Genomic DNA, 55,178 nt, shown 5'->3' on the forward strand with positions numbered 1-55,178 from the left:
TCGTCCAACGGATAGGCCACCTTCCCGGCCTGGCGCGGATCCGTCACATCCGCAAAATGATCAAGAAAAACAACCGCCTCGCCCAGAGCACCCGCTCGATCCATCGTTCGCCTCCATTAACCGAATCTGAGGCCTTCCATCGATTCAGAGCCTCATCTACATGTCACCCCCTTTTTCACCCGATTGCCCTGTCCTGGCGCGCGGCCTCAATTGCCAGACATCCGCCGGTATGGCAGAAGCGCCGGCATGGTATGCGGACCGATCCGCCGTCGGCCCGCGAATCGTGTTTTGGAGTTTCGACGATGTCCCGCCCCGCACAGTTCTCCCTCTCAACCCGCCTGCGCCGGCGGCTGCTGGCCGTGTCGGCCGGTCTGCTGACCGCGGCCGCGCTGGCCGTCATGCCCGGCAGCGCGACCGCGCAGCAGAACGGCGGGCAGGGCGAGATCGCCCCGCGCAACGACCAGCCGTTCGATGCGTGGCTGCAAAACCTGCGCGACCAGGCCCGCAACGCTGGGATCGGCGCGGCGACGCTGGACAGCGCGCTTCAGGGCGTCGCGCCGGTCAACCGGGTGATCGAGCTGGACCGCCGGCAGCCGGAATTCACCCGGACCTTCTGGAGCTACCTGGACAAGCGCGTCTCCGAAGGCCGCATCGAACGCGGGCGGGAGCTGCTCGCCAAGCACCGCGACCTGCTGGAGCGGATCGAGGCGGACTACGGCGTGCAGCCGCGCTTCCTGATCGCTTTCTGGGGGCTGGAGACCAACTTCGGCGACTACCTGGGCTCGTTCCAGGTGATCGACGCGCTGGCCACGCTCGCCTACGATCAGCGGCGGGGCGACTTCTTCCGCGCCCAACTGCTGGACGCGCTCCGGATCGTCGACCAGGGGCACATCACGGCCGCCAACATGAAAGGCTCCTGGGCGGGCGCGATGGGCCAACTGCAGTTCATCCCGTCGACCTTTGTCGGCCACGCGGTCGATCGCACCGGCGACGGGCAAAAGGACATCTGGGGCTCCCTGCCGGACGTCTTTGCCTCTGGCGCCAACTACCTGAGCGACCTGGGCTGGGAAGGCGACCAGCTGTGGGGCCGGGAGGTCGTGCTGCCGGACGGCTTCGACCTGTCGCAGGCCTCGCTGTCGGTGCGCAAGCCGCTCGATGCCTGGGCGGCGCTCGGCGTGCGCAAGGCGAACGGCCAGCCGCTGTCGACGCCCGAGGGGATGCAGGGCTCGGTCGTGCTGCCGCAGGGCCACGAAGGGCCGGCGTTCCTGGTCTACGAGAACTTCCGCCACATCCTGAGCTGGAACAGCTCGATCAACTACGCGATCGCGGTGGGGCACCTGGCCGACCGGATCGTCGGCCTGCCGGCGATCCAGCACGGCCGCGACGCCGACAACCGGCCGCTGTCGTTCAGCCAGGCCAAGCAGCTGCAGCGCCTGCTGAACCAGCTCGGTTTCGGCGCCGGGCCGGTCGACGGCGTGCCGGGCTCGCAAACGCGCGCGGCGATCCGCGACTTCCAGCAGGCGAACGGCCTGCCGGCGGACGGCTACCCATCGGTCGCCTTGCTGCAACGCCTGCAGCAAAAGGCCGGGCAGTAGGGCGTGCGCGCGAGGCTTGCCGGACAACGGAAAATTCACGTATTTTGCGCACGATCGCCCGTGAACGCATGGAGTCCGCCCCAGATGTTGCGGCCAATCCCGAAGATCCGGCGGCCCTTATGCCCGCACTGACGCCCCGACGCGCCGGGCTGGCGCTGGTCGCCGCCGCGCTGTTGCTCGGCGGCTGTGCGGAAACGCAACTGATCGCGCACACCGCCAAGCAGGCGCGCGAGGCCGTGACCGAAGACGCGGAGAGAGGGCGCGGCGGGACCTACAAGGTCGGCAATCCGTATCAGATCGCCGGCGTGTGGTATCATCCCAAGGCGAACTACGAGTACGTCGAGACCGGCATCGCCTCCTGGTACGGTCCGGGGTTCCACGGCGAGACGACGGCCAACGGCGAGACCTACGACCAGAATGACCTGACGGCCGCGCACCGCACCCTGCCGATGCCGAGCATCGTACGCGTGACCAACCTGGAGAACGGCAAGTCGATCAAGCTGCGGGTCAACGACCGCGGCCCGTTCGCCCGTGGCCGGATCATCGACGTCTCCGCCCGCGCGGCCGAGTTGCTGGAATTCAAGCAGCAGGGCACCGCCAAGGTCCGGGTCGAGATCGTCGAGGAGGAGAGCCGCCGGCTGGCGGGCGACAGCCTGAATCGGCCGGACACCGGCGAAGCTCCGCGGGCGGTCCCGACGGGCGCGGTCGAGACCGCCAGCCTGTCCGACGACACCGCGCCGTCGCGCCAGCAAAGCGACGCCCGGGCGGCCAGCGCCGCTTCAAACAGTGCCGCTTCGACCAGCGGCGCTTCGAACGGTGCGCGGACGCGCGACGACGCGGGCCAGCCCGAGCTGGACGGCGAGGTCGCGCAGCAGCCGGTGCAGGACACCAGCATCTTCGTGCAAGCCGGGGCCTTCACACAGTACGACAACGCCAACCGCCTGCGCGCCAAGCTGTCGCCGCTGGGCAACGCGCAGATCGAACGCGCCCGGGTCAACGACCGGCAGTTCTTCCGGGTACGCCTGGGACCGCTGCGGGATGTCGCGACGGCCGACAAGCTGTTGAATCGGGTTGTGAACCAGGGCTACACGCGGGCACAGGTGGTGGTAGACTGACACCTGGGCGGTGCCCGGTGGGCCGGCGGCGGCGCGTCGACGTGCGTGGCTCCGTGGCCACATTTTGGGCACGATCCCGAATTACCCCTGCATCGACCGGGCGCACCCGAGTCCGGACCAACCTCAACCCGCGCTTTGCGCACGACCGCGTTCCCTTCGACCAAGACGTGACACACGCCATGCGCCGTACCCTGATCCGCCTGTCCCTCGCGCTGCTCGCGGTTACCGCCGCGGCCGCGCCGTCCGCCGCGCTCGAGACCAAGGCGCGCGAAGCCGTCGTGATGGACTACAACACCGGCACCGTGCTGTTCGAAAAGAACGCCCGGGAGGCGATGCCGCCGGCGTCGATGACCAAGATCATGACGGCCTACGTGATCTTCGACCGGCTGAAGAACGGCGACCTGTCGATGGACGACAAGTTCGTCGTGTCCGAAAAGGCCTGGCGCAAGGGCGGGTCCAAGATGTTCGTCGAGGTCGGCAACGAGATCACGGTCGAGAACCTGCTGCAGGGCATGATCGTGCAGTCCGGCAACGACGCCTCGATCGTGCTCGCCGAAGGCATCGCCGGCAGCGAGGAGGCGTTCGCCGACATCATGAACGAGTACGCCGAGAGGCTGAACATGCCGGCGACCAACTTCGAGAACGCGACCGGCTGGCCGGACGCGGATCACCGCACCAGCGCGCTCGGTCTGGCGCGGCTGGCACGCGCGCTGATCACCGATTTTCCGAACTACTACGACCGCTTCTACTCGCAGCTCGAATTTACCTGGAACGACATCCGGCAGTACAACCGCAACCCGCTGCTGCGCCGGAACATGGGCGTCGACGGGTTGAAGACCGGGTACACCAGCAACGCCGGCTACGGCCTGACCGCCTCGGCGAAGCGCGACGGACGGCGGGTGATCACGGTGGTCAACGGTCTGGAGCGCCCCAGCGGCCGGGAGAACGAGAGCGCGCGGCTGATCGAGTGGGCGTTCCGCGAGTTCAAGAACGTCGAGCTGTTCGCCGAGGGCGAGACGGTTGAACAGGCCGAGGTTTGGCTGGGCAGCCAGCCGCGCGTGCCGCTCGTGACCGACCAGCGCCTGGTGATGACGCTGCCCTCCGACGCCACCGACAGCATGACCGTCACCGTCAGTTACCAGGCGCCGATTCCGGCGCCGATCCAGGCCGGGCAACAGCTCGCGACCCTGAAGATCGAGGCGCCCAACGTCGAAACCCGCACGATCCCGCTGACGGCCGGCGAAACGGTGCCTCAACTGGGGCCGTTCGGCCGGATCGTCTCGGGCGTCGAGTACCTCGTCTTCGGCGCGCCGTGAGCGCGCCGGCCGCCTGACGTTCCGTGGCGCACGGCCGGTTGATAACGCTGGAAGGCGGCGAGGGCACGGGCAAGAGCGTCCAGCGCGACCGGCTGGTCGACGCCCTGCGCAAGGCCGGCCTGGATGTGGTCGCCACGCGCGAGCCGGGCGGCAGCCCCTCGGCCGAGGCCGTGCGCGACCTGCTGCTCGCCCACGGCGGCGACTGGCGGCCGCTGTCGGAAGCGCTGATACACGCCGCCGCGCGCAGCCAGCACCTCGCCGAGACGGTGCGCCCGGCGCTGGCAACCGGCCGTTGGGTCGTTTCGGACCGGTTCAGCGATTCCACCCGCGCCTACCAGGGCTGGGGCCAGGGCGTGCCCCTGGAGACGCTGGACCAGCTGGAGCGCATGGTGGTCGCCGACGGCAAGCCCGACCTGACCCTGATGCTCGACGTCGCGCCTGAGGTTGGGCTGGCGCGGGCGCACGGACGCGGGCAGGCGGCGGACCGGTACGAAACCATGGACCTGGCGTTCCACCAGCGGCTGCGCGACGGCTACCGCGCGATCGCGGCCGCCGAGCCCGAACGCTGCGTCCTGATCGACGCCGGCGGCGATGTCGATAGCGTCGCCGCGGCCGTCCGCGCGGCGGTCCGCGACCGCCTTGGAGTGCCGATCTAGATGGCCGCGGGCAAGACCGAAACGGCCGAGCCGCCCGCCGTCCCGCATCCCCGGCAGACGTCCGATCTGTTGGGCCACGGCGACGGCGAGAAGGTGCTGCTGCGCGCCTGGTCGTCCGGGCGGCTGCCGCACGCCTGGCTGGTCACCGGCGCGCGCGGCATCGGCAAGGCGACGCTGGCCTACCGGTTCGGCAAGTTCGTGCTGTCCGGCGGCGGCGCGGGCGGCGGCCTGTTCGGCGACGGACCGGACAGCCTGGGCCTCGACCCGGACCACCCGGTGTCGCGGCAGGTGGCCGCCGGCAGCCACCCCGACATTTTCGCGCTGGAGCCGTTCATGCCGCGCGAGCAGCGCAGCCTGAAGCCGAGCGCGGAGATCCTTGTCGAGCACGTCCGGCGGGCGGTGCACTTCTGCTTCATGACGCCGTCCAGCTCCGATTGGCGGGTGATCGTCGTCGACCCGGCCGAGGAGATGAACGCCAACGCCGCCAACGCGCTGTTGAAGGTGCTGGAGGAGCCGCCCAGTCAGGCGGTCCTGCTGCTGGTCTCGCACGCGCCGGCCCGGCTGCTGCCGACCATCCGCAGCCGTTGCGCGCAGCTCTCGCTGGCCGCACTCGACGACGCCAGCATGGACACCCTGCTGGACCGCCATCTGCCCAAGGTCGCCGGCGACGATCGCGCCGCTTTGGCGCAGCTCGCAGAGGGCAGCGTCGGCCGCGCGCTCGACCTCCACCAAGCGGGCGGGCTGAAGCTGTATCGGGAGCTGGTCGATCTCCTGACCGGGCTGCCGCAGCTCGACACCGGCCGGCTGCACGCGTTCGCCGACAAGCTGGCGCAGGGGCAGGACCCGACTGCGTTCCGCCTCGGCGGGGAGCTGCTGGCCTGGTGGCTGGGCCGGCTGATCCGGGCCCAGGCGCGCGGCGAGACGCCCGGCGAGGTGGTCGCGGGCGAGGGCGCCGCGATGGCCCGGCTGGCCGCCCGGGCCGACCTTGAACAGTGGCTCGGCTTGTGGGAAAAGATCGCCGGCCTGTTCCAGCGGGCCGAGCGCGCCAATCTCGACCGCAAGCAGGTGGTGCTGACCGCCTTCCTGGACCTGCAGGCCGCCGCGTCCTGACCGCCGGACGCCGGCGTGCGCGCCCGCGTGGACCGGGATTGCGCTTGCTAGAGCAGAATCGTTGAAGGTCGAGTCGACCTTTATCGTGAATTTTGCTCTAACTGCTTGAAGAGAGAGCAAGATTCAGCTGAAAGGTGGCGTCACCTTTCAGCCGCGCGTCACCGCCCGCACGACCCGCGCGAGAGCCTGGAAGGACACACTGATGCCGGCCAACGGCAAAGACATTGCCAAAGCGCCCTTTTACATCACCACGCCGATCTATTACGTCAACGACAAGCCGCACATCGGCCATGTTTATACGACGCTGGCGTGCGACGTGCTGGCGCGCTTCATGCGGCTGGACGGGCGCCGGGTTAAGTTCCTGACCGGCACCGACGAACACGGCCAGAAGGTCGAGCAGTCGGCGCGCAAGAACGGCGTCGAGCCGCAGGCCTTCACCGACCGGATGTCGCAGAACTTCCGCGACCTGTCCGAGGCCTGGCAGTTCTCCAACGACGACTTCATCCGCACGACCGAGGACCGGCACGTCAAGGCGGCGCAGGCGCTGTGGCTGCGGCTGAAGGAGGCCGGCTACATCTACCTCGACACGTACGCCGGCTGGTACGCCGTGCGCGACGAGGCGTTCTACGCCGAAGACGAGCTGACCAAGACCGACGAAGGCCGGATGGTCGCCGCCTCCGGCGCGGAGTGCGAGTGGGTCGAGGAGCCGAGCTACTTCTTCAAGCTGTCCGCCTTCGAGGACAGGCTGCTCAAGTTCTACGACCAGAACCCCGACTTCATCGGGCCAGAGGGCCGGCGCAACGAAGTGATCTCGTTCGTCAAAGGCGGGCTGCGCGACCTGTCGATCTCGCGCACCACCTTTAAGTGGGGCATCCAGGTCCCGGACGACCCGGACCACATCATGTACGTCTGGCTGGACGCGCTGACCAATTACATCACCGCCGTCGGCTATCCCGATGAAACGGCCGAAGAATATCAGGCGTTCTGGCCGGCCGACCTGCACATGGTCGGCAAGGATATCCTGCGCTTCCACGCGGTCTACTGGCCGGCCTTCCTGATGGCCGCGGGGATCCAGCCGCCCAAGCGGATCTTCGCGCACGGTTGGTGGACCAACGAGGGGCAGAAGATCTCCAAGTCGCTCGGCAACGTGATCGATCCCTACGAGTTGATCGAAACCTACGGCCTGGACCAGACGCGCTATTTCCTGCTGCGGGAGGTGCCGTTCGGCAACGACGGCGACTTCTCGCACCGGGCGATGGTCAACCGGATGAACAACGACCTCGCCAACGACTTCGGCAACCTGGGCCAGCGCGTACTGTCGATGATCCACAAGAACTGCGGCGGCCGGATCCCCGAGCCCGCCGACCTGCGCCCGGCCGACGAAGCGATGCTGGCGGCGGCCGACAGCGCGCTGGTCCGGATGCGCAGCGAACTCGCCCTGCAGGCCTTTCACCGCGCGCTGGAAGCGCACTTCAGCGTGGTCGCGCAGGCCAACCGCTACGTCGACGAGCAGGCCCCCTGGGTGCTGCGCAAGACCGATACGGCGCGCTTCCAGACGGTGCTCTACGTGCTGGCGGAGGTGATCCGCAAGCTGGCGATCCTGGCGCAGCCGTTCATGCCGAACGGCCCGGATGCGCTGCTCGAGCAGATGGGCCAGCCGAACGACGCCCGCGACTTTGCCGCGCTGGAGACGCGTCTGGCGCCGGGGACCCAGATCGCCAAGCCGCAGGGCGTGTTCCCGCGCTACGTCGACGCCGAAGAGACCCCGGGGGCGTCCTGATGCTGGTGGATTCCCACTGCCACCTGGACATGATCGCCGACCATCAGGACCTGGACGAGGTGGTCGCCCGTGCGCGCCGCGCCGGCGTGCAGACGATGGTGACGATCTCCACCACGCTCTCCGGCTGGGACCGTGTGAAGGAGATCGCGGAGACCTACGACAACGTCTGGTGTTCGGTCGGGGTGCACCCGCACGAGGCCGGCCCGGAAGGCCAGAGCGCGCCGGACAAGCTGATCGAGCTGGCGCAACACCCGCGCGTCGTCGGCATCGGCGAAAGCGGCCTGGACTACCACTACGACAATTCCCCGCGCCAGGCGCAGGCGGAGAGCTTCCGCACCCACATCGTGGCCGCGCGCGAGACCGGCCTGCCGTTGATCGTCCACGCCCGCGAGGCGGACGAGGACACCGCGACGATCCTGCGCGAGGGCTACGACCAGGGGCCGTTCCCCTGCGTCATGCACTGCTTTTCCTCCGGCGTCGGCCTGGCGGAGGCGGCGCTCGACCTCGGCTTCTATATCTCGATGTCCGGGATCGCGACCTTCAAGAAGGCCGAGGAAATCCGCGAGGTCGCGCGCATGGTGCCCGAGCACAGGCTGCTGGTGGAAACCGACGCGCCGTACCTCGCGCCAACCCCGCGCCGCGGCAAGCCGAACGAGCCGTCCTACGTCTCCTACACGGCCGACAGCCTGTGCGAGACGTTGGGCCTGACGCGCGCCGAGCTGGAGCGGCGCACCACCGACAACTTCTTCCGGCTGTTCAGCCGCGCCGAACGCCCGGCGGACGCCGCATGAGGCCGCGCGCATCGGCGACAATCGGCGCGGCCGCGGGGCAGGGCGGTCTTGGGCGCTGAGACGGACATGCAGGTCACGGTGCTCGGCTGCGGCGGCTCCGGCGGAGTGCCGCTGGTGGGCGGCGTCTGGGGCGCGTGCGATGCCACGGATCCGCGCAACCGCCGGCGCCGGCCGTCGATCCTGGTGCGCACCGCGACGGCGACGATCCTGGTCGACACCTCGCCAGACCTGCGCGCGCAGTTGCTGGACGCGGGCGTGAGCGATCTCGATGCCGTTTTGTTCACGCATTCCCACGCCGACCACTGCCATGGGATCGACGATCTGCGGCCGCTGGTCTACGCCCGCGGCAAGCCGATCCCGGCGTACAGCGATCCGGCGACGATAGCGAACCTGACGGCGCGCTTCGACTACGCCTTCGCCTCGACCGCCTCGGCGAAGTCGGCCTATTCGGCGATGCTGCGCGATCACAGCATCCCGCTCGATACCCCGTTCGAGCTGTGCGGCCTGCAGGTCACGGCGTTCGAACAGAGCCACGGGCCGATCACCACGCTGGGCTACCGGATCGGCCCGATCGGCTATTCGCCCGACGCGGTGGAGATCGGGGAAGCGGGGTTTCAGGCGCTCGCCGGGATCGACGTCTGGATCGTCGACTGCCTGCGCCACGAACCGCACCCGAGCCACGCGCACTTCGAGCGGACGATGGCTTGGATCCGGCGCGTCGCGCCCAAGCGCGCGGTGCTGACCCACATGAACCATACGATGGACTACGCCGACGTCGCCGCGCGCTGCCCGGCGGGCGTGGAACCCGGGCGCGACGGCCTGACGATCGATCTGGCAGACCTCCGCCGGACGTAAGGCACCGCGCATAATGCGTTGACCATGCAGGAAAACGGCATGCTGCTCGACTTCGACACCATTCCCCGCAAGCGCACCCCCAATAGCGCTTTGGCGTTGCCGGCGCACAGCGCGCGCGACGATGCGGAACTTGAAAGCCCGGTGTTTTCGGCCGCGGTGGAACAGCTGCGCGACGCCGTGGTGTCGATCGCCGCGCGCGAGCCGCGCACGCATCTGCTGCATCTGGACCGGGAGGCGATGCAGGCGGAGTTCGAGCAGAGTTCCAAACTCTTCCGCTTTCCCGACACGATCACGGTCGCGTTCGAGCCTGTGGACGCGACCCACGCCACGCTGTCGATCTACAGCCGCGCCCGGTTCGGCTACTACGACTTCGGCGTGAACCGGAAGCGGGTCCAGCGGTGGCTGGACCTGCTGGCCGACAAGCTGGCTGGGAGCTAGGCGCCAGTGGGCGCGCCGCGGCCCATACCGGCTGTGATCGCCGTCGTCTGGCGGGCCGGCCGCGTTTTGCTGGTACGCCGGCATAATCCGCCGAACGCCGGGCGCTGGGGTTTTCCGGGCGGCAAGCTGGAGCTCGCGGAGCCGGTGCTGCGCGCCGCCGAACGCGAGCTCGGTGAGGAAACCGGGCTGACCGGCACGGCCGTGCGCGCGTTCGATGCGGTCGACGTGATCGCCGGCGGCGACCCGCCGGCGTGTCACTACCTCCTGGTCGCTGTGCTGGTGCGCGCGCCGGCCGGCGACCCGGTGGCGGCCGACGACGTCGACGAGGCGGCTTGGTGCGATCCGGACGCGCTGCCGGCGCCACGGGTGGCGGACCTGGCGCGCGTGATCGCGCGGTCGCGCGCCTTGCTGGACGGCGCATAACGTCGCAACCCTTACGTGCGGCCGCGGCCAACACGTTGATCCCGCGGCCCTTTGAGCGGCTTTTATTTTGCCATAATATGTATTATGCGCGGAACGGGCCAAGGTCTTCTGGTGTGCGCCGGCGGTCGCGCGCGTCCCCCGCCGTCCGCCGGCGCACGGCCAGCGGAACGCCGCGTCCGATCGCCGCGTCCGATACGAAGTCGTGTCGGATGGCCGAGCGGATCGACCGCGGGCTGGCCCCGGATTCAGCGTTCCGCCGTGACGGTCGGTTCGTGACGGACCGGGAAATTGACCGAGTTCTTGATGAAGCAGCGGCGGGCCGCTTCGGCGTGCAGGCGTTTCGCCCCGGCGATCTGGTCGGCCGCCGCGACGCGCACCTGCGGGCGCAGCGTGACCAGCGTGAACGCCCCGCCGCCAGTGCCGCTGGATTCCCGCATCTCACCCGCGGCGGAGTCGCGGTAGGCCGTGACCACCACGCCCGCGTCGGCGCACAGATGCAGGTACCAGAGCTTGTGGCAGGCCGAAAGCGCGGCGACCAGCAGCTCCTCGGGGTTCCAGTGGGCCGCGTCGCCCATAAACGCTGGGTCGGCGGAGCCGGTCAGCGCCGGCTTGCCCGGCGCCTCGAGCCGGTAGCTGCGGTCATAGGCCCGGTAGTGCGTCGTGCCCTGCCCCGCGTTACCGGTCCAGGTCACGGTCACGACGTAGCTGTGGTGGCGGCCGGTCATCGGCTTTTCCTTATCCGCGGTTGGGCTACGATATGTCTAGGTCCGGGAAGCTGTGGGCGCTGGATCGCGTGATCCGCAGCATGTGCCGGGCGCCGCGCTGCACCTCGTAGCCGACTTTGACGATCTCGCTGGCCGCGCCATGGTCGCTCAGCGCCGTTCGCATCGGCGCGAGGTACGCGGACGGCCGCGCCTCCAGATTGACCAGCGGAAACACGCGCACCTCGCGCGCCACCCGCAGCAACTCCCTGAGCGCGCGACGGTGAAACGTCCGGCTCAGCTGCGCTTCGTACAGGAACAGCAGGTGCGAACAGAGAGCCAGGTCGAAGGCGTCGTCGGCGAACGGCAGGCGCGCCAGCGCGCCCGCGACGTAGCGCCCGGCCCGTCCGCCGTCGGCGTAGTCCGCGAGGAAGCATTGCATGGCCGCCCAACGCCGGTCGGCCAGCGTGTCGATCGTCTCACCGGCGGCGAGCGCGAAGCGTTCCGGTTCGGCGTGCATGCGGCGCACGATATCGGGGAAAGTCGCTTCGATCCGCTGGCGCACCGCATCGACCGGCCATGCGTAAAGCGGATCGAGCGAGACCACGCGACCGCCCTCGCCCGTCCAACCGGCGTTGAACGCCGCGGGGCCGTCGCCGCAGCCGAGCAGCCGCCGCGTGCGATCGTCGGGCTGGAGCGCGAACATCGCCCGGTAGTCCGCGGCACTGCGTCCGAGCGGCACGATCTGATCGAGGTGCATGACGCCGGCTCCAAACCCTTGCCCGGTGTACTTGGCGTGGTCTACTTGGCGCGGTCTGCTTGGCGTGGTCTGCTTAACGTGGTCTGTTTGGCATGTTCGGCCCGGCGTGCGTCGCTGGAACCACCGCCAGCATACGGGTCTGCCCGCCAGACCGAGATGCGCCTGGTGCGCGGCGGCCTTGCGCGTGCTGCAACGCGCCCGCGCGTGCAGCCATGGCAGTTTGCATCGGCCACGGTCGTTCGCCCATGGTTCGTGCGTGGCGGTTCACCGCCCACGGAGTTGATGGACTACCCGGTTACCAGACCGCCGGGTTAACGGCCGCGAAGAGCCGGCTTTCGACAAACGCGTTAAACAGGGGGTTTACGCTTCGATGCTCAAGCAAGTTTTAAAAGATCGGTCCCGAACGGCGGCCCGCGCGGCGGCGCTCGCCATGACCGGCGCGCTGGCGCTCTCGGCCCTGCCGGGCCCCGCCCAAGCGCAAGGAGAGGTCCGCTGGAAGCTGCAGACGGCTTTCCCGACCAACCTGCCCGGCCTGGGCTCGCCGGCGCAGTACCTGAGCGAGCAACTCGACGCCGCGAGCGGCGGACGCGTGCAGATCCGGGTGTTCGCCCCCGGCAAGCTGGTACCGACGCTGGAGATCGCCGAGGCCGTCTCGAAAGCCAAGATCCAGGCCGGGTTCAGCGCCACCGCCTACGAGCAGGGCCAGGTGCCGGCCGCCTCGCTGTTCAACTCGCCGCCGTTCGGCCTCAAGCCGTGGGCGTTCATGGCTTGGTACTACGAAGGCGGCGGCCATAAGATGCTGCAGGAGCTGTTTCAGGACGAAGGCTACAACATCCACTTCGAGCTGTGCGGTATCACCGGGCCGGAGACCGCCGGCTGGTACAAGCAGCCGATCACCGACGTTTCCGACTATGACGGCATGAAGATCCGCTTCGCCGGCCTTGGCTCCGAGGTGATCAAGGAATATGGCGCGTCGGTCACGCTGATGGGCGGCAGCGAGACCTTCCAGGCCCTGCAGACCGGCCGGCTGGACGCCACCGAGTTTTCCATGCCGATGATCGACCAGCTGATCGGCTTCAACAAGGTCGCCAAGTACAACCTGTTCCCCGGCTGGCACGCACCGGCGAACGCGGTCTACCTGTTCGTCAACGGCGATAGCTGGGCGGAGACGTCCGATGCCAATAAGGCGCTGATCAAGAACGTCTGCCGCGCGGCCACGGCGACCTCGCTGGCGCAGAACGAGTACTCCAACGGTAAGGTCCTGGAAACCTACGCCGACAAGGGCGTGGAGGTGCAGCAAATCCCGCGCGAGACCCTGAAGAAGCTGCAGCAGACCACCGAGAAGGTGCTGCAGCGCGAGGCCGAGAAGGACGCGGACTTCAAGCGGATCTGGCAGAGCCAGAAAGAGTTCCAGCGCAGCCACCGGCTGTGGGAGAAGCGCGCCCACCTGCCGGCAGACTTCTACGACAGCGAGTGAGTGACTGCTGCAATTGCTGCTGCTTTGGAAGCCGGTCCGTCGGACGGGCCGGCTTCCAGCTTGTCCGGGCGGAGGCGCACTCTCGCGGCTCGTCCGCGGGGTAACCGCCCTACTCCGCCGCCTGCCCCATGCGCGCCTGGCTGACCGCGCCCAGGGTGGCGACCTCGGCCAGCAGCTGCTTGACGCTGCGCATCTGGAATTTGTGCAGGACGCTGTTGCGGTGCTGCTCGACCGTGCGGTGCGAGAGCTGGAGGTTGCGGGCCACCTCCTTGGCGCTCAGACCGCGGGCGGTGAGCGCGAACACCTCCTGCTCGCGCGGGGTCAACCGGCCGTAGACCTTGGAGAAGCGGGTCGACGGCGATTCCTCGCTGAGGTCGCGGACCAGCGACAGCGCGACCTGGCGGCCGTCGACGTCCTGTAGCGGCATCACGGTGTTCTCGCTGGGGAAGCACGCTCCGCATGCGCGGCGCATCCACAGCCGGGTGTGAAACGGCTGGCCGTTCTCCAGCACCGGGGTGCCATTCTCCCCGAATTCACGACAACTCTCCGCGTTCAGGTGTAGCAGGAGGGTGGACTGACCGACCATCTGGTCGGCCGAATAGCCGAACACCTGTTCCGCGCGGCTGTTGCACGCCAGGATCGTGCGGGTGCCGTGGTCAACCATGAACGCGGCTTGGCGCAGGCTTTCCAGCAGCGCGATCAGAAGTCGGGTCTCGATCCGGTCCTGGGACAGCTCGTTGGCGCTGATGAAGGGCCAAACGACCGTCATCTTTTCGGTTCCCTTCAATCGGGCGGACCGCGTGTTGGCCGCCTCGTACGCGCGAGAGCGGTGCTGAAGCGCCCACTTCCGCCGCAGCGTCCGCCGTCGTTTCGCGTCACATCCCCGTGCATGTGGCACCTTGGTCAAGGCCCTGCCAGACCGGTCTCCGGCACTGCATAGGACCGACCTGCCGATGACCGCCGCGCGCGCGGCGCGGGAGCCCCCGTATTTCCACGGATATACGCATGTTGATCGCTTGGCTATGTCCCGCGACCGAGAGCGGTTTTGTCACAACGCGTCGCCCCGACGTCGACCCCGAACCCCGAGCCCGCGATCGATAGGTCTTTAGGTGCCCACACTCTTGCGCGACCCAGCCCAGATCGAGGCGTGCCCGCCGGCCCTGCGCACGCTCCACCAGTACTGGCAGGGCAAACGGCAAGGGGACGCCCTGCCCGGGCGCGACGACATCGATCCCATCGAACTGCGGACCTACCTTGGGCGCATTGCGATCGCGGAACTGCGCGGCGGCGACCTGATTTACCGGCTGGTCGGCTCGGAACTGGTCGAGGAGTGGGGTAACCGGTGCGGCTGCGGCACGTTTTCGGGCAGGGATCGGCAGGATAACCTGGGCCGGGCGCTGTGCTCTCGGGTTCACCCGCGTCAGCGCAGCGGCACGCCGGCGCCCGGCCAGTTCCACGGCAGCAGCGCCTTCAGGTCCGTGGTCTTGGCCTCGCCGGAGGTGATGCGCTTCAGCACGTCGGTCAGATAAGCGACCGGCTCGACGCCGTTCAGCTTGCAGGTCTGGGCGAGCGACTGCACGATCGCCCAGGTATGGCCACCGGCCTGGTCACCCGCAAAGAGCGCGTTTTTGCGGTTCAGAGCAACTAAGCGGATCAGCGTCTCGACCCTGTTGGAATCCAGCTCGACCCGGCCGTCGTCCAGGAACACCGTCAGGCTCGGCCAGCTGGCGCGGATCCGCTGGAAGGCCTTTGCCAGGTCGCCCTTCGGCGGCAGTTCGGCCAGGCGCACTTCCAGCCAGGCGTCGAAGTCCTCAAGCAGCGGCTTGCTCTTCTCCTGCCGCACGGCCTTGCGGGTCTCGGGATCGCAGCCGCGGATCTCGTCCTCGATCGCGTAGAGGTCGCTGATCCAGCGCAGCGCCGCCTCCGCGAGCGGCGCGTTGCCGCTGGCGTAGATGTCGTAGATCGGGCGCCTGATGTGCGCCCAGCACTCCGCCAGGACGATCTCCCCCGTTGCCCGCCGCTTCTTCGCGACCGAGCCGTAGGCGCTGTAGCCGTCGACCTGTAAGATGCCGCGGAAGTCCTTCAGGTGGCGGGCCGGGTGGTCTTGCCCCCGGCCGTCGGCGTAGCAGTAGACCACCGCCGGCGGGTCCGGGCCGCCCCATGGTCGATCGTCCCGGGCGTAGGTCCAGAAGTACGCCTTCTTCGTCTTGCCCCGGCCCGGCTCCAGGGTCGGCATCGGCGTCTCGTCGCCGAATATCTTGCCCGAGCCCATCACGTCGGCGACCAGCGCGTCGTAGAGCAACTCAAGGTGACGCCCGCCGGTGCCCACCCAGCGGACCAGGGTGGAGCGGTCCAGGTGCACGCCCTGGCGGGCGAGCATCTCGCTCTGCCGGTAGAGCGGCAGGGAGTCCAGATACTTCGCCGTGAGCAGCTGGGCGACCGTGCTGCAGGTCGGCAGCCCGCCCGGCACTGGGCTCGCCGGTGCCTCGGCCTGCACCGGCGCGCTCTCGCACGTCCGGCAGCCGTACGATGGCCGGCGCGTCCGGCGCTTTTGCAGATACCCAGGGATCCACTCCAGCTGCTCGGTGACATCCTCGCCGATCTTGTGCAGCGCCCCGCCGCAGCAGGCGCAGGTCTCCGCCTCCTCCGGCTCGATGACGTCTTCCACCGTCGGCAGATCGTCCGACAGCGCGCCCTGGTTACGCGCGGGCTTCTTCTTGCCGGTCTTGCCCTTGCCGGTCCCGCCCACAGGCGCGCCCGCGTCGTCCTCGGCGTCCGCTTCCGCGGCCGCGGCGTCGGCTTCTGCCCGGCGCAGCTGTTCGTGCAGGGCGTCCAGTTCCAGGCGGTACTGGTCGGGATCGAGCCGCTCGCTGCGCGGGCCGTACTGCCGGCGCTGGAGCTGGGCGATCATCGCCTTCAGCCGCTCGACCTCGGCCTCGGCGTGGCTCTTGGCGTCCTGGAGCTGGCGTTTTTCGGCTTCGGCCTGCTCCGTGCGCTGCCAGAGATAGTCCCGCTCCGCCAGGAGCGCGCGTACCTTCTCCTGGGCATCTTCGAGATTGTCCGGGACGACGTCTGGCGCACCCTCCGACATCGGGGCGCAAGATATCGAACGCGACTCCGGGACAAAAGAGCAGATGTAACTGTCAAGCAGCCCGCTGCGGCCGCAACCGCCGGCCCGCACGCACGCGCCGCCAGTCGACCCCGTCCAGCAGCACGCCCAACTGCGCCGGCGTCATCCGCACCGTCTTCTGATCCCGCGACGGCCAGACAAACCGGCCGGTCTCCAGACGCTTCTGGTACAACCACAGCCCGGTGCCGTCGTGCCCCAGGATTTTGACGCGGTCGGCTCGCTTGGCGCGGAAAACGAAAACGTCGCCGCCGAACGGGTGCTCCTGCAGGTACTGCTCCACCAGCCGTGCGAGTCCTGGCGCTCCGCGGCGGAAGTCCACGGGCTCGGCCATCAGCACGATCCGGACGTCGGCGGGCGGGGTGATCATGCCGACCGCCGCGCCGCCGTGATGACCCGGGTGAGGACGTCCGTGTCGGCGTCCTGCGCCACCCGCAGCGTGATGCCACCGGCCTCGATCTCGATCGGCTGGGCGAGCGTGCCGCTGGTCGATGTTGCCTCGCTCTCCGACGTCACCTCGACCGGCACGAACGTCGCCGTCTCGGCGCCGTCCGCGTCATCCGACCGCGCGCCGGTCGGCCGGAATTCATCGCGCAGGCGGCCGGCCCAGACGTTGAACGTCTGCGGGTTCAGCCCGTGCTCGTGGCAATAATCCTCGCGGCGCTGCCCGCTACGGCGCCAAGCACGGACGTGCTGGCGCCAGAACTCGCGCCGCTCGCCGCGGCCCTTGGCCATCGTGAACCTCCTCGTCCAGCTTCAATGCTGGGCGAGGATGGTCGTCGCGCGCGTCATTGGGAACGTGGACTGCCGCATCGGTTACGGAGTGGGGGATGGAGGCGACCGGCCGGCGGATCGCCGATACCCTGCCGGCCGATAGCCGCGAGGCGGTGATGACCCCCTACCTGCTCGCGGTGGCGGAGGCGACGCCGGTTTTCGCCCGGCTGCCCATGCGCAAGCGGCCCTGGTGCGGCCTGAGGGTGGAGGCGCTGTTCCTGCCGCTCGCCCGCGACGGGCGCTCCGTCGACATGGTGCTGACCTACGGCAGCAAACCGCGCGACCACGCGCCCAGCCGGTTTTAGAGCGGAATCCTCTAACTCCTTGAAGAAAGCTCAAGAGTCAGCTGAACGATGAGTCCGCCGTTCAGCAACTTGCCCTAGAGCAAAATCGATCAAGGTCGAGTAGACCTTCATCGTAAATTTTGCTCTTACTGCTTGAAGAGAGAGCAAGATTCAGCTGAAAGGTGGCTTCACCTTTCAGCATCTTGCTCTAGAGGGTCAGGTAGCCGATGTAGCCGGCGTAAAGCGCCAGGAAGGCGGCCCCCTCCGGCCGGCTGATCCGCCGGCCGCTCAACGCCACCGGCAGCAGGGCCGCGCTGGCGGCGATCATCAGGCCAAGGTCGGTCCAGGCGATGTCGGCCGGCAGCGCCAGCGGCGTGACCAGGCCGGTCACGCCCAGGATCCCCAGCACGTTGTAGATATTGCTGCCGACCACGTTGCCGAAGGCGACGTCGCTGTGCCCGCGCAGGGCGGCCACGACCGCGGCGGTGAGTTCGGGCAGCGAGGTGCCGACCGCCACGACGGTCAGGCCGATCACGCCCTCCGAGACGCCGGCGGCGCGCGCCATCCAGACCGCGCCGTCGACCAGCCAGCCGGCACCCAGCAGCGTCAGGCCCAGGCCGGCCACCGCGGTCACCAACGCGACCGGCAAGGCCATGCCGGTCGCGGGGACCTGAGCGGCCTCCTGCGCGTGCAGTTCGGCGCTCGCCCCGTCGCGTTTGTCCAGGCGGTAGGTCCAGACGATGTACACCGCGAGCGCGATCACGAACACGACGCCGACCGCACGCCCGATCCCGCCCAGGCCCAGCAGCGCCAGCGCCGCCGCCGCCCCTGTCGCCAGCATGACCCAGGTGTCGCGGCGCACGGCGTTCGGCTTCACCGCGACCGGCGCCAGCACGGCGGCCACGCCCAGGATCAGCAGCACGTTGGCGATGTTGGAGCCGATCACGTTGCCGACCGCGATCCCCGGCACGCCGTCGAGCGCGGCCTGGATCGAGGTCACCAGCTCCGGGGTCGAGGTGCCGAAGCCGACCAGCGTGACACCGATGATCATCGGCGAAACGCCCAGCCGCGTGGCGGCCGCGACCGTGCCGCGGACCAGCAGTTCGCCGCCGGCGATCAGGGCAACGAGCCCGACGATGAGGGCAAGAAGAGGCGACATATCCACCAGCGTAAGCCGATTCCCGGACGCCCGCCAGCCGTGCTTGGCCTCACGGTCGGGTGCGGTGTAGGCTCCGCGGCGTGATGAGCCGTCCGTCCTCCGACCCCAAGACTGCCGACCCCAAGACTGCCGACCCTGGCGCGACCGCCTCGGATAAGGCCGCGACCGATGCGACCGCGACCGATGCGACCGCGACCGATGCGACCGCGACCGATGCGACCGCGACCGGGACGACCGCGACGGGGACGACCGCGACCGGCGCCATGGCGCCGCCGCGCCACGACCGCGGGATCGATCGCCTGCTCGCGGTGATGGCCTGCTTGCGCGATCCCGAGCGCGGCTGCCCGTGGGATGTCGAGCAGACCTTCGCGACGATCGCGCCCTACACGATCGAGGAGGCCTACGAGGTCGCCGAGGCGATCCGCAAGGCCGACATGGGCGAGCTGTGCGACGAGCTGGGCGACCTGCTGCTGCAGGTCGTCTACCACGCGCAGATGGCGCGCGAGGGCGGCCACTTCGATTTCGACCGCGTCGCCGCCGCCTGTGTGGACAAGATGGTCCGCCGCCACCCGCACGTCTTCGCCCACGCGCGCGTCGAGAGCGCCGGCGCGCAAACGGTGAACTGGGAGCAGCAGAAGGATGCCGAGCGCGCCGCCAAGGCGCGGGCGGAAGGCCGGGCCCCAAGCGCGCTGGACGACCTGGCGCTCGGCCTGCCCGCGCTGATGCGCGCGCAGAAGCTGTCCAAGCGGGCCGCGCGCATCGGCTTCGACTGGCCGGAAGCCGACCGGGTGCTGGCCAAGGTGGAGGAGGAGATCGGCGAGCTGCGCGCCGAGATCGCCCGCGGCGACGCCCAGGACGCGGTGCACGAGGAGCTTGGCGACCTGCTGTTCGCCGTCGCCAACCTGGCGCGCAAGCTGGATGTCGACCCCGAGACCGCGCTGCGCGACGCCAACGCCAAGTTCGAGCGGCGGTTCCGCGAGGTCGAGCGGCGCGTCGCCGCGGAAGGCCGGCAGCCGCAGGCCTGCACGCTCGACGAGCTGGAGGCGCACTGGCAGGCCGGCAAGCGCGCCGCCTCGGACGACTGACGGGCACGCCTGACGCGTATCCCGAGAACTTCGTAAAAGCAGAGACTTCAGGGAGGGATTTGATGTCGATCGACAGCGACAAGGTCAACCCGGCGGAGCTAACCGTCCTGGTCACCGGCGCCACCGCCGGCTTTGGCTACGCCACCGCCAAGCGGTTCCACGAACAGGGCGCCAAGGTGATCGCCACCGGCCGCCGGCAGGAGCGCCTGGACGAGCTCGCCAACGAGTTCGGCAACCAACGCATCCACACGGTCAAGCTCGACGTCCGCGACCGCGACGCGGTGTTCAAGATGGTCGACGACCTGCCGGGCGCGTTCGCGGAAGTCGACGTGCTGGTCAACAACGCCGGCCTCGCGCTCGGCCTGGAAGGCGCGCAGGACGCGGTGCTGGACGACTGGGACACGATGGTCGACACCAACTGCAAGGGCCTGATGTACTGCACCCGCGCCGTGCTGCCGGGCATGTGCAAGCGCGACCGCGGCCACGTCATCAACCTGAGCTCGGTCGCCGGCGCCTACCCCTACCCCGGCGGCAACGTCTACGGCGCCAGCAAGGCGTTCGTCACCCAGTTCTCGCTCAACATCCGCTCCGACCTGCTCGGCTACAACGTCCGCGTGACCGACATCGAGCCGGGCCTGGCGCACACCGAGTTTTCCGAGGTCCGCTTCAAGGGCGACACGGAAAAGGCCAAGAAGCCCTACGAGGGCCTGCAGCCGCTGCGCAAGGAAGACGTCGCCGAGACGGTCTATTTCGCCGTCACCCTACCCCGGCACGTCAACGTCAACCGGCTCGAGGTCATGCCGGTGATGCAGGCCTTCAACCCGTTCAAGTTCCACAAGGAGTAGGGGGTTCTTTCCCTCTCCTCCGCTGGGACGAGGGGGTTAGGGAGAGGAGGCTGCCCGCGGCATTCGCGCCCGGGGTCCCTCCTCCCCTAGCCCTTCCTCCCAGTGCAGGAGGGGAGATATCAACTCCGCCCTACAAATCCCTGACTACGCGTTGAAATCCAACCCCCAGGGGCTGTAGCGCTCGGGGTCGTCGGTCCAGCCTTCGCGGACCTTGACGAACAGGAACAGGTGGATCGGCTGGCCGAGCTGCTCCGCCAGATCGGCCTGGGCGGCCTCGCGCACCTTGCGGATCGTGCCGCCCTGGCGGCCCAGCGCGATCTTCTTCTGCGCCTCGCGTTCGACGTAGATCGCCTGTTCGATCCGCACGCTGCCGTCGTCGAACTGCTGCCAGTCCTCGGTCTCGACGGTGAGCGCGTAGGGCAGTTCGGCGTGCAGGCGCAGGAACAGTTTTTCGCGCGTGACTTCGGCGGCGATCAGGCGCATCGGCAGGTCGGACAGCTGGTCCTCGGGGAACAGCCACGGCCCTTCGGGCAGGCGCGCCGCCAGGTAGCCGCGCAGATCCGCGATCCCGTCGCCGGTCTCCGCGGAAATCATGAAGATCCGTTCGAACGACGCCTCCTGGTCGAACCGCGCGGCGATCTCCAGCAGCTTTTCGCGCTTGATCCGGTCGATCTTGTTGAGCGCGAGCACCATCGGCGTCGACAGCTGGTTCAGCCGGCGGACGATCCGCAGCGTGTCCTCGTCGACCTGCTTGCGCGCCACGTCGTACAGCAGCACGACCAAGTCCGCGTCGTCCGCGCCCTGCCAGGCGGAAGCGACCATGGCGCGCTCCAGCCGGCGCTTGGGCGCGGTGAACACGCCCGGGGTGTCGACGAACACGATCTGGCTGTCGCCGTCGATCGCCACGCCGCGCACCCTGGTGCGGGTGGTCTGGACCTTGTGGGTGACGATCGACAGCTTGGCGCCGACCATCCGGTTCATCAGGGTCGACTTGCCGGCGTTGGGCGCGCCGACCAGCGCCACGACGCCGCAGCGCCCCTGGCGCGCGGCCGGCTGATCCGGCGTCTGCGCCGGCGCGTCGCGGTCGGAAGTCCGGCTCATCTGGCGGGATCCTTCAGGCGTTCTTGAGGCGCTGCAGCAGTTGGGTGGCGGCGTCCTGCTCGGCCAGCCGCTTCGACTTGCCCTGCCCGCGCGCGCCTTCGTGGCTGTCGACCGCGGCCTCGACGGTGAACTGCGGGTCATGCGGCGGGCCGCTGCGGTCGACCACGGTGTAGCTTGGCAGCGGCAGGCCGCGGCCCTGCGCCCATTCCTGCAGCGCGGTCTTGCTGTCCTGCGGCGGTTTGCGGTCCTGGCGGACCAGCGGCTCCCAGGTCGGCACGACGAATCCGCGCGCGGCCTCCAGGCCGGAATCGCGGTACAGCGCGCCGATCACGGCTTCGCAGACGTCGGCCAGCATGGTCGGGTTATCGCGGCCGCCGCCCTCGGCCTCGCCGCGGGAGACGTGCAGGAATTCGCCCAGGCCCAGCCCGCGGGCGACCTCGGCCAGCGCTTCCCGGCTGACCAGGAAGGCGTGTCGGCGGGCGAGCGCGCCTTCCGGCTCGTCCGGGAAGCGGTCCAGCAGCAGGTCGGCCACGATCAGACCCAGCACCCGGTCGCCCAGGAACTCCAGGCGCTCGTAGCTGACCACTTCGGAGCGCTGATGCCCGGCGGCGCTGGAATGCGTCAGCGCCTGGCGCAGCAGCCGCGGGTCGGCGAAGCTGTAGCCGAGCCGGTCGCTCAGCCGGTCGAGGCCGGTGTCGCGGTCAGTCGATGTCATCGAACAGCCGTCCGTAGCGGATCGCGGTCGGCCAGTTCCAGACCTCCCAGATCGCCGCGGAGCCGTCGTGGCTGAAGAACACCACCTCGGCCCGGCCGACCAGGTTTTCGAACGGGACGTAGCCGACGCGCTGCAGCGCGCGGCTGTCCTGGGAGGAATCCCGGTTGTCGCCCATCATGAAGTAGTGGCCTTCGGGCACCTCGTAGACCGGCGTGTCGTCGAAGAAGTAGTCGTCGCCGCGCTCCCGGATCAGATGGCTTTCGCCGTTCGGCAGGGTCTCGCGGTAGATCGTGACCGCGGCCTGCCCCACGCGCGTCTCCCGGACCTTCTCGCGTTCCACCGGCTCGCCGTTGATGTGCAGCAGACCGTCGACCACCTGGATGCGGTCGCCCGGCAGCCCGATCACCCGCTTGATGTAGTCGGTCGAATCGTCGGAGGGCAGCTTGAACACCGCGACGTCGCCGCGCTCCGGCTGATCCGCCAGAATCCGGCCGTCGAACAGCGGCAGGCCGAGCGGCAGCGAGAAACGCGAGTAGCCGTAGGCGTACTTGGAGACGAACAGGTAGTCGCCGACCAGCAGCGTCGGGATCATCGAGCCCGACGGGATCGAGAAGGGTTCGTAAGCGAAGGTGCGGATCACCAGCGCGATCAGCACCGCGTAGATCACCGTGCGCAGGGTCTCGCCGAAGCCGCCCTTCTTCTGTTTTGTCGCCATGTTATCGACTGCACTCGTTGTCGTGAAGGAAGCCGCCCCGGGGCGTGGCCTTGCGCGTCGGCGGTTGCTCAGGGCTGGTCCGCCGGGACGGCGGAGATCAGCACGAACACATGGGCCAGCGGATATTCATCGGTGATCGTGACGTCAACCTGCGCGGTCGTGCCGGCCGGGGTCAGCTCCGCAAGCCGGTCCGCCGCGCCGCCGGTCAGCGCCATCGTCGGCTTGCCGCTGGGCCGGTTGACCACGCCCATGTCGATCCAGTGCACGCCGGCCTTGGGCACGCCGGTGCCAAGCGCCTTGGCGCAGGCCTCCTTGGCGGCGAAGCGCTTGGCGTAGGTGGCCGCGCGGTTGGCGCGCCGGTCCGCCCTGGCCTTTTCCGTCCGGGTGAACACGCGGTCGGTGAAGCGGTCGCCGAACCGCGACAGCGTCTGTTCAATCCGTCGGATGTCGCAGATGTCGTTGCCGATGCCGATGATCATGACGCCGCCGCGACCCGCGCGCGCGCTTCGTCCATCAACTCGCGCATCCGCCGGATCGCCGCGTCCAGCCCGACGAACGCGGCCTCGCCGACCAGGAAGTGGCCGATGTTGAGCTCGACCACCTGCGCCAGGGCCGCGACCGGTTTGACCGTGTCGAACGTCAGGCCGTGGCCGGCATGGCATTCCAGGCCAAGCTCACCGGCCAGCCGGGCGCCCGCGACGATCCGGTCGAGCTCGCGCCGGGTAGCATCGTCCGGCGCCTGGCCCTGCGCCGCGGCCTCCAGGAAGGCGTCGCAGTAGGCGCCGGTGTGCAGCTCGACCACGGGGGCGCCGGTCGCGGCGGCGGCCTCCAGCTGCTTGCGGTCGGGGTCGATGAACAGCGAGACGCGCGTGCCCGCGCCGCCGAGTTCGCCGACGCAGCGCTTCAGCGTCTCCTGCTGGCCGGCGACGTCCAGACCGCCTTCGGTCGTCACCTCTTCGCGCCGCTCGGGCACCAGGCAACAGGCGTGCGGTGCGTGACGCTTGGCGATCGCCAGCATCTCGTCGGTCGCCGCCATCTCCAGGTTGAGCGGCACGGTCAGCTCGGCGCTCAGCCGTTCGATGTCGCGGTCCACGATGTGCCGGCGGTCCTCGCGCAGGTGCGCGGTAATGCCGTCCGCGCCGGCGCGCGCCGCGAGCTTGGCGGCGCGCAGGGGATCCGGATGCCGGCCGCCGCGGGCGTTACGCAGGGTGGCGATGTGGTCGATGTTGACGCCCAGCCGGATCGGCTGCGTCATGACTGCTCTCCCTTGGCCTCGGCCCGGGCGGTCTTGGCGGCGGCTTTGGCGGCGCGTCTGGCGGCCCGGCGCTCGCGGGCGCGCGCGCGGCGCGCCTCGCGGTGCGCCTGATATCGCGCCACGGCCTTATAGCACGGCCAGAAGGAAATCAACCACGTCGCCAAGGCCGTCGGCAGCGAGCCGACCAGCATGGGATAGAAGACATCCCAGGTGTGATCGAAGATGTAGCTTAGGGTCAGCTGGTCCGGCAGCGCGGTGTCTTCCGGATAGCCCAGCATGACCCGGCCCAGCCAGAAGATCGCCGCCCAGATCAGCGGGAAGGTCCAGGGGTTGCCGACCGCGGTCCCGATCGCCGACGCGATCACGTTGCCGCCGATCACGAACGCCAGCAGCGCCCCGAGGACGAAGTGAAAGCCCAGGAGCGGCGTGAACGATACCGCCACGCCGCACGCGAACCCGGCGGCGATCGAATAGGGCGAGCCCGGCAACCTGCGCACGCGGTGGGTGATGTAGATCAGCGCCCGACGAATGCCGGCCCTTGGCCAGACGATCTCGCGCAGGCGCTTCCAGAAGTGCGGCCGCTTGCGGCGCCCGAAGATCATGCACGCTTCCGCTTAGCTCGGCGCGCGGCTCGCCCCGCTAGCCGCGCGCCCGGTCGACCGAGGTGATCACCGGCGACGCCCGCAGCGCCGCCATGACGTTGGTGAGATGCTTGACGTCGGTAACCTCGACGTCGACCAGCATCTCGAAGAAGTCGACCGACCGGTTGGTGATCTTGAGGTTGGAGATATTCGCCCGGTTCTTGCCGATCACGGTCGACAGGTCGCCCAGGCTGCCGGGCTCGTTGGCGACCACCACGTGCAGGCGCCCGGTGTAGGGCTCGTCCGTCTCGTCAGCTTCCCAGGCCAGGTCGACCCAGCGTTCGGGCGAGTCCTGGAAGTTTTCCAGCGTCTCGCAGTCGATCGTGTGCACCGTGACCCCTTTGCCGGTGGTGACGATGCCGACGATCCGTTCACCGGGCAACGGGTGACAGCAGTGCGCGTAGTGCACCGCCATGCCGGGGATCAGCCCGCGGATCGGGACCGCGTGGTCGCGCCGGCCGCCCTTGCTCTTGGGCCGCTGCTGGATCGGGACGATCTTGCGGTCCTTGTCGCTCTCCTTCGCGCCCGGGAAGACCGCATGCACGACCTCGCGCGCGGTGATGTCACCGCGCCCGACGTAGACGTAGATGTCGCCGACGTTCTCCGCCTTGAAGCGCTTCTGCACGCCGGCGACGGCCTTCTCGGTGAAGTCGTAGCCCTCCTGCCGGAACGCCTTCTGCAGCATCTGCCGGCCAAGCTCGTGGTACTGCTCGCGCTCCTTCTGGCGGACGAACCGGCGGATCCGCGCGCGCGCCTTGCCGGTGACGACGAACTTTTCCCAGTCCGGCGAGGGCGTCTGCGCCTTGGAGGTGACGATCTCCACCTGGTCGCCGTTCTTAAGCGGCGTCTTCAGCGGCACCATCCGCCCGTCGACCTTGGCGCCGACGCAGGTGTCCCCGACCTCCGAGTGGACCGCGTAGGCGAAGTCGACCGGCGTGGAGTTGCGCGGCAGGGCGATCAGGTCACCCTTGGGGGTGAAGCAGAACACCTGGTCCTGGAACATCTCCATCTTGGTGTGTTCCAGGAACTCCTCCGGGTTGGAGGCGTGCTCCAGGATGTCGAGCAATTCGCGCACCCAGCGATACTGCCGGCCGTCGACCGACCGGCCCTGCCCGATCGCCTCGGAATCCAATTCGGCGTCGGGCTGCTTGTAGAGCCAGTGCGCGGCGACACCGTACTCCGCGACCTCGTGCATCTCGCGGGTGCGGATCTGCACCTCGATGCGCTGACGCTGCGGGCCGATCAGGCCGGTGTGGAGCGAGCGGTAGCCGTTCGGCTTGGGCGTCGAGATATAGTCCTTGAACCGCCCGGGCACGACCGGGTAGCGGGCGTGCAGCACGCCCAGGGCGTGGTAGCACTCCGGCACCGTCTCGACGATCACCCGGTAGGCCATGATGTCGGACAGCTGCTCGAAGCCGACGTTCTTGACCTGCATCTTGCGCCAGATCGAATAGGGCGTCTTGGTACGCCCGCGCACGGTCGCCTTCAGACCCTCGCCGTCGAGCGCGTACTGCAGTTCCTGGGAGACCCGTGTCTCCAGATCGCCGCCGCGCTGGCGCAGGAATTCCAGGCGCTTGACGATCGACTCGCGCGCTTCCGGGTTGAGCTCGCGGAACGCCAGGTCCTCCAACTCGTCCTTGAACGACTGCATGCCGATCCGCTCGGCGAGCGGGGCGTAGATCTCCATCGTTTCGCGCGCGATCCGCTTGCGCTTTTCCGGATCGCGCATGTAGTGCAGCGTCTGCATGTTGTGCAGCCGGTCGGCCAGCTTGACCAGCAGCACCCGGATGTCCTCGGACATCGCGAGCACGAGCTTGCGGAAGTTTTCCGCGTGCTTGCTCTGCTCGCTCTGCAGTTCCAGGCGCGACAGCTTGGTCACGCCGTCGACCAGCCGGGCGACGTCCTTGCCGAACAGCTGCTCGATGTCGTCGATCGAGGTGTCGGTGTCCTCGACCGTGTCGTGCAATAGCGCGGTCATGATCGACGCGCCGTCCAGCTTCAGGCCGGTCAGGATGCCGGCGACTTCCAGCGGGTGGGAAAAGTACGGGTCGCCGGACGCGCGGGTCTGCGCGCCGTGCGCCTTCATGGAGAAGACATAGGCGCGGTTCAGCGCGTCCTCGTCGACGTTGGCGTCGTAGGACTTGACCGTCTCCACCAGTTCGAATTGGCGCATCATCGAAGGTGCGTCCGCGCTGCGGCGTGGTCGCGTGGCCGGGGTGCCGCGTGGTCCCGGCCGTCGTCGCGTTCGGGTTCCGCTGGTAGTCCTAATGTACGGGCGATGGCCACACGCTCCAAGCCGTGCACGCCGTGACCAACGGCCGCTATCCCCCGGCCGTCCACGAAAAAGGGCTCCGCAGCGGTGCCGCGAAGCCCATGGCGTGTCCCGCCGTCAGCCGTGCGCGTCTGCCGTGCCGGCGACGCGCAGGTCGGCGCGGGCGGCGGCGCTGGACGCTACGCCTGCTGGTCGTCGACCGGGTCCGCGCCGGCGTCGTTCTCAGCCTCCTGCTCGCGCATTTCCTCGAGCGACACGCCCTCGCCTTCGGACTCTCCGCCGTCGCCCGGTGCGCCCGCGCCCTCGGAGGCGGATTCGGCGCCGGCCGGCCGCAGGTCCTCGGCCATCTGCGCACTCGCCTCGAGTTCGCCCTCCAGCGCATCGAACTCGGGCACGTCCTCGTCCTGATCCTCGCGCGCGGCGTATTTCTGCTGGCTCTGGATCAGGCTGTCCTCAAGCTCGTCCAGGCCGATCGTGCCGTCGGCGATCTCGCGCAACGAGACCACGGGGTTCTTGTCGCGGTCACGGTCGACCGTCAGCTGCGAGCCCGCGGAAATGTTGCGCGCCCGTTGGGCGGCCATCATCACCAGCTGGAAGCGGTTGGGAATGCGGATAATGCAGTCTTCGACGGTCACGCGCGCCATGGCGTCGCTGTCTCCTGGACCAGGATGTTCGGAAAAGCTCGTGCGCGGGTTATAGGCGGCGCGCCCGCGTGTTTCAAGACTCCGGCGGCTCGCCGTCCGCCGCCCGGCGGCAGGTCTGCCCGGGCGGCAGGGCCGCGAGCAGCGCATCGATGTGCGTTCCGCTGCGCGGATCACGCCAGTCCGGCGCGACTTCCTTGAGCGGCATCAGCACGAACGCCCGCGCGTGCAGCCGCGGGTGCGGCAGGACCGGCCAGTCGTCGGGGGCACTGACGCGGCCGCCGGCATCGATCAGGTCCAGGTCGACCGCGCGCGGCGCGTTGCGCACCGACCGCACCCGCCCGAGCGCGGCCTCCAACGCGTGCAGCGTCTCCAGCAGCCACGCGGGCTCCAGCACGTCGTCCAGGCGGACGACGGCGTTGATGAACCACGGTTGATCGCTCGCCGGCACGGGCGCGCTCGCGTACCAGCTGGAGCGTGCGCCGACCGTGAGCCCGCGCTGGCGCAACTGCGCGATCGCCGCGTGCAGCGTGGCCCGCGGCGGCCCGAACCGGTCGGACGGCAGATTGGCGCCGAGCGCGACATACGACATCATCGTGAACGTGTCCGACTGAAGCTTGCCTGTGTCTTGCGTGGCATGGCCAATCCAGCTAGGCAGTCAAGTGGAGGTGCCGCATTGACGCACCCGACTGGGACTCCGTCCGCGTAGCGCGCCGGGCGTGTTCGTGAAAACCCCTTGCTGCTTGAGGATTCTTCGATGCACTTTTATCAATCAGAACGTACCGCACTGTTTATCGATGGCGCCAATCTGTACCAGACCGCCCGGGCGCTAGGGTTCGACATCGATTACCGGCGGCTGTTGGAATTGTTTGCCAACGAAAGCCGGCTGGTGCGCGCGTTCTACTACACCGCGCTGGTCGAGGATCAGGAATACTCCCCGATCCGCCCACTGGTCGATTGGCTCGACTACAACGGCTACACGATGGTGACCAAGCCGACCAAGGAGTTCACGGACTCATCGGGCCGGCGCAAGACCAAGGGCAATATGGATATCGAGCTTGCGATCGACATGCTCGAGATCTCCAATTACCTCGACCATGTCGTGCTGTTTTCCGGCGACGGCGACTTCCGCCGTCTGGTCGAGGCCGTCCAGCGCAAGGCGGTGCGGACCACGATCGTCTCCACCATCCGGACCTCGCCGCCGATGATCGCGGACGAGCTGCGGCGCGCGGCGGACACCTTCATCGACCTGGAGACCCTGCGCCAGGACATCGAGCGGATCCACACCTCCCCGCCCGACGAGCGGCGCCGCAACCGGCCGCCGCGCGACACCGGCGACGCGCCGGCGGGCGATGATGACGATTACAACCGCTGACCCGCGCCGCAGCGCCGACATGACCGCCGTCCAGCCGCCGGAGCCCCCGGCCGATTGCCAGCGCTGCCCGCGTTTGGCCGATTTCCGCGCCCACAATCGCGCACGGCATCCCGACTTCCTGAACGCGCCGGTGCCGTCGTTCGGCGGCCTGGACGCGCAGCTGCTGGTGGTCGGTCTGGCCCCGGGCCTGAAGGGGGCGAACCGGACCGGCCGGCCGTTCACCGGCGACTGGGCGGGCGACCTGCTGTACCCGACGCTGGTCGATGTCGGGTTCGCGCGCGGGACATTCCGCGCCGACCCGGGCGACGGGCTGGAGCTGATCGACTGCCGGATCACCAACGCGGTCAAGTGCGTGCCGCCGGAAAACAAGCCGACGACGGAGGAGATCAAGACCTGCCGGGCAGCTTTCCTGGAGGGTGAGATCGCCGCGATGGGCCACCTGCGCGCGGTGCTGGCGCTGGGCAAGATCGCCCACGACACCCTGCTGGTGGCCCGCGGCCTGCGGCAGAGCCATTACCGTTTTGCCCACGGCGCCTGGCACGCCCTGCCCGACGGACTGATCCTGGCGGACAGCTACCACTGCTCGCGCTATAACACCAACACCGGGCGCCTGACGCCGGCGATGTTCCAGGAGGTGCTGGGCCGGCTGGCGCGCGAGCTCGCTTAGGGCAAGAGGCTGAAAGGCGGAATCCCTCTTCAGCTGAATCTTGCTCTCTCTTCTTCGCTATGGGTCGGCCGTGCCGAACGCCTTGTGCCGTACCGTGGAGCCGACCGGGATGTCGAGCCGGTCTGTCGTGCCGCCCCGCAACTCCAGCACGGCCTTGACCCGCTGACCGGCGGAGATCGGGCGCCTGGACCGCGGCACCGTGCGCTCGGCGATGTGCACCACCTCCCCGTCCGGCTTGATGAACAGCATGTCGAGCGGGATGTAGGTGTTGGCCATCCACATCGAGTGCAGGCCGATCCGGTCGTACAGGAACAGCATGCCGTGGTCGGCCGCCATCTCCCGCCGGTACATCAGGCCGCGGGCGCGCTGCGCGTCGTTGAGCGCAAGCTCGACCGTGAATTCGTGCACCTCGCCGGATGGAGTCTCGATGGCGAGTTTGTCGGTTTCGAACGTCACAGCCGACACGGGCGCGGTCAGCGCGAATAGCGCGGCGGCGGCAAAGGCGATGGCGCGCAGCACGGGCGTCTCCTCGGTGATATCGGCCGGTTGCTCACGCCGCCAGCGCGGTGGCGACGGCGTCGCGCACGGCCTGTCGCAGCGGCCCGCGCCGGGGCGGATCCGCGAGCGCGGTGAACCAGGACTCGGGCGGGTTCCGGCCCCGACTATGCCGCCAAGAAAGGCCGCGCAAAACCGCTTCGGCCGCCGGTGTCACGCGGTCGGGGATTGGGTAGCCGTTCAGCACCGCCCAGAAGCCGGCCCAGGTACGCCCGACCGACCAGGGATTGTAGCCGCCGCCACCCAGCATCAGCGTGCGCGGCGCGAGATCCATGACCGAGCGCACGACCCGCCACAGGGCGGCGTTCGACAGCCCGAGCCGGCTCAACGGATCGTCGGCGCAGGCGTCCGAGCCGCCCTGGATGACGATCGCCTCCGGTTCGAACCCGTCGATCAGCGGCAGGATCGCGGCTTCCAGCACGAACGCCATCTCATCGTCGTTGAAGTCCGGCGGCACCGGGATGTTGCGCGCCGATCCGCCCGCCGTGTCACCAGCGGACCCAGCGACCCGGCCGTCCGCGGTCGCGGCCATCGGCCAGCGGCCGTCCTCGTGGACCGAGATCATCAGGACGCGCGGGTCGCCGTGCAAGGCGTCCTGCACCCCGTCGGCGTGGTGCGCGTCGGTGTCGAGGTAGAGCACCCGCGTCAGCCCGCCGTCGAGCAGCGTCAGCAGCGCCAGTACGGGATCGTTGAAGTAGCAGAAGCCGCTCGCCCGGTCTGGGCGGCCATGGTGCGTGCCGCCGGCCGGGTTGTGCACCTTGCCGGCGCCCGCCAGCAGCATTCGCGCGGCCAGGATCGAGCCGCCCGCGGCCGTGGCGGGCCGGCGGAACACTTCCGGAAACACCGGGTTGCCGCGCGCGCCCAGGTCGTGACGCACACGCACATCCTCGCTCGCCCGCTGGGTGAGCTCGGCGGCCTGGACCGCGGCGATGTAGCCGGGATCGTGAAAGCGCGCCAGCTGCGCCGGCGTCGCCCGCGGACTTTCGTGGTAAACCGCGTCCGGCAGCCAGCCCATCGCCCGGCACAGGTCGATGCAGGTCGACACCCGCGGGATCGACAGCGGATGCTTCGCGCCGTAGCTCGAATGGCGATAGATTTCGCTGCCGATGAAACGCGGCGCGGCGGCCTCTTGTCCGGCGGGCTTCGGGGCGACAGGTTGGAGCGGTGACGCGTCGTGCATGGCGGTCATGATGGTAAGGCCTGCGCACCGCGCGGCAAGCCGAACCGGCCTCACCGGGGGAGCCGCGATCCCGTAAGCGGCTGAGAGGTCCCGACCGGGCGGGACGACCCCTTCGAACCTGATCCGGTTAGCACCGGCGTAGGGAGCGTGCGTTGACCCAGTCCGACCAGCCGGCGGGCGCCCATGGCGGTGCCCGCGTCTATCGTTTTCCCAAGAGCCGCACGGCCGCGGCCGGGGCGTCTGAGGCGCCCGGCATTTGCGTGCGCGGCGCCCACCTTGCGTTCGACGGCGTGCAGCTGTTCGACCGGCTCGATCTCGACCTGCGCGGCGGCGAGATCACCTGCCTGCTCGGCCCGAGCGGCGTCGGCAAGACCAGCCTGCTGCGTCTGATCGCGGGCCTGGCGGAGGCCGCGGGCGGGCGCGTCGGCGACGATCAAGGTCAGCCGCTGCAGGGCCGGATCGCCTACATGGCCCAGCAGGACCTGCTGCTGCCGTGGCTGTCGGCGCGCGCCAACCTGCTGCTCGGCCCCCGCCTGCGCGGCGAAACCGTCAGCGGCGCGATGCGCGCGCGGGCGGACGATCTGTTGCAGCGCGTCGGCCTCGCCGAGGCCGCCGACGCGCGACCCGGCGCGCTCTCCGGCGGCATGCGCCAGCGGGTGGCGTTGGCGCGCACGCTGATGGAGGATCGTCCGGTCGTCCTGATGGACGAGCCGTTCGCCGGACTCGACGCGATCACCCGGTACGAACTGCAGGCGCTCGCCGCCGACCTGCTGTCCGGGCGGACGGTGCTGCTGGTCACCCACGATCCGCTGGAGGCGCTGCGCCTGGGCCACAGCATCCGGGTGTTGGCCGGGCGTCCGGCGCGGCTGGACGACAGCGTGGCCGCGCCGCCCGGCGCTCCGCCGCGCCCGGCGGATCAGGTCGCCGACCGTCAGGGCGCGCTGCTCGACCGGCTGGCGGCGGCGAAACGCGCGCAGCGGGAAGCCGGCGATGCCTGAAGCCGTCCGCCGCGTTCTGCGGCCGTTCGCGATCCTGGCCGGGCTGCTGGCGATCTGGCAGGCGGTGCAGTGGGCGAGCCAGGCGCCCGCCTACATCCTACCGGGCCCGCTCGCGGTCGGGGAAGCGCTGCTGAGCCGTTGGCCGCAGCTGGCGAACCACGCCTGGGTCACGTTTACGGAGATTTTGCTCGGTCTGGGTCTGGGGCTGCTGCTGGGGACGGTCAGCGCGCTTGCGATCGCGAGCTTCCGGCCGATACGCCGCTGGCTGCTGCCGGTGCTGGTGGTCAGCCAGGCGATCCCGGTGTTCGCGCTGGCGCCGATCCTGGTCGTCTGGCTCGGCTACGGCATGGCGAGCAAGGTCGTGATGGCGACCTTGATCATCTATTTTCCGGTCACCAGCGCCTTCTTCGACGGCCTGCGCCGGACCGAACCGGGCTGGCTCGACCTCGCCCGGACGATGGGCGGAAAGCGCGCGCGTATCCTCTGGCACCTGCGGGTGCCGGCCGCCCTGCCCGCGCTCGGCTCCGGGCTGCGCGTGGCGACGGCGGTGGCGCCGATCGGCGCGGTCGTCGGCGAATGGGTCGGGTCCAGCGCCGGCCTCGGCTACCTGATGCTGCACGCGAACGCGCGCATGCAGGTCGACCTCATGTTCGCCGCGCTGTTCGTGCTCGCGGTGTTCGCCGTCGGCCTGTACTTCACGGTCGACCGCCTGGTCAGCCGTGCCGTGCCCTGGCAGGCGGAAGAGCGGTAGCGCCTCAGCTCCGGCGCCCCGGCTCGTGCGGGGCGTCGTCGGGCAGCCGGCCGGCGAGCGCGCGGGTGTCGCGGTCGTACTTGCCCTGCAGCTCGTCCAGCTTGGTGCCGCGCCACAGCGGCACGCCGGAGATGTAGGACGCCCGGCCGAGCAGGTGTGCGGCGACCGGCGTCGTGGCGATCAGGAACAGCACCGCCGCCACCGCGCGCAGCACCACGTCGAGCTCGTCCGCCTGCACCGCGACCGCCAGCAGCAGCAGGCCGGAGCCGAGCGTGCCGGCCTTGGTCGCCGCGTGCATGCGCACGTAGACGTCGGGCATCCGCAAAATTCCGATCGCGGCCACGAACACGAAGAACGAGCCGATCAGGATCAGCACGCCGGCGACGATCTCGCTCACACCATGCATGGTTCAGCGCTCCTTCGACCGGTCCATCGTGTCGTAGCCGTGGTCCAGCTCGCGTCCGCGCGTCTCGATCAGGCGGGCGAAGAACACGGTCGCCAGGAACGCGACCAACCCCAGCGCCAGCGCGATCTCGAGATACAGGACGTCGCCGGTGGCGATCACGCGCAGCCCGATCACGCCCATCGCCAGCACCGTCAGCAGGTCCAGCGCGACCACCCGGTCGGCCAGGCTCGGCCCCTTGATCAGGCGCACGAAGGTCAGCAGCAGCGAAACGCCGATCAGCACCACGGCAACCGCGACCGCGCCGTCCAGAAAGCTGGTGACTTCGCTGAACGGGTTCATTGCAGCGCCTTTCGGATCGGATCCTCGAAGGTTTCCTTCATGTCGCGCTTCTCTGCCTCGGCCTCCTCGGTGTCCATGGCGTGGACGTAGAGGGTGCCGCGGTCGTCCGAGACGTCGAGCGACAGCGTGCCGGGGGTGAGCGAGATCAGGTTGGCGAACAGGGTCACGCCCAGGTCGTGCTTGACGTCCAGCGGCACCGCCAGGATCGCCGAGCGGAACTTGAGCCCAGGGGTCAGCACCAGCATCGCCACGGTGGTGGCTGAGGCGATCAGTTCCCAGACGAATATCAGCATCAGCCGCAGGATCCGCCACGGCCGCCGAAAGTAGGTGTCGTCGCCCCACATCTTCCAGGGCAGCCACAGCGCCAGGTACGCCAGCACGAAGCCGACCGTGAGGTTGAGCAGCGAGAACGCGCCGGTGGTCAGCGACCAGGCGAGCGCGAGCACCACGTTCAGCGCGAACACGTTGAGCTGGGCCGTGCGCGGCACCTCGACGGTCTCGGCGTCGCTCACGGCGTTCTGCTGCGGTGGATTATGGCTCATGCGCCCTCCCCGCCCAGCACTGTGGAGATGTAAGGCTGGTGGTTGATCAACTCGTCCGCCGCCCGCTCCGACAGGGTCAGGAGCGGCTGGGCGTACAATCCGATCAGCAGCGTCGCAAGCGCGAGCACGGCGACCGGCAGCAGCGTCAGCCGCTGCTCGCCGCGGCTCATCTCGCCGGTCTCCAGGATCCCGGGGCCGGCGGCGGCCACGACGTGGTCCGGCTGCGCTTTCCAGAACGCGAGCGCCCACACCTTGGCCATCGAGTAGAGCGTCAACAGCCCGGTCACCAGCGCGGCCGCGGCGACGATATAGGCATCCGTCGCGAGCGCGGCCTTAACCAGGATCACCTTCGGCCAGAAGCCGGACAAGGGCGGCACGCCGGCAAGCGACATCGCGACGAAGAAGAACAGCAGCGCGATCCAGGGGTGCTTCAGATACAGCCCGCCCAGGTCGTTCAGCCCGGGCGCGCCGGCGAGCCGCTGAGCCACGCCCGCGACCATGAACAGCGCGGACATCACGATGATGTGGTGGACCGTGTAGTACAGCGCCCCGGCGAGGCCGAGCGCGGTGCCCAGGCCAACGCCGATCAGGATGAAGCCGATCCCGCTCACCAGGTTGAACGACAACACCCGGCGCACGTCGTCCTGCGCGATCGCGCCCAGTACGCCCACAAGCATGGTGGCGATGCCGGCGACCAGCAGCACGGCATAGGTGAACTCATGGGTTGGCGTGAACACCAGCGAGAACACCCGGATCAGCGCGTAGACGCCGACCTTGGTCAACAGCGCCGCGAACACCGCGGAGATCGCTGCAGCCGGCGTGTGGTAGCTGGCCGGCAGCCAGAAGTAGAGCGGGAACACCGCGGCCTTCATCGCGAAGGCGAGCAGGAACAGCGCCGCGATCGCCGTCAGCAGCCCCTGATCCGGGTGTCCCGGCACCACCTGCGCCAAGTCCGCCAGGTTGAGCGTGCCGGTCGCGCCGTACAGCAGGCCGATCGCCATCAGCAGCAGCGTGGTGGCGATCAGGTTGAGCAGCACGTACTTGACGCCGCCGTCGATCTGCTCGCGCTCGCCGCCGAGCGTGATCAACCCGAACGAGGCGATCACCATGACCTCGAACCAGACATACATGTTGAAGATGTCGCCGGTCATGAACGCGCCGCCCACGCCGGCGAGCAGCGCCTGGAACAGCGGGTGGAAACCGTTGCTTTCCCGGACGTGCCCGATGTCGCCCAGGGCGTAGACCGCGACTCCGAGTCCGATCAGCGCGGTCAGCGCCGCCATCGTGACCGACAGCGTGTCGGCGACGAAGGTGATGCCGAACGGCGCCGGCCAGTCGCCGGCCTGGACCGAGACGATGCCACCGGTCCAGACCTCCCGGAACAGCGCGAGGATACCGGCCGCGAGCACCGCGGTGCCCAGCAGCGACAGCGTGCGCTGCACGTCCGGACGGGTCCAGAAGATCAGGCACAGCGCGGCCGTCAGGATCGGGATCAGGACCGGCCAGAACAGCAGCCAGGCGATCATTCCGCGACCTCCGGCAGGCGCGCGGGATCACGGTCGGCCTGGCGCCCGGCCGCTCCGCTGGGCACCTGCTGACCCGGATAGGGCGGCTCCGCCAGGCGCATCGCATCGACGTCGACCGTGCGCATGGTGGCGAAGGCGCGGTAGCTCAGCACCAGCGCGAAGGCGAGCAGCGAGAAGCCGATCACGATCGCGGTGAGGATCAGCGCCTGCGGCAGCGGGTTGGCGATCACGCCCTCGGGCACGGCCACGTTCTCCGGCACGATCGGCGGCGCATCGCGGGTGACCCGGCCGCTGGTGAAGATCAGCAGGTTGGCGGCGTTCGACAGGATCGACACGCCCAGCATGATCCGGATCAGGTCGCGCGCCAGGATCAGGAAGACCGCACAGGCGACCAGGATGCCGACCGCGATGGCGAGGATGCTTTCCATGTCAGTCGCGCGCCTCCTCGAGCTCGAGCGCGATGGTGGTGAGGGCGCCCACGACGACCAGGTAGACCCCGATGTCGAACAACAGCGGCGTCGACAGCGCGACCTTCGCCTCGATCCCGAGCTTGGGGAAGTACCACAGGCCGGTCAGGAACGGCTGGCCCTGAATGCCCGACAGCACGCCCGACAGCGCGGCGAAGAACAGGCCCGCCCCGGCGACCGACAGGCCGGAGACGCGCAGACCGTGGCGCGCCCAGCTGCTGCCGAAGGCGACCGAATAGAGGATGATCCCGCTGGCCGCGATCAGCCCGCCGATGAACCCGCCGCCCGGCTCGTTGTGGCCCCGGTACAGGATGTAGATCGAGAACATCAGGATCAGGCTGGTCAATATCCGGGTGGCGGTATGCAGGATGACCGAGTTCACGCGTCACCTCCCGGGCTCTCGGCCGCGGCCGTGCGATGCGCCGGCTGAAGCTGCGCGCGCGCGGCCTTGCGCCGCGACAGCGCCAGGCGCACCAAGCCGAAGCAGGACAGGCCGGCGATCGTCACCACGAAGATCTCGCCCAGCGTGTCCAGCGCACGGAAGTCGACCAGGATAACGTTGACGATGTTGTGGCCGTGGGCGAGGGGCACCGAGTTTTCGATGAAGTACTCGCTGAGCCGCAGATCGAGCGGGCCCTGCACGGTCGTCAGCAGCACCAGGCTGATCGACGCGCCGACCGCGATCGCGATCGCGGCGTCGCGCAGCCGCCCCGCCCGGGCGCGGAAGGCGCTCACCTCCAGCGGTACGCGCATCAGCACCAGCACCAGGATCACGACCGTCAGCGTCTCCACCATGAACTGCGTGAACGCGAGGTCGGGGGCTGAGAACACCAGGAACAACAGCGCCACCGCATAGCCCACCACCCCGATCGCGGCGACCGCGGCGACCCGGCTGTAGACGATCGTCGCCACGACCGCGCCGCCGATCAGCAGCGCGAGCGCGATCACTTCGGTCAGATAGACGGTCGGGACCCGGAACTGGGTCGGCAGCCCGCCGACGGCGAACAGGGTCGCCAGCATGAACGCGGCGACCACGACGAAGGTCGCCATCAGGTAATGGCGCAGGTAGCCGGTCTGCTGCACCCGGGTGGCGGCGTAGGCGAGGCGCTCCAGGCCGGAAACCGCCTGGTCGTAGCCGCGATCCGGGCCCCAGCCGATCGCCTTCAGGATCGCGGCGATACCGGCGCGCATCTGCGGCCAGAACGCGAAGCCGAGCGCGCCCAGCGCGAGCGTGACGATGGAGAGGATCAGCGGCGGCTTGATGCCGTGCCAGAGGTACAGGCCCGCCGCCTGCTCCGCGACCGGCAGGCCGTTCAGGCTGGCCATCACCGGGGCCGCGACGAACTCGGAGGTGAGCGGAAAGCCGACGCCGCAGATCACCCCGAGCGCGGCCAGGACAATCGGGCCGATCAGCATCGACGGCGGCGCCTCATGCGGGTGGTGGGGGGTCGGCTTGTGCGCGCTCAGGAACGGGCGCAGGCCGACGATCCCGGCGGCAACCACGTTGAAGGCGTTGCCCAGCACGGCCGCGGCGGTGACCAGGATCAGCGCCGTCGCGCCGATGTGCAGGGTCGCCTCGTACATCACCTCCTTGGCGATGAACCCAACGAACGGAACGATCCCCGCCATCGACAGGCCGAGCAGCACGGCGACCGCAAAGGTCGCCGGCATCGGCCGCGCCAGCCCGCCCAGGCTCAGCGCGTCGCGCGTGCCGGTGCCGTGGTCGATCGACCCGGCGACCATGAACAGTCCACCCTTGTAGAAGGCGTGGGTGATCAGGAACAGCGCCATCGCCTTGAAGGCGTACTCGCCGCCCAGCCCGATCAGCATGGTGAGCGTGCCGAGGGCCGCCACGGTCGTATAGGCGAGCACCAGCTTCAGGTCGCTCTGGCGCATCGCCAGGAAGCCGCCGACCAGCATGGTGGCCGCGCCGAAGATCACCAGCGCGTAGAACCACAACTCGGTCCCGCCGAGCCCGGGCGACATCCGTGCCAGCAGGTAGACGCCGGCCTTCACCATGGTCGAGGAGTGCAGGTAGGCGCTGACCGGTGTCGGCGCTTCCATCGCGTTGGGCAGCCAGAAATGCAGCGGGAACTGCGCCGACTTGGAGAACGCGCCCAGCAGCACCAGGATCGTCATCGGCACGTAGAGCGCCGAGGAGGTCAGCACCTCCGGGTTGCTCAGGATCTCCGACAGCTCACTGGTGCCGGCCACCGAGGCCATGATCAGCAGACCCGCCAGCAACGCCAGCCCGCCGCCGCCGGTGACCACCAGCGCCTGCAGCGCCGCCCGGCGCGACCTCGGCGCGGTGTGGTTGAAGCCGATCAGCAGGAACGAGGTGATCGACGTCAGCTCCCAGAAGACGAACAGCGTGATCACGTTGTCCGCCAGCACGAGCCCGAGCATCGAGCCCATGAACGAGAGCAGATAGAGGAAGAACCGGCCGAGCTGCTGGTGCCCGTGCAGATAGCCGCCGGTGTAGAGCACGATGAACGTGCCGATCCCGGTGATCAGCAGGGCGAAGATCAGGCTCAGCCCGTCGAGGTAGAACGAAAGCGCGACGTCCAGACCAGGCACCCACTCGCTGGCGACGCGCACGCTTTCGCCGGCCGCGATCACCGGCAGGAATTGCGCGAAGTAGGCGAACAGCGCGGCCGGCAGGACGGCCAGCAGCCAGTGCACGCGCGCGCCCACGGCCCGTGTCAACCAGGGTGCCAGCGCACCCAATACGAACCCGGATATGACAGCAGATGACATCATGATCGGCGGACGGCCGCGCCCTTCGGTCCGTTGTCGTTATGTCGTCGGCGGACTGTCGTGCCCCCTGGCGCCCGCAACGTACTGACCGCCGCGACATGCACGCAAGTGATTCCGGCCACGCGTCCAGCGCAGGGCGGCCGCCCGACGGTTGCAGCCGTGGCGCGGCGGCTTTCCGGTCCGGTTGGGCGCGCCTGGATCGAAAATATGCTTTCCCGATCAGTTTAAACTTGTAATGCGTTAAGTTATCAGCTGGCCTAGGGTCGCTTGCATACTGGAGCATTCGAAATTGGAAGGTCGCCGATCGTTTGGGCGGCTTCTGATCTGGGAGAGTTGGGACGGTGCCATTGGACCACCGCGAGCCGCCGATCGTCGTCACGGGCGGCCTAGCTTGGTGTATCGCCGCCGGGACGCACGTGTTCGAGCAGATGCAGTTGCCGGGCGAGGTCGTCGCCGCCGACACGCCGGCCGCGGTGGCCGAGCGTCTGCACGCCGATCCGGGCGCCGCCGTCGTCTATGTCTGCGGCGCCGCGACGCCGCGCCACTTCCACGGTCTCGAACGACTGCGCGGCGAGCATCCGCACGCCCACCTGATCGCGGCCAGTCCCGAACCCGACATGAGCGTTGCCCAGCATGCGCGCGCACTTGGCCTGCTCGGCTACACCCATTTCGACGCCGCGCCGGAAGCGACCGCCGATGTGATCCAGCGGGTGCGCGCGGGTGAGCGGGCGTTCATGCCGGCCGACCAGCCGCCGTCGAGCCAGCCGCCGCGCCTGGCGGATCCGGACCTGGAGCGCCGGGTGCAGCGCCTGACCCGGCGTGAACGGCAGGTCATGGAACTGCTCGGCCAGGGCTTCGCCAACCGGGACATCGCCGAGGCGCTGGGCCTGCGCGAAGGCACCATCCGGATCTACGTCCACCGGGTCATCCGCCAGCTCGGCATGCGCAACCGGGTCGATGTGGCGCTCTGCGCAAGCCGGATGAACAAACCCGCGTAACCGCTTCCCCGATCGGGATTTCGCTTCCCCGCCGCCACGCGCTTCCCAAGCCGTGAACCGGCGTTCGGTTGCGTCGGGGCCGGCACGGCAGTAAGCTCGCGCCATGCTGGTCCGTTCCCGATGCCATTGGCCGGCATCGCGTTTGAGCCGACGGAGCCGCTGGTGGGCACCCACAAATAACAGCGACGGAGCGTAAAAAGCCGTCCCGCGCCCGCCACACGCGAAAACGAACCTGGGGAGGTTCACGATATGAGCGCTTTCCGCAAGCTAACCGCCGGGCTTGCCGGCCTGGCCGCCTGTGCGGTCGCGGTCCCCGCCACGGCGGCCGACGACACGCAATTCGACGGCACCATCACGCTGGGCGCCGCGATCTCGCTCACCGGCAAATACTCGACCAACGGCGGCCACACCAAGAAGGGCTACGACATGGCCGTCGACCGGATCAACTCGATGGGCGGCGTCGAGGTCGGCGACAAGACCTACAAGCTCGAGGTCAAGTACTACGACGACGAGTCCACGCCGGCGCGCGGCGCGCAGCTCGCCGAGCGGCTGATCCAGCAGGACGACGTGAAGTTCGTGCTCGGCCCCTACTCCTCCGGCATGACCAAGGCGATCGCCCCGGTCACGGAGGAACACGGCGTGCCCATGGTGGAGGCGAACGGTGCCTCCCGCTCGCTGTTCACGCAGGGCTACGACTACCTGTTCGCCGTGCTCTCGACCTCCGAGCAGTACCTGGCGAGCGCGGTCGACCTGCGCGCGGAGCTGGCCAGGAAGGACGGCATGAAGCCGTCCAACATGACCATCGCCGGGGTGTTCGAGAACGACCCGTTCAGCCAGGACATCCGCGCGGGCGTGCTCGCCGACGCCAAGGAATACGGCATGGAGATGGTGGTCGACGACAAGCTCCCGCCGGAGATCAACGACATGTCGTCGACCCTGATCAAGGTGAAGGCCACAAAGCCGGACATGCTGGTGGTCTCCGGCCACTCCAAGGGCGCGGCGCTGGCGATCCGGCAGATGTCGGAGATGCGGGTCAACGTGCCCATGCTGGCGATGACTCACTGCGACAGCGCGCAGATCATCAAGAAGTTCGGCGACAAGGCCGAGTACACGCTGTGCGCCAGCCAGTGGGCGCCGTCGCTGAAGTACGCGGACAAGTACTTCGGCGAGGCCAGCCAGTTCGCCAAGGACTTCAAGAAACGCTACGGCTATGCCCCGCCCTACCAGTCGGCGGAGTCCGCGGCGGCGGTCCTGGTCTACAAGAACGCCTTCGAGCGCGCGGATAGCTTGAACAAGAAGGCCGTCCGCGACGCGCTGCAGAAGACCGACATGATGACCTTCTATGGGCCGATCAACTTCGACGACACCGGCAAGAACATCGCCAAGCCCATGGTCCTCTACCAGGTTCAGGACGGCGAATATAAGGTCGTCGCACCGACCAAGTACGCCAACGCGGACGTCCGTTACCCGATGCCCAAGTGGTCGGAGCGCTAAGCCCGAAGGTTCGGCGATGACCTCCGGCCCGGCCGCACCGCCGTCGTTGGCGCGGGGGTGCGGCCGGGCCGGTTCTCGTCCCGATCCGTTCACCGTCACGGCGTCCGTTGTGCCTGGGCTGCCGGCTCGAACAGGCCGCGTGCGCCCGTGCCACGGTGCCCCGACCGCCGGAAGCGAGCCATGGACAACATCCAACTGCTGATCGAGACGCCGCCGTTCGCCCTGCAGCTGGTGATCGAGGGGGTCCTGCTGGGCGGCATCTTCGCGCTCGCCGCCTACGGCATGGCGCTCGTCTGGGGCGTCATGAACATCATCAACATCGTCCAGGGCGAATGGGTGATGCTGGGCGGATTCATCGCCTTCGCGCTAGCGCAGTGGGGCGGCGTGCCCAGCCTATTCGGGATCCCGGTCGCGGCCGCCGCGCTGTTCGCGATCGGCTGGCTGGCCTACCACACGATCATCTTCCGGATCGTCGACCGGGACCTGTTCACCTCGATCCTGGCGACCTTCGGGCTGTCGATCCTGTTCCAGCAGCTGATGAACCAGATCTTCGGCGCCGACGTGCGCACGCTGGAGAGCGGCCTGGGCAGCTGGTACTTCTTCAACTCGATGGTCTCGATCAGCCAGACCAAGGTGCTGGGCTTCGTGCTGGCCGGGGTGATCGCGGTCGTGCTGACGATTTTCATGCGCTCCTCGCGGATGGGTCAGGCGATCCGCGCGACCGCGCAGAACGCCCGCGCCGCGCGGATCCTCGGGATCGACACCGACCGGGTCTACGCCTTCACCTACGGCCTGAACGCGGCCGTCTGCGGGGCCGCCGGGGCGATCGTGGTGATGGCCTTCACCATCCACCCCTACCAGGGCCTGATCTACACCGTGCGCTCGTTCACCATCGTGGTGATCGCGGGGCTGGGCAACCTGCCGGGCGTGATCGCCTCGGCCTTCGGCCTCGGCATCGCCGAGCAGTACGCCGGGTTTACGCTGGGGGCGGAATTCCAGAACGCCTTCGTCTTCCTGCTGCTGGTGGTGATCCTGGTGGCCCGCAACCTGAAGCTTCAGCGCAGGCGGGAGGTGCTGCGATGAGCGCCGCGCAACTTGCCACGGCCGCCGGGCCGAAAGCCCGCGTAGCGGGCGGCTATACCGCGCTGCTGATCGTCTCGCTGCTCGCGCCGCTGGTGTTTCCCGCGTACGTGACCCAGTTCGCGTTCCTCTGGGTGCTGGTCGTGATCGCGCTTTGCTGGAACGTGATGGGCGGCGAGATGGGCTACAACTCGTTCGGCAACATCGTGTTCTTCGGGGTCGGCATGTATGCCACCTCGGTCGTGCAGGTCGGCCTGTACGGCGACGTCGGCGCCTACACCGCCGCCAAGGGCGGGCTCGCGCTGGACCTGACGGTGACGCAGTACTTCGTCGGCTTGGGCGTGGGCATGTTCGCGGGCGCGCTGCTGGCGGTCGCGCTCGCGGGTATCCTGGGTCTGGGCATGCTGGGCCTGCGCGGGCACTACTTCGCGATCGGCACGCTCGGCCTGGGCATCGCCGCGGCGGAGCTGGCCGCCGGCTGGGACTGGATCGGGGCGGGGTCGGGCATGGTGCCGCCCAACTATCCGGACGCCGCCGGGATCGACCGGACCACGGTGTTCTACTATCTCGCCTTCATCCTGGCGGTCGCGACCTTCTTCACCCTCAAGCGGCTGCGCCGGGGGCGCTTCGGCCTGGCCATCAACGCCATCCGCGACGACGAGGACAAGGCCGAGGCGATGGGTCTGCACACCACCCGCTACAAGACGGTGGCGTGGTGCGTCAGCGCCTTCTTCACCGCCTTCGCTGGCGGCATCGTGGGCAACATCGTTGGCTTCATCGACCCCCGCACGGTCGCCTTCGCCGGCGTCACCTACGGCGTCTGGATGGTCCTGATGACGGTGCTGGGCGGCAAGGGCACGCTCTGGGGCCCGGTCGTGGGCGCGGCCGTGTTCCACGTCACCCAGGAGCTGTTCTGGACCTACCTGCTGGGCTGGCAGCGGGTCGCGCTGGGCCTGCTGATCGTGCTGATCGTGGTGTTCTTCCCCAAGGGGATCGTCGGCTACATCCGCGACAAGTGGCCCGAGAAGTTCGGCTACACGGTCGACGAAAGCGCGACCGGGGCGGCCGCCGACCCCGCCCAGCAGGGAGGCACGCGATGAGCCCGCTGCTCGAGGTCAACAACGTCTCCAAGGCGTTTGGCGGCGTGCAGGCGAACCATGACATCTCCCTGCAGGTCGCCGACGGCGAGATCGCCGGCATCATCGGGCCGAACGGCTCGGGCAAGACGACGCTGTTCAACTCGATCGTGGGCGCCCACCCGATCGATCGGGGCTCGATCAAGTTCCGGGACGAGGAGCTGTCGCGCCTGCGCGTGCCGCACATCGCCCGGCGCGGGCTGCTGCGCACCTTCCAGCAGACCCGCATCTACAAGCAGATGACCTGCGTGGAGAACATGCTGATCTCCCGGCCGCACGCGAACGAGACGCTGGGCAGCATGCTCGCCGATTTCGACGAGGCGGACTACCGGGAAGCGGGCGAGCTGCTTGAGCTGGTCGGCCTGTACGCCAAGCGCAACCTGCAGGCGGGCGAACTGTCGTTCGGCCAGCAGAAGCTCTTGGAGTTCGCCATGGCGCTGATGAACAACCCCAAGATGCTGCTGCTCGACGAGCCCACCGCCGGGATCAACCCGACGCTGATCAACGGCCTCTTGGAGCGCCTGGTCTATGCCAACCGCGAGCTCGGCATCACGCTCCTGGTGATCGAGCACAACATGCGCGTGATCATGTCGCTGGCCCAGCGCATCTACTGCCTGGCGCACGGCCAGCTGCTGGCCGAAGGCGCGCCCGAGACGGTGCGTAACGACCCGCGGGTGATCGACGCCTACCTGGGCGGCCAGTAAGGGAGACCCACGATGGCGCAGCACAGCAGCGCCGAGCGCGCCGGGCTGACCAGCGCCCTGTCCGTCGACGAGGTCGCCCGGCAGGCCCAGCAGATGTCGGAGAACGCCCCCGACCGGGCGCGGCTGAACCAGCTCTGCCGCGGCGAGCCGCATCTGGAGGTCGCGGGGCTGACGGCCGGCTATGGCAAGATGGAGATCCTGCACGATTTCGATCTGTTGGTGGGATCGGGGCAGTCGCTCTGCCTGATCGGGCCGAACGGAGCCGGCAAGTCGACCGTCCTGCACTCCGTCTTCGGCTTCACCAACGTGTTCGACGGTCGGGTGAAGGTCCAGGGTGAGGACGTCACCCGTCTATCGCCGAAGGACAAGCTGGCGCGCGCGGGCATCGCCTATGTCCTGCAGGACAATTCGGTGTTCCCCGACCTCAGTGTCGAGGAAAACCTGCTGATGGGCGGTTACCTGCTGGACACCCGGAAGCAGGCCAAGCAGGCCGCCGAGCGGGTGTTCGAGAAGTACCCGCGCCTGGCCGACCGGAAGAACCAGCGCGCCGGCGTGCTGTCCGGCGGCGAACGGCGGCTGCTGGAGATCAGCCGGTCGCTGGTGATGGACCCGTCCGTGCTGCTGGTCGACGAGCCGTCGATTGGGCTGGAGCCGCGTTTCATCGAGATGGTCTTCGGCATCCTGGCCGACCTGAAGGAGACCGACCAGAAGACCATCCTGCTGGTCGAGCAGAACGCCAAGAAGGGCCTGGAGTTCGCCGACATCGGCTACGTCCTGGTTGCGGGCGAGCTCGCGATGGCGGGCCCGGGCACCGAACTGCTCGACGACGACGAGGTCGCCAAGCTGTTCCTGGGCGGCTGAAACGGGGGCGGCTGAAACGGGGGCGGCCGAGGGGGAATGCCCGCGCGCTTGCGCCGCACCGGGCTGTGCGCGTACAGCGGAACACGGTTAACCTGATACGCGACCCGGCTGCCGCGCCACGCGGTCGCGCCATCGCCGCGCGGGTTGCGCTGGGGTCGCATCACGCTGTTAGGAGATCTGCGCCATGGAACTGACCGGCGAATACACCATTCAGGCCGACCGTCAGAAGGTCTGGGAATCGCTCAACGACCCGGAAATCCTGAAACAGTGCATTCCGGGCTGCGAGGAGATCGAGCGGTCCGACGAAAACGAGTTCTCGGCCAAGGTGAAGGCCAAGGTGGGCCCGGTGAACTCGCGCTTCTCGGGCAAAGTGACGCTGTCCAACCTGAACCCGCCGGAGAGCTATACCATCTCCGGCGAGGGCAGCGGCGGCGCGGCCGGCTTCGCCAAGGGTGGCGCGGACGTCAAGCTGGAGGAGATCGACGCCAGCCAGACCAAGTTGTCCTACAAGGTCGACGCCCAGGTCGGCGGCAAGCTCGCCCAACTCGGCCAGCGGCTGATCCAGTCGACGGCGAATAAATACGCCAAGCAGTTCTTCGATAAGTTCGAGCAGGTGGTCGGCGAAGGCGCGGCCGCGGATGCCGCCGTGGCCGAGGGCGCGCAGAGCGCCCCCAGCGGCGGCACCGCCGAGGCCGGCGCCAGTAAGGCGGAATCCGACGCGGCGCACGCCGCCGCCCAGGCCGCCGGCACCTATCCCGAGACCGCCGGCGAAAACGCCCAGACCGCCCAGGCCGATCAACAGGCCCGAACCGAGGCGACCCAGAAGCAGCAGGGCAAGGACGTCGGCACCCGGGACGACAAGATGATCGTCCCCTACCCGGTTTGGGTCGTGGGCCTGATCGCGGTGGTGATCGCGCTGCTGGCGATCTTCGCGCTGTAGGCGCCCATCGGTAGGTGACGAGCAGTAGGCGCCCAGCAGGGGCGTTGGCGTATGATTTCGACTGGGAACGATGGGCGGCGGCCGCGCGCATGCGTGCGCTTGACCTGCAGTCGGGCGGCTCGCAAACTCTCAACTGGGCTAAACCGGTTCCCGGTCAGCGCACCGGGTAAGAAGCAACCTAATAACGCCGGCCTGCGGCGGTCCTCGCCGCGGTTCCGGCCGCGCCACATGAGGGAGGAACGTCATGCCCACCGTGACGATGACGGTGAACGGGCAGCAGGTCAGCCGCGACGTCGACCCGCGTACGCTGCTCGTGGATTTCATTCGCAACGAATTGCATCTGACCGGCACCCACGTCGGCTGCGACACCAGCCAGTGCGGCGCCTGCGTCGTCCATGTCGACGGCACCTCGCAAAAGGCCTGCACCATGCTGGCGATGCAGGCCGACGGGTGCGAGGTCGCCACGATCGAAGGGCTGGCCAAGAACGGCGAGCTTCACCCCATGCAGGCCGCGTTCAAGGAGCACCACGGGCTGCAGTGCGGTTTCTGCACCCCCGGCATGGTGATGAGCGCGGTCGATCTGGTGCAGCGCAACCCTGATCCGGACGAGCACGAGGTTCGGGAGTGGCTCGAGGGCAACATCTGCCGCTGCACCGGCTACCACAACATCGTCAAGGCGATTCAGCACGCCGCCAAGGAAATGAGGGGTTGAAGCCATGCCGGATACAGGTGCTCAGCGCGTCCTGCGCAAGGAAGACAACCGCTTCCTGACCGGTCGCGGCCGCTATACCGACGACTTCAACCGCCAGGGCCAGGCTTACGGCGTGTTCGTCCGCTCCGAGATGGCGCACGCGAAGATCAAGAGCGTCGACACCAGCCAGGCCGAGCAGGCGCCCGGCGTGGTCGCGGTGTTCACCGGTAAGGACATGGAGGCGGACGGGGTCGGCTCCCTGCCCTGCGGCTGGACCGTCACCGACCGGCACGGCAACCCGCACAAGGCGCCGCCGCACTGGCCGCTGGCGCGCGACAAGGTGCGCTACGTCGGCGATCAGGTCGCGTTCGTGATCGCGGAGACCGATGCCCAGGCACGCGACGCCGCGGAGTTGGTTGCGGTCGACTACGAACCGCTCGACGCCGTGGTCGAGACCGGCAAGGCGCTGAACGGTCCGCAGGTCCACGAAGAAGCGCCGGACAACCTGTGCTTCGACTGGGAGATCGGCGACAAGCAGGCGACCGACGACGCGTTCGCCAAGGCGGACCACGTCTCCAAGGTCGAGCTGGTCAACAACCGCTTGGTCCCCAACGCGATCGAGCCGCGCGCGGCGATCGGCGAGTACGATCCGGGCGGCGACGAGTATACGCTCTACTCGACCAGCCAGAATCCGCACCTGCTACGGCTGATCCTGTGCGCCTTCGTGCTCAACCTGCCGGAGCATAAGGTGCGCGTGGTCGCGCCCGACGTGGGCGGCGGCTTCGGCTCCAAGATCTACTGCTACGCCGAGGAAACAACCTGCGTCTGGGCGTCGAAGAAGCTCGACGGGCGTCCGGTCAAGTGGGTGGCCACCCGGACCGAGGCGTTCCAGGCGGACGCGCACGGCCGCGACCACATCACCACCGCCGAGATGGCGCTGGACAAGGACGGCAAGTTCCTTGGCATGCGCGTCGATACGATCGCCAACCTGGGCGCGTACCTGTCCAATTTCTCCACGGCCGTGCCGACCTACCTCTACGGCACGCTGCTCGCCGGGCAGTACAAGACGCCCGCGATCCACGGCAACGTCAAGGCGGTGTTCACCAACACCGCGCCGGTGGACGCCTACCGCGGCGCCGGACGGCCGGAGGCGACCTACGTCGTCGAGCGGCTGGTCGAGCGCTGCGCCCGGGACCTGAACATCGACCCCGCGGAAATCCGGCGGCGCAACTTCGTCCAGCCGGACGAGTTCCCGTACCAGACGCCGGTCGCGCTGACCTACGACAGCGGTCAGTACGAGTTGGCGCTGGACGAGGCGCTCAAGATGATCGACTACCGGAACTTCGCCCAGCGCCGGCAGGAGAGCGAGCGCCGGGGCAAGCTGCGCGGGATCGGCTTCTCCGCCTACATCGAGGCGTGCGGCATCGCCCCGTCGCAGGTCGTCGGTGCGCTCGGCGCCGGTGTCGGCCTGTGGGAGAGCGCGCAGGTCCGCTTCAACGCCACCGGCTCGATCTCCGTGTTCACCGGCAGCCACAGCCACGGCCAGGGCCACGAGACGACGTTCGCCCAGATGGTCGCCGACAAGTTCGGCACCGACTACAACAACGTCGACATCGTGCACGGCGATACCGGCCGGATCCCGATGGGCATGGGCACCTACGGCTCGCGCTCGCTCGCGGTCGGCGGCTCGGCGATCCTGCGCGCCTGCGACAAGGTCGTCGAGAAGGGCAAGAAGATCGCCGCGCACATGCTGGAAGCCTCGGTCGACGACATCGAGTTCGACCAGGGCACCTTCCGCGTCGCCGGCACCGACAAGCAGAAGTCGATCGGCGAGATCGCCTTCGCGGCCTACGTCCCGCACGACTTCCCGCAGGACGTCGAGCCCGGCCTGGACGAAACGGCGTTCTACGATCCCGCCAACTTCACCTACCCCTCGGGCGTGCACATCGCCGAGGTCGAGATCGATCCCGACACCGGCGAGACCCAGATCGCCGACTGGGTCGCGGTCGACGACTTCGGCCGGGTGATCAACCCGATGATCGTCGAGGGTCAGGTGCACGGCGGCATCGCCCAGGGCGTCGGCCAGGCGCTGTTGGAGAACACCGTCTACGACCCCGACAGCGGGCAGCTCGTCACCGGATCCTACCAGGACTACACGATGCCGCGCGCGGACGACCTGCCGTCCTTCCGGGTCGGCATGACGGAAACCCCGTGCCCGCACAATCCGGTCGGGGCCAAGGGCTGCGGCGAGGCAGGCGCGATCGCCGCCCCGGCGGCCCTGATGAACGCGATTACCGACGCGCTGGGCACCGAGGACATTCAGATGCCGGCGACCCGCGAGAAGGTCTGGCGGGTGGCGCAGCAGCGCCTGGCCCCGGCGGCCGAATAGGGAGGCGAGAAACGCCATGTATCAGTTCGACTATCACCGGCCGACCAGCCTGGACGAGGCTGCCCAGATCCTTTCTCAGGACGACGAGGCCTCGCTGCTTGCCGGCGGGCAGACCCTGCTGCCGACCATGAAGCAGCGGCTGGCCGCGCCCTCGCAGCTCGTCGACCTGTCCGGCATCGCCGAGCTCAAGGGCGTGCGGGAGGACAGCGGTCAGATCATCGTCGGCGCGATGACCCCGCATGATACGGTCGCCAACGACAAGACCGTGCAGGCCAAGATCCCCGGCCTCGCCCATCTGGCGGGCGAGATTGGCGATCCGCAGGTGCGCAACCGCGGCACCATCGGCGGCTCGCTCGCCAACAACGACCCGGCGTCCGACTATCCGGGCGCCGTGCTCGGCCTGGGGGCGACGGTCCGGACCAACAAGCGCGAGATCCCGGCCGACGACTTCTTCCTCGGCCTGTTCGAGACCGCGCTCGACGAGGGCGAGCTGATCAAGGAGGTCGCCTTCCCGGTGCCGAAGAAGAGCGCCTACGCCAAGTTCCACAACCCGGCCTCGCGCTATGCGATCGTCGGCGCCTTCGTGGCGTCGACCGAGCAGGGCGTCCGGGTGGCAATCACGGGGGCCGGCCCATGTGTGTTCCGGGTCCCGGAAATGGAGCAGGCGCTGAACTCGAACTGGTCGGCCGATGCGATCAAGGACATCAAGGTCGCGGCGGACGATTTCAACACCGACCTGCATGCCAGCGCGGATTACCGGGCCCACCTGGTCACCGTGATGGCCAAGCGGGCAGTGCAGGCCGCCGGCTGATCCGGATAAATCTTGTCGAGAGCGAAATGCCTGAAGGCCATAGCGGCCTTCAGGCTGAATTTCATTCTGACTGCTTAGTTTGAGGGCAAGCCCCGGCAACCGGCCCGGGTCCCGCGCCGCGCGCGTGGGGCCCGGGGCGTTTGCGTCCGGGCGGGGCGCGCGTCACACTCTCTCAGGCACGCGCGAACGCGCACACGAACCCCGCAACCACGAAGCCGCCCCTCATGCGCCGCTGGCTGCTTTGGCTGCCGCTGTCGGTTCTGACCGTCGTTGGGCTCGCGATCGGGGCGCTATTGCTCGCCCGGACCGAGATCGCGGAGCTGGCGGCGCGCGAGCTGCTGGAGCGTCGCGGCTTTCCCAATGCTCAGATGACGGTCGCGCGGCTGACGCACGAACGCCTGGAGCTGACCGACGTCGATTTGGGCCCGGGCGCGCCCGAGGCCGCCCGGATCGCCGTCGTCTACACCCTGAGCGGCCTGCTGGACGGCCGCATCGAGCGGCTGGAGGTCGACGGTCCGCAGGTCACGGTCGATTTAACGGCGGATCAGCCGCTCGGCGGCCTCCTGGGCGCATTGCCGTCGGGCCCGGCCGAGGCCGCGGCCGGCCCGGCGACCGTGCCGCGCCTGCCCGAACCTGTGCCGACCGTGCTGCTGCGCAACGCCGCGGTCGAGGTGCGCGGTGCGCGGGCCACGGTGCAGATGTCGCTGAGCGGCCGGATCGACCGGCGCGACGGCGAGACCCGCGCCACGCTGCACGGTCAGGTGCGCACCCCGCACACCACCGCCGATGTCAGCCTCGATGCCCGCCAGCTTGGATTGGAACCGCGGCTGTTCGTGGAGGTGACCGGGCGCAGCGAACTGGCCCGCCTGCCCTGGCCGGACGCGCTGGCGCATCGGCCGGCCGGCGGCACGCTCGATTTCTCGCTGACCGGCGAGCTGCAGTTCCCGGCGCCCGGCAGCGCGCTCACGCTCGACAATCTGGTCCGCCCGGCCTCCCGGCTTGCCCTGCAGCTGTCGGTCGAGCGGCTGGAGCTGCCCGGGCTGGCGCACGGCGTGGCGGCGCGCAGCAAGGTCCATCTGGCGGTTTCGGACGGTGCCCTCGTGGCGCGCCTGGTTGACCCGGCGACCCTCAGCACCGACGGGGTGCAGGCCGCGCGCCTCACCGAGCTTGGTCTGCCGCAGGACGCAGCGCAAATGCTCGCCCGGTTCCGGACCGTGGCGCTGACCCCCTGGACCGGCGGGCACGAAGTCCTGGAACTGCACGCTGTCGACGCGGCGTCCGGGACGCCGGACGGCGCGGCCTGGCGTTGGAACGGCCGGGCCAGCCTGCTGGCCGGGGGTGCGCAGATGGACGAAGCCGAGTTGCGCGTGCGCGCGGCGGCGACCGGTACTCTGGCCCGCGGGTTCGGCTTGCAGGTCGCCCGCGTCGACCGCCTGGAGGCGCAGGCCCGCCGCCTCGCCTACGGTCCGCACCGGCTCGACCGTGCCAGCTTTACCGGCCAGGCAACCATCAAGCCGGGCGGCCTGACGCTCGACGGGACGCTGCACGCCGACGGCATCTCGATCGTCGCCGGCGCCCAGCGGGTCGACGGCATCCGCGTGGCCGCGCCGCTCGCCGTCCGTGCCACGGCGGCGGGCACCCGGCTTACGCTGTCGGACGCCGCAACGGTGACCATGCGCGATGTGCCGGACACCCGGCCGGTGGTCCTGGACACGCCGGTCAAGCTCACGGTCACCGGGCTGGAAGCGACCGCCGCGGCCGGACAGGTGCAGGCGTCGTTTCGGGTCGCGCCCGGGACGCTCGACGCCACGTTGCTGCGCCGCGACGCCGGCGATCTCACCGCCCATTTCGCGCCTGGGCCGATCTCGTTCGCGCTGGAGAGCCTGACACCGCTCAAGGCGCGCGTCGGGTTCGACGGCGGGACGCTGAAGATCCCGGGCGAACGGATCGCCGCGCGCGAGGTCTCCGCCGAGTTCAAGCAGGGCTACGGCAACCCGGTCGCCCTGATCACCCTGGGCCATCTGACCCACGGCGGCGACCCCGCAGCGCTCGCGCCCAGCCTGGTGTGGATGCAGTTGCACGCGACCGGCGACCAGGGCTGGCGCGTGGTCGGCCAGCAGATCGTCAAGGGCACGGCTATCCGCCTGCCGTTCGCCGCGCGCACCGACGCAGACGCGCGCAACGGTCAGGCGACGATCGGCCCGGTCAACGCCCGTTTCGTGCCCGAAGGCCTGCAGCCGGGCCGGATCTCGCCTTGGCTTGGCGCCCGGGTGCGCAATGCCGAAGGCCAGTTGGGTATGCGCGGCGAACTCGCCTGGACGCCGGCCGGACTGACCAGTTCGGCGACACTGGCGGCCACCGACCTCGGCTTCACGGCCGACGCCGTGACGGTCAGCGGCCTGACCGGCACCGTGTTCTTCGACAGCCTGACACCGCCGGACACGCCGGCGAACCAGCGCCTGACCGCCGACGCCGTTACCGCAGGGGTGCCGCTCGAGAACGTCGAGATCGTGTTCGACGTCGACAGTCCGGAGGGCGGCGCGCCGGTGCTGCGGCTGGCCCGCGCCGGCGGCACGCTGGCCGGAGGCGACGTGTTCGTGCGCGACGCCGAGCTACGGCTGGGTGCCAAGACCAATCGCGTGACCGTTCAGGTTCGTGACGTCTCGATGAGCAAGCTGGTCGGGCTTCTCGAGGTCGAAGGCCTGCGGGCCGATGGCACGCTGGCCGGCGAGATTCCGCTGCGGTTCGGACCCGGCGGCCTGCAGATCGACCGGGGCAAGCTCGCCGCCGTCGACAACGGACGGATCCAGCTCGAGTTCGGCGCGGCGCAGGACACACTGGCCGGCCAGGGCCAATCGGTCGGCCTGATGGTGCGCGCCCTGCAGGACTTCCATTACGATGTGCTGTCGCTGACGGTGACCCGCCCGAAGACCGGGAACCTTGCGCTTGGCATCACCATGCAGGGCAACAATCCGGACGTGCTCGACGGCTATCCGTTCAAGTTCAACATCGATCTGACCGGCGACCTCGAGCCGATCCTGGCGGCGCTGCAGACCGGCCGGCGCCTGACCACCGACCTGCTGCAGCGCGCGCTGGAGAACCGCGGGGCGGGCGATGTCCAGATCCAGTAGCCGTGCGCGCGGTTTCGCATTTGTCTCGACCCGCCCCGCAGGCGTAGGCTCTTGCCGGAGACGGTCTTATCTGAAATCATATTTGCATGTGAATTTGGAGATAGTTGCCCGTGCGCATTCCCTGGCCAACAACCTGTGCTGCCCCGCTGGTCGCCGCCGGCCTGCTGCTCGCGGCCTGTCAGCCGACCGTCAAGGTCCAAGCGCCCGACAAGCCGATCACCATCAACCTCAACGTCAAGCTCGACGCCGAGGTGCGGGTGAAGCTGGAGGAGAAGGCGGAAGAGGACATCCAGAAGAATCCGGATATCTTCTAGCCGTGGGCGCTTCGCCCGTCCCGTCGCCGTCGAGCACGCGCAAGAGCACGCCCGGTCGCGCGCCGCGGGGCGACGCATCTTGACCTGCGCAATTGGAAAGCCGCCGCCCATGTTGCACCGCCGATCCTTTCTAGCCGCCCTTGCCGGCCTGACGGTCGCCCTCGCCAGCTTCGGCGCGAGCGGCCCGGCCGCGGCCGCCTCGCTTGACGAACTGCGCAGGCAAGGCGTGATCGCCGAGCGCTGGGACGGCTACGTCGAGGTCAGGGTGAGCAACCCGCCGCCAGAGGCTAAGCAGATCGTCGAGCGGGTCAACGCGGAGCGCCGCGAGCTCTACCGGAAGCGCGCCGAGCAGCAGGGCGTCTCTCCGGAAGCGGTCGCCAAGATTTACGCGCCGAAGATCCTGGAGAAGGCGCCCGTGGGCACCTATTTCAAGAAGCCGGACGGGAGTTACGTCCGCAAGTAGGCGCGCTTGCCGGGGGGTCAGGCGTCTGCTAGAGCAAAATTCACGATGAAGGTCGAGCCGACCTTCATCGATTTTGCTCTAATTGCTTGAAGAGAGAGCAGGATTCAGCTGAAAGGTGGCTTCACCTTTCGGCATCTTGCTAGCAAGCCCGCCCAGACCCGTCTCCGCGCGCCGATCGGGCCGCGCTCAGCATCGAAGGGAGCCGCGATCCGCATGGCCGCCCTGCCGACCAGTGTCGACGACACCCAGCAGCTGCTCTCCTCCGGCCGCTATGTCGCCGACCGCAGCCTCTCGACCGTGCTCTACCTGTCGCTGTCGCTCGGCCGGCCGCTGTTCCTGGAGGGCGAGGCCGGCACCGGGAAGACCGAAATCGCCAAGGTGCTGGCCGAAACGCTCGGGCGCAGCCTGGTTCGCCTGCAGTGCTACGAGGGCCTGGACGTCGCCTCCGCCGTCTACGAATGGAACTACGCCCGGCAGATGGTCGAGATCCGGATGTCGGAGGCCGCCGGCGACCGCGACCGGGACCAGTTGTCCGCCGACATCTTCTCCGAGCAGTTCCTGATCGAGCGGCCGATCCTGAAGGCGCTGCGGGAGGACGTAAACGGCCCGCCGGTGCTGCTGATCGACGAGCTGGACCGCACCGACGAGCCGTTCGAGGCGTTCCTCCTGGAGGTGCTGTCGGACTTCCAGGTCACCATTCCCGAACTTGGCACGGTGAAGGCGCCCAAGCCGCCGATCGTGGTGATCACCTCCAACCGCACGCGCGAAATCCACGACGCCCTGAAGCGCCGCTGCTACTACCACTGGGTCGACTATCCGACGTACGCGCGCGAACTGGAGATCCTGCGGGTCAAGGCGCCCAACGCCGCCGACGAGCTGACCCGGCAGGTCGTGGCGTTCGTCCAGAAGCTGCGCGAGATCGACCTGTTCAAGGTCCCCGGCGTGGCGGAGACGCTCGACTGGGCCGACGCG

At 68.9% G+C, this 55,178-nt stretch carries 58 protein-coding genes and 1 riboswitch (1 of these 59 running past the window's edge); of the genes, 33 read left to right on the forward strand and 25 right to left on the reverse strand.

Features of this window, described 5'->3' with window-relative positions:
* The first annotated feature begins 302 nt into the window (after positions 1-302).
* From CKO28_RS08485 to CKO28_RS08530, 10 genes are all read left to right on the forward strand, one after another.
* On the forward strand, positions 303-1,595 hold the full coding sequence (locus tag CKO28_RS08485) for a lytic murein transglycosylase (protein ID WP_200340208.1): 1,293 nt from the start codon (positions 303-305) through the stop codon (positions 1,593-1,595).
* A gap of 119 nt (positions 1,596-1,714) precedes the next feature.
* On the forward strand, positions 1,715-2,710 hold the full coding sequence (locus CKO28_RS08490) for a septal ring lytic transglycosylase RlpA family protein (RefSeq protein ID WP_200340209.1): 996 nt from the start codon (positions 1,715-1,717) through the stop codon (positions 2,708-2,710).
* Between the two features lie 179 nt (positions 2,711-2,889).
* Positions 2,890-4,026: a D-alanyl-D-alanine carboxypeptidase family protein gene (locus tag CKO28_RS08495; protein WP_200340210.1), complete on the forward strand. Its 1,137-nt coding sequence runs from the start codon at positions 2,890-2,892 to the stop codon at positions 4,024-4,026.
* A 38-nt stretch (positions 4,027-4,064) separates the two neighbouring features.
* Positions 4,065-4,682, forward strand: coding sequence for a dTMP kinase (tmk, locus tag CKO28_RS08500; protein WP_207168776.1), 618 nt, complete (start codon positions 4,065-4,067; stop codon positions 4,680-4,682).
* A complete protein-coding gene (locus CKO28_RS08505) occupies positions 4,683-5,792 on the forward strand; it encodes a DNA polymerase III subunit delta' (RefSeq protein WP_200340212.1) in 1,110 nt (369 codons plus the stop codon). It begins immediately after the preceding gene.
* Positions 5,793-5,994: 202 nt separating this feature from the next.
* Positions 5,995-7,572 carry a methionine--tRNA ligase gene (gene metG, locus CKO28_RS08510; RefSeq protein WP_200340213.1) on the forward strand — a complete coding sequence of 526 codons (1,578 nt, stop codon included), beginning with the start codon at positions 5,995-5,997 and terminating at the stop codon, positions 7,570-7,572.
* Positions 7,572-8,363 (forward strand): TatD family hydrolase, encoded by a 792-nt coding sequence (locus tag CKO28_RS08515; protein ID WP_200340214.1) that lies wholly within the window; start codon positions 7,572-7,574, stop codon positions 8,361-8,363. The genes metG and CKO28_RS08515 overlap by 1 nt, the downstream gene beginning before the upstream one ends.
* A 48-nt stretch (positions 8,364-8,411) precedes the next feature.
* A complete protein-coding gene (locus CKO28_RS08520) occupies positions 8,412-9,218 on the forward strand; it encodes an MBL fold metallo-hydrolase (protein WP_242480436.1) in 807 nt (268 codons plus the stop codon).
* A gap of 39 nt (positions 9,219-9,257) precedes the next feature.
* Positions 9,258-9,656 (forward strand): DUF1499 domain-containing protein, encoded by a 399-nt coding sequence (locus CKO28_RS08525; protein ID WP_207168777.1) that lies wholly within the window; start codon positions 9,258-9,260, stop codon positions 9,654-9,656.
* Between the two features lie 6 nt (positions 9,657-9,662).
* Positions 9,663-10,079, forward strand: a complete 417-nt coding sequence (locus tag CKO28_RS08530) for an NUDIX domain-containing protein (RefSeq protein ID WP_200340216.1) — start codon at positions 9,663-9,665, stop codon at positions 10,077-10,079.
* Positions 10,080-10,324: 245 nt separating this feature from the next.
* Here the strand turns inward: CKO28_RS08530 and CKO28_RS08535 are convergent, their stop codons facing one another.
* Positions 10,325-10,804 (reverse strand): OsmC family protein, encoded by a 480-nt coding sequence (locus CKO28_RS08535; RefSeq protein ID WP_200340217.1) that lies wholly within the window; start codon positions 10,802-10,804, stop codon positions 10,325-10,327.
* Between the two features lie 25 nt (positions 10,805-10,829).
* Positions 10,830-11,540, reverse strand: a complete 711-nt coding sequence (locus tag CKO28_RS08540; RefSeq protein ID WP_200340218.1) for a methyltransferase domain-containing protein — start codon at positions 11,538-11,540, stop codon at positions 10,830-10,832.
* Between the two features lie 430 nt (positions 11,541-11,970).
* On the opposite strand from CKO28_RS08540, the gene CKO28_RS08545 reads away from it, so the two are divergent.
* Entirely contained in the window at positions 11,971-13,017 is a 1,047-nt protein-coding gene (locus CKO28_RS08545) for a TRAP transporter substrate-binding protein (protein WP_200340219.1), read from the forward strand.
* Positions 13,018-13,126: 109 nt separating this feature from the next.
* Here CKO28_RS08545 and CKO28_RS08550 read toward each other — a convergent pair whose 3' ends face one another.
* On the reverse strand, positions 13,127-13,786 hold the full coding sequence (locus CKO28_RS08550; protein ID WP_200340220.1) for a LuxR C-terminal-related transcriptional regulator: 660 nt from the start codon (positions 13,784-13,786) through the stop codon (positions 13,127-13,129).
* 352 nt (positions 13,787-14,138) lie between these two features.
* Here CKO28_RS08550 and CKO28_RS08555 point away from each other — a divergent pair, with 352 nt between their 5' ends.
* Positions 14,139-14,546, forward strand: coding sequence for a PAS domain-containing protein (locus CKO28_RS08555; protein ID WP_207168778.1), 408 nt, complete (start codon positions 14,139-14,141; stop codon positions 14,544-14,546).
* Here CKO28_RS08555 and tnpC read toward each other — a convergent pair.
* Genes tnpC through tnpA form a run of 3 tightly spaced genes read right to left on the reverse strand, consistent with a single transcriptional unit; the run spans position 14,438 to position 16,879 of the window.
* Positions 14,438-16,108, reverse strand: coding sequence for an IS66 family transposase (gene tnpC / locus CKO28_RS08560; RefSeq protein ID WP_200340222.1), 1,671 nt, complete (start codon positions 16,106-16,108; stop codon positions 14,438-14,440). The two genes, CKO28_RS08555 and tnpC, sit on opposite strands and share 109 nt — an antisense overlap.
* A gap of 52 nt (positions 16,109-16,160) precedes the next feature.
* Positions 16,161-16,514, reverse strand: coding sequence for an IS66 family insertion sequence element accessory protein TnpB (gene tnpB / locus CKO28_RS08565; RefSeq protein ID WP_200340223.1), 354 nt, complete (start codon positions 16,512-16,514; stop codon positions 16,161-16,163).
* Entirely contained in the window at positions 16,511-16,879 is a 369-nt protein-coding gene (gene tnpA, locus CKO28_RS08570) for an IS66 family insertion sequence element accessory protein TnpA (RefSeq protein ID WP_200340224.1), read from the reverse strand. Before tnpA ends, tnpB begins: the two co-directional genes overlap by 4 nt.
* Before the next feature lie 95 nt (positions 16,880-16,974).
* Here tnpA and CKO28_RS08575 point away from each other — a divergent pair, with 95 nt between their 5' ends.
* Complete coding sequence (locus CKO28_RS08575; RefSeq protein ID WP_200340225.1) at positions 16,975-17,223, forward strand: hypothetical protein; 249 nt, start codon at positions 16,975-16,977, stop codon at positions 17,221-17,223.
* A gap of 187 nt (positions 17,224-17,410) precedes the next feature.
* On the opposite strand, the gene CKO28_RS08580 is transcribed toward CKO28_RS08575, so the two are convergent.
* The gene (locus CKO28_RS08580; protein ID WP_200340226.1) at positions 17,411-18,361 is read right to left on the reverse strand and encodes a calcium/sodium antiporter; all 951 of its coding nucleotides are present in this window, start codon (positions 18,359-18,361) and stop codon (positions 17,411-17,413) included.
* Between the two features lie 263 nt (positions 18,362-18,624).
* Here CKO28_RS08580 and mazG point away from each other — a divergent pair, with 263 nt between their 5' ends.
* Positions 18,625-19,446: a nucleoside triphosphate pyrophosphohydrolase gene (mazG, locus tag CKO28_RS08585; RefSeq protein ID WP_200340270.1), complete on the forward strand. Its 822-nt coding sequence runs from the start codon at positions 18,625-18,627 to the stop codon at positions 19,444-19,446.
* 62 nt (positions 19,447-19,508) lie between these two features.
* The gene (locus tag CKO28_RS08590; protein ID WP_200340227.1) at positions 19,509-20,291 is read left to right on the forward strand and encodes an SDR family oxidoreductase; all 783 of its coding nucleotides are present in this window, start codon (positions 19,509-19,511) and stop codon (positions 20,289-20,291) included.
* 144 nt (positions 20,292-20,435) lie between these two features.
* Here CKO28_RS08590 and era read toward each other — a convergent pair whose 3' ends face one another.
* From era to folK, 9 genes are all read right to left on the reverse strand, one after another.
* Positions 20,436-21,392 carry a GTPase Era gene (gene era / locus CKO28_RS08595; RefSeq protein WP_200340228.1) on the reverse strand — a complete coding sequence of 319 codons (957 nt, stop codon included), beginning with the start codon at positions 21,390-21,392 and terminating at the stop codon, positions 20,436-20,438.
* Positions 21,393-21,405: 13 nt separating this feature from the next.
* The gene (gene rnc / locus CKO28_RS08600; protein ID WP_200340229.1) at positions 21,406-22,107 is read right to left on the reverse strand and encodes a ribonuclease III; all 702 of its coding nucleotides are present in this window, start codon (positions 22,105-22,107) and stop codon (positions 21,406-21,408) included.
* Entirely contained in the window at positions 22,094-22,822 is a 729-nt protein-coding gene (gene lepB, locus CKO28_RS08605) for a signal peptidase I (protein ID WP_200340230.1), read from the reverse strand. The genes rnc and lepB overlap by 14 nt, the downstream gene beginning before the upstream one ends.
* Before the next feature lie 68 nt (positions 22,823-22,890).
* Positions 22,891-23,301, reverse strand: a complete 411-nt coding sequence (gene acpS / locus CKO28_RS08610; protein WP_200340231.1) for a holo-ACP synthase — start codon at positions 23,299-23,301, stop codon at positions 22,891-22,893.
* Complete coding sequence (locus tag CKO28_RS08615) at positions 23,298-24,077, reverse strand: pyridoxine 5'-phosphate synthase (RefSeq protein ID WP_200340232.1); 780 nt, start codon at positions 24,075-24,077, stop codon at positions 23,298-23,300. Before CKO28_RS08615 ends, acpS begins: the two co-directional genes overlap by 4 nt.
* Positions 24,074-24,679 carry a DUF2062 domain-containing protein gene (locus CKO28_RS08620; protein ID WP_200340233.1) on the reverse strand — a complete coding sequence of 202 codons (606 nt, stop codon included), beginning with the start codon at positions 24,677-24,679 and terminating at the stop codon, positions 24,074-24,076. Before CKO28_RS08620 ends, CKO28_RS08615 begins: the two co-directional genes overlap by 4 nt.
* 37 nt (positions 24,680-24,716) lie before the next feature.
* Positions 24,717-26,894 carry a RelA/SpoT family protein gene (locus tag CKO28_RS08625; RefSeq protein ID WP_200340234.1) on the reverse strand — a complete coding sequence of 726 codons (2,178 nt, stop codon included), beginning with the start codon at positions 26,892-26,894 and terminating at the stop codon, positions 24,717-24,719.
* Between the two features lie 275 nt (positions 26,895-27,169).
* Complete coding sequence (gene rpoZ, locus CKO28_RS08630; RefSeq protein WP_200340235.1) at positions 27,170-27,634, reverse strand: DNA-directed RNA polymerase subunit omega; 465 nt, start codon at positions 27,632-27,634, stop codon at positions 27,170-27,172.
* 73 nt (positions 27,635-27,707) lie between these two features.
* Positions 27,708-28,226, reverse strand: coding sequence for a 2-amino-4-hydroxy-6-hydroxymethyldihydropteridine diphosphokinase (folK, locus tag CKO28_RS08635; protein ID WP_200340236.1), 519 nt, complete (start codon positions 28,224-28,226; stop codon positions 27,708-27,710).
* A 162-nt stretch (positions 28,227-28,388) separates the two neighbouring features.
* On the opposite strand from folK, the gene CKO28_RS08640 reads away from it, so the two are divergent.
* Complete coding sequence (locus CKO28_RS08640; protein ID WP_200340237.1) at positions 28,389-29,006, forward strand: LabA-like NYN domain-containing protein; 618 nt, start codon at positions 28,389-28,391, stop codon at positions 29,004-29,006.
* A 19-nt stretch (positions 29,007-29,025) separates the two neighbouring features.
* Positions 29,026-29,673 carry a uracil-DNA glycosylase gene (locus CKO28_RS08645; protein WP_200340238.1) on the forward strand — a complete coding sequence of 216 codons (648 nt, stop codon included), beginning with the start codon at positions 29,026-29,028 and terminating at the stop codon, positions 29,671-29,673.
* 57 nt (positions 29,674-29,730) lie between these two features.
* On the opposite strand, the gene CKO28_RS08650 is transcribed toward CKO28_RS08645, so the two are convergent.
* Both CKO28_RS08650 and CKO28_RS08655 read right to left on the reverse strand, forming a co-directional pair.
* The gene (locus tag CKO28_RS08650; RefSeq protein WP_200340239.1) at positions 29,731-30,192 is read right to left on the reverse strand and encodes a DUF192 domain-containing protein; all 462 of its coding nucleotides are present in this window, start codon (positions 30,190-30,192) and stop codon (positions 29,731-29,733) included.
* 31 nt (positions 30,193-30,223) lie between these two features.
* Positions 30,224-31,417, reverse strand: a complete 1,194-nt coding sequence (locus CKO28_RS08655) for an acetoin utilization protein AcuC (protein WP_242480438.1) — start codon at positions 31,415-31,417, stop codon at positions 30,224-30,226.
* Positions 31,418-31,453: 36 nt separating this feature from the next.
* Positions 31,454-31,571, forward strand: a riboswitch (TPP riboswitch).
* Between CKO28_RS08655 and CKO28_RS08660 the strand changes: the two genes are divergently transcribed.
* Together CKO28_RS08660 and CKO28_RS08665 are read left to right on the forward strand one after the other, a co-directional pair.
* Positions 31,561-32,406 (forward strand): ABC transporter ATP-binding protein, encoded by an 846-nt coding sequence (locus CKO28_RS08660; RefSeq protein ID WP_242480439.1) that lies wholly within the window; start codon positions 31,561-31,563, stop codon positions 32,404-32,406. It overlaps the preceding riboswitch by 11 nt.
* Positions 32,399-33,157, forward strand: coding sequence for an ABC transporter permease (locus tag CKO28_RS08665; RefSeq protein WP_200340240.1), 759 nt, complete (start codon positions 32,399-32,401; stop codon positions 33,155-33,157). Before CKO28_RS08660 ends, CKO28_RS08665 begins: the two co-directional genes overlap by 8 nt.
* 4 nt (positions 33,158-33,161) lie before the next feature.
* Here CKO28_RS08665 and mnhG read toward each other — a convergent pair whose 3' ends face one another.
* The 7 genes from mnhG to CKO28_RS08700 are packed head-to-tail and all read right to left on the reverse strand — an operon-like array spanning position 33,162 to position 39,197.
* On the reverse strand, positions 33,162-33,563 hold the full coding sequence (gene mnhG, locus CKO28_RS08670; protein WP_200340241.1) for a monovalent cation/H(+) antiporter subunit G: 402 nt from the start codon (positions 33,561-33,563) through the stop codon (positions 33,162-33,164).
* A gap of 3 nt (positions 33,564-33,566) precedes the next feature.
* Entirely contained in the window at positions 33,567-33,902 is a 336-nt protein-coding gene (locus CKO28_RS08675) for an MrpF/PhaF family protein (RefSeq protein WP_200340242.1), read from the reverse strand.
* The gene (locus CKO28_RS08680; protein ID WP_200340243.1) at positions 33,899-34,444 is read right to left on the reverse strand and encodes a Na+/H+ antiporter subunit E; all 546 of its coding nucleotides are present in this window, start codon (positions 34,442-34,444) and stop codon (positions 33,899-33,901) included. Before CKO28_RS08680 ends, CKO28_RS08675 begins: the two co-directional genes overlap by 4 nt.
* Positions 34,441-35,970: a Na+/H+ antiporter subunit D gene (locus tag CKO28_RS08685; RefSeq protein ID WP_200340244.1), complete on the reverse strand. Its 1,530-nt coding sequence runs from the start codon at positions 35,968-35,970 to the stop codon at positions 34,441-34,443. The genes CKO28_RS08680 and CKO28_RS08685 overlap by 4 nt, the downstream gene beginning before the upstream one ends.
* Positions 35,967-36,398: a Na+/H+ antiporter subunit C gene (locus CKO28_RS08690; protein ID WP_200340245.1), complete on the reverse strand. Its 432-nt coding sequence runs from the start codon at positions 36,396-36,398 to the stop codon at positions 35,967-35,969. Before CKO28_RS08690 ends, CKO28_RS08685 begins: the two co-directional genes overlap by 4 nt.
* A gap of 1 nt (position 36,399) precedes the next feature.
* Complete coding sequence (locus CKO28_RS08695; protein ID WP_200340246.1) at positions 36,400-36,819, reverse strand: Na+/H+ antiporter subunit B; 420 nt, start codon at positions 36,817-36,819, stop codon at positions 36,400-36,402.
* On the reverse strand, positions 36,816-39,197 hold the full coding sequence (locus CKO28_RS08700; protein WP_207168779.1) for a putative monovalent cation/H+ antiporter subunit A: 2,382 nt from the start codon (positions 39,195-39,197) through the stop codon (positions 36,816-36,818). The genes CKO28_RS08695 and CKO28_RS08700 overlap by 4 nt, the downstream gene beginning before the upstream one ends.
* A gap of 338 nt (positions 39,198-39,535) precedes the next feature.
* Between CKO28_RS08700 and CKO28_RS08705 the strand changes: the two genes are divergently transcribed.
* The 14 genes from CKO28_RS08705 to CKO28_RS08770 form a co-directional block, all read left to right on the forward strand.
* A complete protein-coding gene (locus CKO28_RS08705; RefSeq protein WP_200340248.1) occupies positions 39,536-40,192 on the forward strand; it encodes a LuxR C-terminal-related transcriptional regulator in 657 nt (218 codons plus the stop codon).
* Between the two features lie 249 nt (positions 40,193-40,441).
* Positions 40,442-41,686 carry an amino acid ABC transporter substrate-binding protein gene (locus CKO28_RS08710; RefSeq protein ID WP_200340249.1) on the forward strand — a complete coding sequence of 415 codons (1,245 nt, stop codon included), beginning with the start codon at positions 40,442-40,444 and terminating at the stop codon, positions 41,684-41,686.
* A gap of 180 nt (positions 41,687-41,866) precedes the next feature.
* Positions 41,867-42,769 (forward strand): branched-chain amino acid ABC transporter permease, encoded by a 903-nt coding sequence (locus CKO28_RS08715; RefSeq protein WP_200340250.1) that lies wholly within the window; start codon positions 41,867-41,869, stop codon positions 42,767-42,769.
* Positions 42,766-43,866 (forward strand): branched-chain amino acid ABC transporter permease, encoded by a 1,101-nt coding sequence (locus tag CKO28_RS08720; protein WP_200340251.1) that lies wholly within the window; start codon positions 42,766-42,768, stop codon positions 43,864-43,866. Before CKO28_RS08715 ends, CKO28_RS08720 begins: the two co-directional genes overlap by 4 nt.
* Positions 43,863-44,606, forward strand: a complete 744-nt coding sequence (locus CKO28_RS08725; RefSeq protein WP_200340273.1) for an ABC transporter ATP-binding protein — start codon at positions 43,863-43,865, stop codon at positions 44,604-44,606. Before CKO28_RS08720 ends, CKO28_RS08725 begins: the two co-directional genes overlap by 4 nt.
* Before the next feature lie 12 nt (positions 44,607-44,618).
* Complete coding sequence (locus CKO28_RS08730) at positions 44,619-45,467, forward strand: ABC transporter ATP-binding protein (RefSeq protein WP_200340252.1); 849 nt, start codon at positions 44,619-44,621, stop codon at positions 45,465-45,467.
* A 184-nt stretch (positions 45,468-45,651) separates the two neighbouring features.
* Positions 45,652-46,407, forward strand: coding sequence for an SRPBCC family protein (locus tag CKO28_RS08735; protein ID WP_200340253.1), 756 nt, complete (start codon positions 45,652-45,654; stop codon positions 46,405-46,407).
* A 244-nt stretch (positions 46,408-46,651) separates the two neighbouring features.
* Positions 46,652-47,119: a (2Fe-2S)-binding protein gene (locus CKO28_RS08740; protein ID WP_200340254.1), complete on the forward strand. Its 468-nt coding sequence runs from the start codon at positions 46,652-46,654 to the stop codon at positions 47,117-47,119.
* A gap of 4 nt (positions 47,120-47,123) precedes the next feature.
* A complete protein-coding gene (locus CKO28_RS08745) occupies positions 47,124-49,487 on the forward strand; it encodes a xanthine dehydrogenase family protein molybdopterin-binding subunit (RefSeq protein WP_200340255.1) in 2,364 nt (787 codons plus the stop codon).
* Positions 49,488-49,503: 16 nt separating this feature from the next.
* The gene (locus CKO28_RS08750) at positions 49,504-50,298 is read left to right on the forward strand and encodes an FAD binding domain-containing protein (RefSeq protein WP_200340256.1); all 795 of its coding nucleotides are present in this window, start codon (positions 49,504-49,506) and stop codon (positions 50,296-50,298) included.
* Positions 50,299-50,522: 224 nt separating this feature from the next.
* Entirely contained in the window at positions 50,523-53,429 is a 2,907-nt protein-coding gene (locus CKO28_RS08755; protein WP_200340257.1) for an intermembrane phospholipid transport protein YdbH family protein, read from the forward strand.
* A gap of 110 nt (positions 53,430-53,539) precedes the next feature.
* The gene (locus CKO28_RS08760) at positions 53,540-53,743 is read left to right on the forward strand and encodes a YnbE family lipoprotein (RefSeq protein ID WP_338050086.1); all 204 of its coding nucleotides are present in this window, start codon (positions 53,540-53,542) and stop codon (positions 53,741-53,743) included.
* A 109-nt stretch (positions 53,744-53,852) separates the two neighbouring features.
* Positions 53,853-54,206, forward strand: a complete 354-nt coding sequence (locus CKO28_RS08765) for a YdbL family probable chaperone protein (protein WP_200340258.1) — start codon at positions 53,853-53,855, stop codon at positions 54,204-54,206.
* 213 nt (positions 54,207-54,419) lie between these two features.
* On the forward strand, positions 54,420-55,178 hold the 5' portion of the coding sequence (locus CKO28_RS08770) for an AAA family ATPase (RefSeq protein ID WP_200340259.1). It continues 171 nt past the right edge of the window; the window shows 759 of its 930 coding nt (coding positions 1-759); it begins with the start codon at positions 54,420-54,422; its stop codon lies off the right edge, out of view.

Source organism: Rhodovibrio sodomensis (assembly GCF_016583645.1).
GTDB classification, from domain to species: domain Bacteria; phylum Pseudomonadota; class Alphaproteobacteria; order Kiloniellales; family Rhodovibrionaceae; genus Rhodovibrio; species Rhodovibrio sodomensis.

Coding starts and splice junctions, on each gene's coding strand:
- rnc (WP_200340229.1), bottom strand. CDS start 22,107: ATGACATCGACTGACCGCGACACCGGCCTCGACCGGCTGAGCGACCGG.
- CKO28_RS08700 (WP_207168779.1), bottom strand. CDS start 39,197: ATGATGTCATCTGCTGTCATATCCGGGTTCGTATTGGGTGCGCTGGCA.
- CKO28_RS08750 (WP_200340256.1), top strand. CDS start 49,504: ATGTATCAGTTCGACTATCACCGGCCGACCAGCCTGGACGAGGCTGCC.
- CKO28_RS08720 (WP_200340251.1), top strand. CDS start 42,766: ATGAGCGCCGCGCAACTTGCCACGGCCGCCGGGCCGAAAGCCCGCGTA.
- CKO28_RS08625 (WP_200340234.1), bottom strand. CDS start 26,894: ATGATGCGCCAATTCGAACTGGTGGAGACGGTCAAGTCCTACGACGCC.
- CKO28_RS08690 (WP_200340245.1), bottom strand. CDS start 36,398: ATGGAAAGCATCCTCGCCATCGCGGTCGGCATCCTGGTCGCCTGTGCG.
- CKO28_RS08640 (WP_200340237.1), top strand. CDS start 28,389: ATGCACTTTTATCAATCAGAACGTACCGCACTGTTTATCGATGGCGCC.
- CKO28_RS08515 (WP_200340214.1), top strand. CDS start 7,572: ATGCTGGTGGATTCCCACTGCCACCTGGACATGATCGCCGACCATCAG.
- CKO28_RS08680 (WP_200340243.1), bottom strand. CDS start 34,444: ATGAGCCATAATCCACCGCAGCAGAACGCCGTGAGCGACGCCGAGACC.
- CKO28_RS08740 (WP_200340254.1), top strand. CDS start 46,652: ATGCCCACCGTGACGATGACGGTGAACGGGCAGCAGGTCAGCCGCGAC.
- CKO28_RS08745 (WP_200340255.1), top strand. CDS start 47,124: ATGCCGGATACAGGTGCTCAGCGCGTCCTGCGCAAGGAAGACAACCGC.
- era (WP_200340228.1), bottom strand. CDS start 21,392: ATGAGCCGGACTTCCGACCGCGACGCGCCGGCGCAGACGCCGGATCAG.
- CKO28_RS08665 (WP_200340240.1), top strand. CDS start 32,399: ATGCCTGAAGCCGTCCGCCGCGTTCTGCGGCCGTTCGCGATCCTGGCC.
- CKO28_RS08540 (WP_200340218.1), bottom strand. CDS start 11,540: ATGCACCTCGATCAGATCGTGCCGCTCGGACGCAGTGCCGCGGACTAC.
- CKO28_RS08755 (WP_200340257.1), top strand. CDS start 50,523: ATGCGCCGCTGGCTGCTTTGGCTGCCGCTGTCGGTTCTGACCGTCGTT.
- CKO28_RS08675 (WP_200340242.1), bottom strand. CDS start 33,902: ATGAACCCGTTCAGCGAAGTCACCAGCTTTCTGGACGGCGCGGTCGCG.
- CKO28_RS08655 (WP_242480438.1), bottom strand. CDS start 31,417: ATGACCGCCATGCACGACGCGTCACCGCTCCAACCTGTCGCCCCGAAG.
- CKO28_RS08535 (WP_200340217.1), bottom strand. CDS start 10,804: ATGACCGGCCGCCACCACAGCTACGTCGTGACCGTGACCTGGACCGGT.
- CKO28_RS08550 (WP_200340220.1), bottom strand. CDS start 13,786: ATGACGGTCGTTTGGCCCTTCATCAGCGCCAACGAGCTGTCCCAGGAC.
- CKO28_RS08730 (WP_200340252.1), top strand. CDS start 44,619: ATGGCGCAGCACAGCAGCGCCGAGCGCGCCGGGCTGACCAGCGCCCTG.
- lepB (WP_200340230.1), bottom strand. CDS start 22,822: ATGGCGACAAAACAGAAGAAGGGCGGCTTCGGCGAGACCCTGCGCACG.
- CKO28_RS08715 (WP_200340250.1), top strand. CDS start 41,867: ATGGACAACATCCAACTGCTGATCGAGACGCCGCCGTTCGCCCTGCAG.
- metG (WP_200340213.1), top strand. CDS start 5,995: ATGCCGGCCAACGGCAAAGACATTGCCAAAGCGCCCTTTTACATCACC.
- CKO28_RS08645 (WP_200340238.1), top strand. CDS start 29,026: ATGACCGCCGTCCAGCCGCCGGAGCCCCCGGCCGATTGCCAGCGCTGC.
- mazG (WP_200340270.1), top strand. CDS start 18,625: ATGGCGCCGCCGCGCCACGACCGCGGGATCGATCGCCTGCTCGCGGTG.
- CKO28_RS08495 (WP_200340210.1), top strand. CDS start 2,890: ATGCGCCGTACCCTGATCCGCCTGTCCCTCGCGCTGCTCGCGGTTACC.
- CKO28_RS08735 (WP_200340253.1), top strand. CDS start 45,652: ATGGAACTGACCGGCGAATACACCATTCAGGCCGACCGTCAGAAGGTC.
- CKO28_RS08765 (WP_200340258.1), top strand. CDS start 53,853: ATGTTGCACCGCCGATCCTTTCTAGCCGCCCTTGCCGGCCTGACGGTC.
- CKO28_RS08575 (WP_200340225.1), top strand. CDS start 16,975: ATGGAGGCGACCGGCCGGCGGATCGCCGATACCCTGCCGGCCGATAGC.
- mnhG (WP_200340241.1), bottom strand. CDS start 33,563: ATGCATGGTGTGAGCGAGATCGTCGCCGGCGTGCTGATCCTGATCGGC.
- acpS (WP_200340231.1), bottom strand. CDS start 23,301: ATGATCATCGGCATCGGCAACGACATCTGCGACATCCGACGGATTGAA.
- CKO28_RS08545 (WP_200340219.1), top strand. CDS start 11,971: ATGACCGGCGCGCTGGCGCTCTCGGCCCTGCCGGGCCCCGCCCAAGCG.
- tnpB (WP_200340223.1), bottom strand. CDS start 16,514: ATGATCACCCCGCCCGCCGACGTCCGGATCGTGCTGATGGCCGAGCCC.
- tnpA (WP_200340224.1), bottom strand. CDS start 16,879: ATGGCCAAGGGCCGCGGCGAGCGGCGCGAGTTCTGGCGCCAGCACGTC.
- CKO28_RS08525 (WP_207168777.1), top strand. CDS start 9,258: ATGCTGCTCGACTTCGACACCATTCCCCGCAAGCGCACCCCCAATAGC.
- CKO28_RS08620 (WP_200340233.1), bottom strand. CDS start 24,679: ATGATCTTCGGGCGCCGCAAGCGGCCGCACTTCTGGAAGCGCCTGCGC.
- CKO28_RS08590 (WP_200340227.1), top strand. CDS start 19,509: ATGTCGATCGACAGCGACAAGGTCAACCCGGCGGAGCTAACCGTCCTG.
- CKO28_RS08490 (WP_200340209.1), top strand. CDS start 1,715: ATGCCCGCACTGACGCCCCGACGCGCCGGGCTGGCGCTGGTCGCCGCC.
- CKO28_RS08725 (WP_200340273.1), top strand. CDS start 43,863: ATGAGCCCGCTGCTCGAGGTCAACAACGTCTCCAAGGCGTTTGGCGGC.
- rpoZ (WP_200340235.1), bottom strand. CDS start 27,634: ATGGCGCGCGTGACCGTCGAAGACTGCATTATCCGCATTCCCAACCGC.
- CKO28_RS08580 (WP_200340226.1), bottom strand. CDS start 18,361: ATGTCGCCTCTTCTTGCCCTCATCGTCGGGCTCGTTGCCCTGATCGCC.
- CKO28_RS08685 (WP_200340244.1), bottom strand. CDS start 35,970: ATGATCGCCTGGCTGCTGTTCTGGCCGGTCCTGATCCCGATCCTGACG.
- CKO28_RS08615 (WP_200340232.1), bottom strand. CDS start 24,077: ATGACGCAGCCGATCCGGCTGGGCGTCAACATCGACCACATCGCCACC.
- CKO28_RS08485 (WP_200340208.1), top strand. CDS start 303: ATGTCCCGCCCCGCACAGTTCTCCCTCTCAACCCGCCTGCGCCGGCGG.
- CKO28_RS08505 (WP_200340212.1), top strand. CDS start 4,683: ATGGCCGCGGGCAAGACCGAAACGGCCGAGCCGCCCGCCGTCCCGCAT.
- CKO28_RS08710 (WP_200340249.1), top strand. CDS start 40,442: ATGAGCGCTTTCCGCAAGCTAACCGCCGGGCTTGCCGGCCTGGCCGCC.
- tnpC (WP_200340222.1), bottom strand. CDS start 16,108: ATGTCGGAGGGTGCGCCAGACGTCGTCCCGGACAATCTCGAAGATGCC.
- folK (WP_200340236.1), bottom strand. CDS start 28,226: ATGATGTCGTATGTCGCGCTCGGCGCCAATCTGCCGTCCGACCGGTTC.